Here is a 57,671-nt window from a genome sequence, read left to right as displayed (position 1 = left end):
GGGATATCTATCTTGGAGAATATAAAGGTTGGTATTCTATTAGTGATGAAGAGTATTTCACAGAAACTCAACTTCAGGAAGTTTTCAGAGATGAAGAAGGAAACATGATTGGTGGTATTGCACCAAGTGGAAATGAAGTTAAATTAGTTAGTGAAGAATGTTACTTCTTTAAAATGAGTAAATATGCTGATAGATTAGTTAAATACTATGACGAGCACCCAGAATTCATTTTACCTGAAAGCAGAAAAAATGAAATGCTTAATAACTTCATTAAACCAGGATTAGAAGATTTAGCGGTTACTCGTACAACTTTCGACTGGGGAGTAAAAGTAAAATCAAATCCAAAACACGTTGTATATGTTTGGATTGATGCTTTAGTTAACTATATTACAGCGCTAGGGTATGCAACTGGTGAAAGTGAAGAACTATTTAACAAATACTGGCCAGCTGATGTTCAAGTAGTAGGTAAAGAAATCGTACGTTTCCACGTTATTTATTGGCCAATACTTCTTATGGCATTAGATTTACCATTACCTAAGAAAATCTTCGCTCACGGTTGGTTATTAATGAAAGACGGTAAAATGAGTAAATCTAAAGGTAACGTAGTAGATCCTTATATGTTAATAGAGCGTTACGGATTAGATTCTGCGCGTTATTACCTACTACGTGAAGTACCATTTGGACAAGACGGTATTTTCACACCTGAGAGTTTCATTGATAGAATCAATTCAGATCTATCAAATGACTTAGGAAACCTATTAAATAGAACTATTTCTATGATTAATAAATACTGTGGTGGAGTAATTCCAAAATTCGTTGAACCAACTACAGAGTTTGATAAAGAGTTAATAGCTTTATCAAAAGAAGTTATTGCTGAATATGAAGAGTACATGGAAAACATGCAGTTCTCTAAAGCGTTAGAATCAGTTTGGAAATTCATTTCTAGAACTAATAAATATATTGACCAAACTACTCCATGGATTTTAGCAAAAGACGAAGCAAATCAACCTGAATTAGATAAAGTAATGAACTACTTAGCTGAAAGTCTTCGTATAGCTACAATTTTAATAGCACCAGCTTTAACAAAAGCACCAGCAGAAATTGCTAAACAATTAGGAATTAGAGAAGACTTATTAGTGTTTGAGTCTGCTAAAACATTTGGAGTGTTTGATGGAACTGTAAAAGTTGTAGAAAAACCAACTCCAATCTTCCCAAGATTTGATAAGGAAGTAGAAGTAGAGTATATTAAAGAACAAATGTCACCTAAGGCACTTGAGAACTTAGAAACAGAATCTAAAGAAGAAAAAGAAGATACATATGTTGAACTTGCAGAAGAAATCACAATTGATAAATTTTTTGAAACTTCTTTAAGAGTAGCAGAAGTATTAGAATGCGAAAAAGTTAAGAAAAGTTCAAAATTATTGAAATTCAAACTTGATTTAGGAAATCACCAAAGACAAATAGTTTCTGGTATTGCTAAATACTATGATCCAGCAGAATTAGTAGGTAAAAAAGTAGCTGTAGTAGCTAACTTAAAACCAGTTAAACTATGTGGCGAATTAAGTGAAGGAATGATTTTATCAGCAGAAAAAGATGGTATCTTACGAGTAGTTGAAATTAATGCTGAAATTCCTAATGGAGCAGAGATTAGATAATATGAAAAGAGAATGTAGTGAAAACTATATTCTCTTTTTTGGGTTCTATAATAAATGGTTGTATACTAAATCCGGGGCATGGAAAAGAGGGGTGACTTGAAAATCATAATTTCAAAGAAATAAGATTTTATTGAGTCCCCCCTGTAGTGTTTTATTAGATATCTAGAAAGCTTTATAAAGCGAATTTAGCTATTGATACACATTGTGTTTATGAGTTTTCATATAAACTTTGTTAAATTGGGCTAGCCTCTTAAATTTTTATCTAGTAGTTCCTTGGTTGTTCTGAGAATTAGAACTATTTTTATTTTCGTTATCGATATTTTTTGACTTTGGAGCTTCTCTATTTACTTCTGTTACGCGAATAGGATTAACCGGCACAAATGATCCATCGGTTACAAAATAAATCAATCTATTATTAGATATTCCAATTCCATTAATGTTCAACTGTGCTCCACTACCAAATGTTACACGAACTTTACTAGCTGATTCATCAGAATAAACATTTTGTGTAGCTAAGAATTTAATTGCTACTGGTCGAGAAATAAAGTCGTCAAGTTGATCGTTTTTAGAGTTCACTGATACGAATTTTCCATTTGCTGTGATATATTGTCCTTGTAAAGGTCCTGATGAAATATGATACATTAAGTATCCAGCAGGAGATACAATTTTGTTTACAGTTAGTTTAGTACCCGGTTCAATAACATCTCCTTGATCAGACCAACTAGCAGATTTGAAAGCGTGAATTTTTTTGTTTACTGTAACTTGACGATCTATATCAAATGAATATGATGAGAATGTTCCGGCAAGTTTTGCGGTTATTTCTTCATCTTGCGCATCAGAATCTATACGAGCAGCTTCCGCTTTTTCTTGTGCTTCTAATATTTTAGCTTTTTCTTCGGCTTCTTTTTGTTTTTTCATTTCTTCGGTAGTATCGACAGCTGTAGTATTTGTTTCACCAAAACTTACATAGTGTTCTTTAGAAGAAGAAATGAATTTCAATGTAATAAGAAAACAAATAGATAATGCTATTGCTAGAATGAATGAAGTAGAAATTTTAACTTTAATATTTTTAGAGATTCTATTAATTTTATCATAGTCTTCTACATTTTTTCTGAAAATTTTTTTAGAAATAAATGCTTTAAGATAAAGTAGAGATACTATGAAAATATTTCGTACTTTGTTATCGATATATTTAATTCTAAATGCAGTTTCTTCTTCATTGACTACTTCTTTTTTTATATTATGTAGTTCTTTTTTAAAATCATCAAGTTTGTATTCTATCTCAAGATTTTTTTGAATTTTTTCAATGATTTTTTTCTCAGATATAATATCTTTTTGAGTAATTTGTTTTTGAGATACTAGGCTATTGAGTCTTTTTTCTTCTAAAATAATTTTTTCTTTATCATCTTTTCTATTTTTTAGAGTTGAGATAATTAATTTTTTTTCTTCGATTTTATCCTCTAATGAAATTAGGGTAGTATTTAAAGAAAGAAGAGTGTTCTCATGCTCTCGCATTTCATTTTCTTTTTGTAAGAATTCTATTTTTTTCTTGTCTTCTAAGATTTGGAATTCTTTTTCTTTTCTTCTAAATGCTCTTTTTCTTTTTTCTGCCTGTTCTTTTTCGATACGCTGACGTTCTAGTTCTTTTTCGCGAGCAATACGTTCTTTTTCAAGACGTTCTTTTTCACGTTTTTCAGCTTTTTCTTTTTCAATACGTTGACGTTCTAGTTCTTTTTCGTGAGCAATACGTTCTTTTTCAAGGCGTTCTTTTTCGCGTTTTTCAGCCTTTTCTTTTTCGATACGCTGACGTTCTAGTTCTTTCTCACGAGCAATGCGCTCTTTTTCAAGACGCTCTCTTTCGCGTTGTTCAGCTTTTTCTTTTTCGATACGTTGACGTTCTAGTTCTTTCTCACGAGCAATGCGCTCTTTTTCAAGACGTTCTCTTTCACGTTTTTCAGCTTTTTCTCTTTCGATACGTTGGCGTTCTAGTTCTTTCTCACGAGCAATGCGCTCTTTTTCAAGACGTTCTCTTTCAGCGCGTGCAATCTCATTTTTTTTTCGTTCTTCTTCTATTTTTCGTTGTTGTTCTTCAAATTTCTTTTTTGCATTTTCTAGCTCGAGAGCGCGTTTTTTAAGTTCTTTTTCTTGTAATCTTACTTCTTTTTCTTTTTCACGAAGTTCTTTCTCCAGAGCTGATTCATCAAGATGACTTAGATTGTCAGCAAAAGAAGTTGTAGATTCATTATTTTTTAAATTAAAAGTTTTTACTTGTTTTTTTATACGACTAAAAAAAGATATAGAGCTATCTTTTTTTTCAATCGAATCTGCAGTCTCTTGTTCGACTACTTTTTCTTCTAGTTCTTTTGACATAAAAAAAATCCTTTCACACACTATTAATACTTATTATATCATAAATTTCATATATTATTGTATAAAAAATACTTAAAATGAAAGTAAATTATATAAAAAACTTTTATCTATAATTGAAATATGTTATCATTAGGTGTAGATAGTTTTATCAATAAATTATAAATTAGAGAGGTATAAATTATGAAGAAAACAATAAGCTTTAAGGGTACACCAGTAACAATTGAAGATAAATTAAATGTTGGAGATGTTTTTCCTAACTTCAGAGCTGTAACTAAGACTCTATCAGAATTTGAGTTATCAGATTATAAAGGGAAAAATGTAATTATCAATACATTCCCATCTATTGATACAGGAGTATGTGCTTTACAGACAATTAATTTTAATAAAGAAGTTCGTGATTTGGCAGATACTGTAGTAATAACAGTTTCAAAAGATTTACCGTTTGCTTTAGGTAGATTCTGTGCTGATAAAGAAATAAACAATGCAATTACTGTATCTGACTATAAATATCGTGATTTTGAAAACAACAATGGCCTTTTAGTTGAAGAATTAGGATTATTAACACGTTCTGTGTTTATTCTTGATAAAGACGGAGTTATTCGCTATAAAGAAGTACTAGAAGAAATTGGTGAAGAGCCAAATTATAAAGTTGCTTTAGATGAACTTAAGAAAATATAGTGGGGTAATCGATGACAGAATTAAAATATATAAATAAAGAAGATAATAAGAATTTACAAATCAAAGATCTAATTACATTAGGTCTCTATACAATATTATTAGTTCTTGTAATGGCGGTAGGTATTGGAATTTCTACACTATTGACATCAGTTATATTTGGAGGTAAAGTTTATTTTGCTACATATACATCTATTACTGCAGCGCTAGTTTGTGGTAGTGTATATAGTTTAATTTTCAATAAAATCAATAAAAACATGGCAATATTTATAATGATCGCAATTATCGGAATTTTTATGACGGTTTCTGGACACTCTGTAGTTGGAGGTGTTGTACTTATTATAGCGGCAGTTTTAGCGGAGATTGCTTTTAGATATGGGAATGAATATTTATCATACTTATTCTTTAATCTAGGAAATATTGGTATTATTCTACCGATGTTCTTTATGAAAGATTCATATGTAAAACATCTTCAAAATAGAAATTATTCAGATGAAAAGATAAATCTAGTAATGAGTAGTACAGATATGAAGACATTTATTTTTATAGTTATCTTTACTATAATATTCTCAATAATTGGAACATATCTAGGAAGAAAATTATACTTTAAGAATTTCAATAAAGCAGGACTATAGAATGTTAAGGTTAGATATTAGAACTAAGATTTTTATATTAGTAATTGCTAATATACTAATGTTTAAAATGATGACAGTACCTGTTCACCTTATAGTAGCACTATGCTTTTCAATATACTTAGGAATTAGTTCTAACTTTAAGAGAATGAGTAGATTTTTTGGTATATATCTTTTCTTTACTGCATATGAAGTATTTTTTGCTCATACAGTTACGTTACAGGTTATTGATAGTTTCTTGTTATTAACTGCATTAATGTTTAAGACACTGTATTTCCCATTATGTGCAGGTATGGCTTTAGTAAGTAGTTCAAAAGTTTCGGAACTAATCTGCTTTTTGAGAAGCATAAAGTTACCAAAGAAAATGATTATAGTACTAGCAGTACTATATAGATTTTTCCCGGTTTTACTTACAGATTATAAGTTAATAAAGAATTCATTACGAATGAAAGGAATTGGAGTAAGTAGAGGTTACTACTTACTTCATCCAATTAAATTCTTTGAATATGTATTTGTTCCTTATGTAATTATAAGTACCAATATAGCAAATGAGCTGTCGGTGTCTTGTTTATGCAGAGGGATAGATAACGAAGAGAAACCAAGTAGTTATATTGAATTAAAGTTTAATAAGAGTGATTATCTAACTATGGTTATTGTAGCAAGTGCTTTTTGTTATATTATGTATATGAGGTGATAAATTGATAACATTTAAAAATTTTAATTATAAATATATTGAATCGAAAAAATTAAATATTGAAGATTTATCACTAGATATAAAAAAAGGTGAATGTATTCTCTTTACTGGTGCTAGTGGTTGTGGAAAAACTTCTATTTTACGAGTTTTAAATGGATTAGCTCCAGAATTTTTTGATGGTGGATATAGTGGTGAATTTAAAGTAGCCCATCTAAATATTGGAGATAGATTAAAAGAATTTTCAAAGGTTGTGGGAAGTGTTTTTCAAAATCCTAAAAACCAGTTTTTTAATCTAGATTCTACGAGTGAACTTGCCTTTAGTATGGAAAATTATGGTTATTCTAAATCAGAGATACAAAGTAGAATTGATGAAGTGATATCAGAATTTTCTGCGGAATATCTGTTGGAAAGAAATGTCTTAGAACTAAGTGGTGGAGAAAAACAAAAACTAGCTTTTATGGCTAGTATGATGTTAGACGCGGATGTTTATGTTCTAGATGAGATAACTAGTAATCTAGATTTGAAGGCGATACAGCTTATTTCATCAATAATTGAAACATTGAAGAAAAAAGGTAAAACTATAGTTGTTGCTGAACATAGAATATATTATCTAAAAGATTTAATTGATAGAATGTATATTATTAAAGACGGTAAATTAATTCATGAAGTTACTAAAGAACAGCTATCAGATTTTGACAGCAAATCTTGTCACACAAGACAGATTGATTTATCTAAAGTAGAGCTAGGTAATAAAGAGAATAGAAATTTTAAAGAAGACTTTTTAAATATCGAAAGACTTGAATATAAAGTTCATGATAGGAAAGTTGAACTCCAAAGTGAAAGTTTTGCAGCTTCAAAAATCTATACTATTATTGGTGATAATGGTTGTGGGAAAACAACTTTTGCTAATGCTCTATGCGGTCTGCATAAATCAAAACATAAAATTAAATTAGATGAAAAATATCTAAATAATAAAGGTTTAGTAAAAAATGCATTTCAAGTAATGCAAGATGTTAACTATCAATTATTTACTAATCAGGTTGAAAAAGAAATTAAATTAGGTAGCGATAATTTATCGTTATTTGATGAAGTTGTAGATAGATTAAACATTAGAAAATTTTTAGATAGACATCCGAATACTTTATCTGGTGGAGAAAAGCAAAGAGTCGCTATTGCTTCTGCACTTTTATCAAATAAAAAAGTACTAATCTTTGACGAACCAACTAGCGGTTTAGATTATGTTAATATGATTGAACTAAGTCGGTTGATAGAAGAAATCGCTAAGAATGATGTTGTAATATTTATAATTACACATGATTATGAGTTCTTATGTCAGATTTCAGATGAAGTTCTTTATTTTGACAAAGAAGGCATAAAAGAGCGTATCGATGTTAATGAAGAAAATAAAAATAGAATATTAGAATTAATGGGAGTGACTCAAAAGTCCTAAATTTTCAAAAAGTGTATATTATAGCTCATAGACGCAGTGGTTTATTGATATCTAAATACACTTTATAAAAGCTTTTTAGATATCTAATAAACTGTACGGGGGCGACTCGACAAAATCTTGTTTCTTAAGAAATCACGATTTTTGAGTCGCTCCCATTTCTTAACTCAAATGAGTTGTTAAATTGAATGTATCGTGATAAAATATATAAGTTACAAAAAATAATTAGGATAAGGAGGGAACTTATGTCATACGCTTCAGATATGAAGAAAGAATTAACTTTAATAGAAATAACAAAAGATAGAGAATTTTTATCAGAGTTATCAGCCTTAATAAAGATGAATGGTGTATTAAATATATCAAATGGTAGATTAAGTTTAAGCTTTCAAACAGAAAATGCGTCTATAGCAAGAAGAATGTTTTCATTAATAAAGTTTTTCTATGATGTTCACGTGAATATATCTGTTAGAAAAAAATTGAAATTGAAGAAAAATAATGTATATATTTGTCGTTTAGATCAACATGTAAAAGAGATACTAACTGATTTGTATATATTAAATGATAACTATACAATGAGAATTGATATAGCAAAAGAATTAATAGATACTGATGAGAAGAAGAGAGCTTATCTACGTGGCGCATTTTTAGCAGGAGGATCTATTAATAACCCTCGTACTTCTAGTTATCATATGGAAATTTTCTCTTCTTACGAAGAACATAATAAGGAATTAAATGAGCTTTTAAATAGCTATAAATTGAATGCTAGAAGTCTTGAAAGAAAAAAAGGTTTTATAGTTTATATTAAAGAATCTGAAAAAATAGCAGAGTTTATTAATCTTGTTGGAGCTTTTCAAGCACTATTCCAATTTGAAGACGAAAGAATTGTTAGAGATATTAATAACTCAGTTAATAGAATGCAAAACTGCGATATGGCTAATATGAATAAAACTGTTAATGCTTCAGCAAAACAGGTTGAGGACATCAATATAATTGAGGAAAGAATTGGATTAGATAATATTGATGAGAAACTTAGAGTTGTTGCTGAGGCTAGACTTAAATATCCAGAATATCCTTTAAAAGAAATAGCAGAAATGATTGAGGATGGGAAATTATCTAAGTCAGGCTTAAATCATAGATTTAGAAAAATTGCTAAAATAGCTAAGGAATTAAAAGAAGGTACGTATCAAGTAAAATAATAAAGTGAGGAAAAACGATGAGTAAGTGGGATGAACAAATATTAGTAGTTAATAGAAAAGAATTATTTAATAATGAAGAAAATCATTTCTATGGATTTATAGAAAAAAATGATGAAAAAACCGAGAAAATCATTTCTACATTTGAATCATACGAAGTTAAACGTCGAGGTGATATGGAAGAAGATCCAAATTATAAGCAATTGATTGGTTATGTTTTACTAAAAGATATAACTACAGGTGAAGTACTAGTTTATAAACGTCTAGTAGGTGGAGGAGAAGCTAGACTTCATGGGAAAGCATCTGTTGGTATTGGTGGTCATATGAATGAAGTTGAAGGAAAAACAATTTTTAAAATGTTAAAAATTAATGCTGCACGTGAATTAAATGAGGAAGTTGGAGTTTCAGAAGAAGATGCTTTAAATAACCTACATTTTATTGGGTTAATAAATGATGATAAAACTGAAGTTGGTCAAGTGCATATAGGAGTTGTTTACGAATGTAAAGTTGATAAACAACTTGTAGAAGTTAAGGAAGATGATACTCTTGTTATTAAATGGATGACAGGAGAAGAAGCCAAAGCAGAAGAAAATTATGAGACTTGGTCAGAATTTTTAAAACCAATATTTTAATAAATAAAAGGGCTAACCCAAAAGTCCTAAATTTTAACAAGGTTTATATGAAAACTCATAGATGCAGTGGTTTATTGATATCTAAATTCGCTTTTTAAAAGCTTTTTAGATATCTAATAAACTTTACGGGGGTGACTCGATAAAATCGATTTCTTTGAAATCGCGATTTTTGAGGCACTCTTTTTTGTTTGTAATAAAATCTGACGTATAATTGAAGAATAGTGCTAAAAAGTGTAATATATGGATAAGGAATTAAAACGAAAAAAATTTATAGATTATAAATTTATAAATTTAAAAAAGTTGATGTAAGAAAATATAACATTTAAAAGGAAGGATGATAGTATGTTAAATATTAAAATGGATATGATACAAACAGTAGGACTTGCTGTTGTTATTTTGATAATAGGTAGATTTTTACGAAAGAAAGTTAAATTTTTTGAAACGTATTGTATACCTTCACCGGTTATAGGAGGATTTTTATTTGCGATTATTAATTTGTGCCTACGACAAACTAATTTGATAATATTTGAATTCGACAATACACTTCAAAGCTTCTTTATGACATTGTTCTTCACAAGTATCGGGTTTAATGCAAGCTGGAAATTGTTAAAAGTAGGTGGAAGAAAAGTTATTATGTTTTTAATTGTTTCAATAATATTAGTAGTGCTACAAAATATTTTAGCCGTAGGGATTGGATATGCAACAGGGATTGATCCACTAATTGCATTATTAACAGGTTCAACGGCAATGACAGGAGGGCACGGAACAGCGGCGGCAATGGCACCTATTGTAGAAGAGTTAGGTCACACTGGAGCTAAGAGCGTAGCGATTGCGGCGGCTACATTTGGACTAATTGCTGGTTCAAGTTTAGGAGGACCGCTTGCGAACAGATTGATAAAAGGGAAAAAATTAGAAGTAGTAGCTGAAGAAGTTGATAATGAACAAGTTAGAAATGATGAGTTTTTATTTAATAATGATGTAAAAAAACTAGATGGTGAAAGTTTTGCTAAGGCATTTTTCATGATATTATTAGCGATGTTTATAGGAAGTTATGTATCAACATTTTTAAATCAATTTTTGAAATTTCCTAGTTATATAGGGCCTATGATAGTAGCAGCAATACTAAGAAATATATCAGACCATACAACTAAATTTGATTTACACTATGAAGAAGTACATATTCTAGAAGATGTTTCGTTGAACTTATTCCTTGGAATGGCAATGATTAGTTTAAAATTATGGGAATTAAGTAGTGTGGCAGGTCAACTAGCAGTATTATTACTTGCACAAGCGGTTTTAGCATGGGTATTTATTTACTTTGTAACATTTAGATTTATGGGTAGAAATTATGATGCAGCAGTATTATCTGCAGGACATGCAGGTTTTGGACTTGGGGCAACACCTAATGGAATAGCCAACATGCAGAGCGTTTGTGATAAATATAAACATTCTCATATAGCATTCTTTGTAATGCCTATAGTAGGGGCACTATTTATAGACTTCTTTAATGTAGCAATAATAAGTGGATTCTTCTCGTTTTTGTCTAGATAGAAGAAAATTTGGCTTGATTAAGTGTCTTAATCAAGCCATTTTTTGAAATTGCTTGATGAATGTTTTGATGTGTAATATAATAGTAGATGTTGACTCAAAAGTCTTAGAACTTAACAAAGTTCATATGAGAACTCAAAGACGAAGTGGTTTATTGATAGCTAAGTTTGCTTTATAAAAGCTTTTTAGATATCTAATAAACTTTGCAGGGGTGACTTGAGAAAATCGATTTCTTCGAAATCACGATTTTAGAGTTACTCCCAGAAATCATTTGAGATAAGGAGAAAGCAGTGAAGAATAAAACATATTTTATAAGAAGAGTTTCTGTTGGTATTGCAAGTATTATTATCGGTTTAAGTGTTTGGGAAATTGGCACGGTAAACGCTGCAATAAATTCTAATATATCAACGAGTAGTAAAGTTATTATTGATGAAGATGGAGTTAGACCAATTGCTGAACCAAATCCGTCGGAGAATGTAAAAGAAGAATTGAAAAGAAAACCACCTATAAAATCAGAGGAGAAACCAGCGTTAAAGCCAATAGAAAAGCCATCGGAAAAACCAACAAAAAAAACTGAAGAAAAGCCGTTGGAAGAATCATCGGAAAAATCAACTGAAAAGCCGATAGAGCAACTACCTGTTAAATCACTAGAAAAGGCAACAGAAAAACCAACTACTAATTTTTTAGAAACAAAATCTAAAGTGGAAATTAAAAACGATGTATTAGTAGGGAATTTATCTGGACGTGAAATTAAGGTTTCTTTTAAAAAAGGTAGTATCTCTGCTGAAAAATTGTATGTAGAACCGTTAAATGATAATGATTTAAACCAGACTATTAAGAATAAACTAGGTAGTGATTATAATATTATAGAGACTTTTGAGATTCATTTTGAAAAAGATGATAAAAAAGTGGACAGTAGTGTAGAACGTACAGTTACCGTTGCTGTTGTGAAAAAAGATAATACCGAATTAGAAGTTTATCATATAGCTGATGAAGATACTCTTGAGAAAGTAAATAGTAGCTATAGTACTGGTGAGTTGAGATTTAATATAAAGCATTTCAGTAAGTTTACTATAGTAGAACGTATAAAAATAGGTAGCAAGGATTTAGAAGAAAGAACAAAAATTGTAATTCTAGAAAAAATAGAAAATAAAGAAAAAGAAAATAATGAGTTACCCGAAACAAAGAGTATTAAAGATGAAAAAAAATTGAAAATACTTCCTAATACGGGTATATCTGTAAATTCATTTATTTCTACAGGATTTATTTTATTAACTGTAGCTAGTATTATAAGAAAAAAGAAAAATTATATATAACCAATTAAATATAAAAAAACATATGGATATCATACTGAATTATGCAGTTGGTATCCATTTTTTGTATTTTAAGGTTCAAATTATATAAGTATAAGTATTATAAATAAGATTTTAGTGTGTTGGTGATAAACATAATTTTTTAAATGTCCTTAATTATTAAAGTTTATTAAATCAAAGTTTTATTTTATAAGTAAGAAAAAAATATAAAAATATTAAATTCAAAAACAGTAAATCGTAAAGATAACTATTTACAAAGAAAGATAATCGTGTTATAATAAATCGAAATTATTTCGAATTATATAATTGAGGAGAAAATACATGAACAAGAAAAAAATGATAATTACTGGTGCCTGTGGTTTATTAGTAATCGGATTATCTGCATTCGCAGGATACGAATACGGAAAACACCAAGCATATGAATCTGCACCACTAGTGCAAAATACAGCACAAGCAAAAAAAATTAATTACTCTGACAAAGTTAGCTCAGTAGTAGTAAGTGAAATTACGGAAGATGGTTATGTTACACTTCATGGTGATCATAGCCATTATGAAAAAGGATTAATACCTTATAACGCTAAAATTCTTGATTCATTAGTTTATAAAAATAAAGACTATAAACTAAAAAATGAAGATATTCAGTATGAACTTGCTGAAGGTTATGTTATAAAAGTAAATGGTAAATATTACTATTATCCAAAAGAAGGAACAACTCAAAATAACGTTGTAGATGAAAAAACTGCGAAAGAAATTTCTGCACATGCACATCATCACCATGGAGAATCTAGCGAATCTAAAGGAAATGGAGATAACTACACATTTAATCCAAAAGATATAGTAAGTGAAACTCAAGATGGTTACGTAGTTCGCCATGGAGATCACTTCCACTATATTAAGAAGAGTGAATTATCAAGCACACAATTATCACAAGCAAAAGAAGCTGGAGTTAATCCTTCTTTAGCATCATCAACAGCAGGAGTAACAACTCCAACGAGTGATGGCTATATCTTCAAAGGTGAAAGTGACATTATAGGAAGAAACAGTTTTGGCTTTATAGTTCAACACGGTAGTCATCAACATATAATTCCATATTCACAATTAAGAGGAACACAATGGGAATATTTATTAAATGATCAAGGAACTATAACTAATAACACTAATACAACAGTAGTAAACACTCCAAAAACTAATATAGCAAATGACAATCATCATGACCATCATGAAAATATATCAAACGATGAGCATAATGAACATTCATTAGAACATGGAGATGATTATAAATTTGATCCAAAAGATATAGTAAGCGAAGATGAAAATGGATATACAGTACGCCATGGAGATCATTTCCACTATATTCCAAAGAATAAAGTAGAAAAACCTGTCGAAACTGCTAAACCAACGCCAGCAATCTCTACGCCTACTGTTTCTAAAGCAAGTAAAGTAGAGAAACCAGCTGAAATTGCTAAACCAGCTCCAGTTATCCCTACTCCTGCACTTCCTGAAGTAAATAAAGCAGAAAAACCTGCCGAAACTGTTAAACCAGTTCCGGTTGTTACGGTTCCAGTTTTACCTGAAGTGAAAAATGAAGAGAAACAAAAAGTAGAAGAAACAGTTGTAAGACCTAGCATCTTATCATTTGCTGGAGTTCAATTTGAGACTAGTGATGGGTTTAAACTGTCTGATGATAGTATTACAACACCGACTTCAACAGGGCTTTTAGTAGCTCATAGTGGGCATCAACATTTTATATTCTATAAACAATTAGTAAATTCTAAATTTGAAAAATTAATTCCTCATCAATATCTAAATAAAGCCAAAGAAGAGTATGTTGAGTTAGAGAAAGAAGTTAATGATAAGATTAATTATATTTCTAAAAAGAATAATATAGATAAAGATAAATTTAGTTATGTTATTACTTCAAACGGGGATGCAATTTCATATAATGGAAAAATGGAGTTGTTAAAAGATATAAATATCAAAGAAGATGCGGAGACAAATAATTCGAATATATTAGGCACTGAAGAAAATAATTCTACAAGTAATAATTCTGCAACTACTAACACAGAGACACCTAATAATTTAGTAGAAGGGAAAAATGAAACTTCTTCAGAAGAAAAAGAAATTGAAGAAAAAACTGATTATGTTGCTAAACAATTAAATATAGATAAAAGTGCTATAAAATTAATTGAAACAGCAGAAGGTAAGGCGGTGGTATATCCACATGGAGATCATAGCCATACTATATTGCTTAAAGATATAGATACATCAAAACCTTTGGCAGATCCACATAGTAATTCGGGAGCTGAGACGTTGAAAAAATTAGGATTTGATGATGACATTATCCATGATATTCAACATGCATCAGCTGACACTGATTTTCCTGCACAAGAGACAAATGTAGAGAAAATGAAAGAGTGGTTGAAAACTGTTAAGTATCTAAACATAGGTCAAAACAAAGATCCACTCAAAAGGAATGGATTGGACCTTATGCCAAATATTGAAGTTCTAGGTATTGGATATACTTCTATCGATGATATTACACCTGTCTATAAATTCAAGAAATTGAAACAATTATATGTATCAAGAACTGGTATTAAGGATTACTCATTTATAAAAAATATACCAACATTAGAAGGGATTGATTTCTCTGAAAATGATATACAAGATATCTCATTCTTAAAAGATTATCCAAATTTAAAATTAGTATCTGCTGCAGGAAATAATATTGAAAATATTGATGTACTAAAAAATCTTACTAACTTAGAGTCGTTGAATTTAGACAATAACAAGATTAAAGATATCTCAGCTCTAAAAGATTTAAATCACTTAAGAGCAGTTAGTCTTGAAAATAATAATATTACAAAATTAGATGCATTGAGCAGTAAAAATGAATTAGAACGCTTATTCTTATCTAATAATAGTGGCTTAGAATTAGCAACTCTTAAAAATAATAGTTTAGAGCAACTGACGGCAAATAATAGTAATATTAGAGATTTAAGTGTTGTTTCTAACTTGCCTAAGTTGAAAAAAATAGTAGCAAATGATAATAAAATAACAACATTATCTCATTTGAAAAATGCTAAAGTTTTAGAAAGTGTAGAAGTTAATAATAATAAAATTGATAGTTTGGATTTTGAGAACAGTACAATTACAAGTCTAGAAATTAAAAACAATAAATTAGAAGAAATTAATAACATTAATAAACTATCTGCACTTGAGAATTTAGATGCTAGTGGCAATAAAATTAGTGAGTTCCCATCTAATAAACAAGATAAATTAATTAATCTAATAGTTAAAAACAATGTTATTAGATCAATGGAAAATGTAAATAATCTTACGTCGTTAAAATACTTAACAATGTCAAATAACTATGTATCTACATTAACATTGAAAGAAAAAAATAAAACTTTAGAATACCTAGATATAAGTCATAATACTGTTCCAAAAGAAGAGTTAGAAATTCCAAGTGATGGAAATATTCCAAAAGGAATAATGAGTAATTTTGAGAAGGTTGAAGGTGGAGATATAAAAGAAAATTATGTGCTATCTGCTGATTATATTATAGAACAGGCAGAAAAATTACAAGAAGAGATATTAAAACTTAAAGAAGAGAAAAAATTAGCTCCAGAAGTTGCTGATGAATTAAAACAAAAAGCTCGTATTATTTATCTTGATATGTCTTATAGTGTAGATCAAAGCAGAAATAAACAAATTGATTTAGAAAAACAATTGAGTGAAATAAGAAAACAGGTTAAAGATAATTTAGTAACACCAACTACTGAGGTAGCTAATAAAGAAAATTCAGTTACCGAGTCATCTAATACAGAAACTGAGCATACTTCAGAAGTACATAATCATAATAAAGCAGAGCACGATTCAGAAACGCATAATCATAATGAAGCTGAAGAACATGATTTTGTATTCGATGTGAATAATATAGTTAGTGAAGAAGGTGATGGATATATTGTAAAACATGGTGATCATAATCACTTTGTTAAAAAATCTGATTTATCAGCTAAACAACTAGAAGAAGCAAAAGAATTTTTAGCTAAGAAAGGTGCAGCAACAACAACCGAAGATAAAGCAACTATAGATAGTAAGAAAAATTATATTGCATTATTTTACGGAATAAATGTAAGCGATATTACAGTTGATAATAACACATTAGTATTTAACTATAACGGTGTTCTTAAACGTCTTTCACTTAGTGACATAACTGTTCCAGTGATGAGCGCAGATTTAGAAGGAGATTTTGAAAAAGAAATAACAGCATTGGCAAGTAGTATGAACACAACAGTCGAACATATACAGGTTCAAGATGGTCAAATGATAGTAAATCATGGTGATCATAACCATTATTATCCAATTAAGAGTCCTGGATGGAGACTATATAATCAAAACAAAATACCTTATATAGAGATTCCAAAAGTAAATGGGAATATTGATGAAGCTGTAGTTAATAGTAGATTAACAGAATTAGAAAATAAAGCCCAGACTGTACTCGCTAATAATCCGGCGAAATTAAGAAAAGTACTGAATTGGTTAAATAACTTTAGGGATGTTAGTTTAGCATGGCATGTCACAGCAACAGACGGATATTTACAAGCATTAGACAAGTTTGAAAAAACCCAAATTAATGCATAACTTTATATTATAAAAATAAAAGATAGTGGAGTGGAAAAAGGTAGTCCAAAGCCACTATCTTTTTATAAAGGATTTTTATCTGGAAAGGGTTGGGAAAAAGACTCAAGGAGTTTATGTAAACTCTTTGAGTCTTTCTTTATTTTATTGTTTTTGAGAATAATTAATTAGTCTCTTTCAATTTTAGTGATTCCACGCATGTATGGGCGAAGAACTTCTGGTACTGTGATAGAACCATCTTCATTTTGATAGTTTTCGATTATAGCAGCTAGACAGCGTCCTACCGCTAATCCAGAACCGTTTAATGTGTGAAGGAATTCAACTTTTCCAGTATCTTCACGTTTGAAACGCATGTTTGCACGACGCGCTTGGAAATCTGTACAGTTTGAACAAGAACTGATTTCTTTATAAGCGTTATAACTTGGTAACCAAACTTCGATATCGTAAGTTTTAGCACTAGAGAATCCTGTATCTCCAGAACATAGAGTAATTACACGATATGGTAAGTTTAATTTTTTAAGGATATTTTCAGCATGTCCAGTCATAATTTCTAATTGTTCATATGAATTTTCAGGTTTAGCAAAACGTACCATTTCTACTTTATTGAATTGGTGAAGACGGATTAATCCACGAGTATCACGACCAGCACTTCCTGCTTCAGATCTGAAACAGATACTGAATGCTGTAACACCTTTTGGTAACATATCTTCAGTTAAGATTTCTCCATTGTAGTAGTTTGTTAATGGAACTTCTGCTGTAGGAATAAGAGTTAATCCTTCAGATTCTACTGTATATACATCTTCAACGAATTTAGGGAATTGACCTGTACCAAATAGAGCAGTTCTATTAACTAATTGAGGTACCATGAATTCTTCGTATCCATGTTCAACAACATGAGTATCAATCATAAAGTTGATTAATGCACGTTCAAGAAGAGCTCCAGCTTTTTTGTAGTATACGAATCTACTTCCAGAGATTTTTGCTGCACGTTCGAAATCAGCAATATCTAATTCTTCAACTAAATCCCAGTGGGCTTTTGGTTCGAAGTCAAATTCTCTTACTTGTCCGATACGACGAACTTCGATGTTTTCGTCTTCATCTTCACCGATAGGAGTCTCATCAGAGATAAGGTTAGGTATTCTAATAATTTTTTCGTTAATTTCTTCAGCGATTTGTTTAACTTCAATATCACGAGTTGTAATTTCATCAGAAACGTGTTTCATATCTGCAATTACATCTGAAGCATCTTCACGTTTTCTTTTTAGGATAGCAATCTCTTCACTTTTTTTGTTACGAAGTGCTTTTAGATCTTCTACTTGAACAAGTAGTTCACGACGTTTTTTATCTAAGTCGATAAGTAGGTCAACTACATCTGTTTCTAAGTTTCTTGCTGCTAATTTTTCTTTTACCATTTCAGGATTTGCTCTGAATAATTTAATATCTAACATAATTGTATGCTCCTTCTAAATAATTTATTTTGATTGAATTTTACAAGTAAAATAAAAAATCCCTTACGTCAAAGACGCAAGGGACGATTAATTTCTATACCGTGGTTCCACCCAAATTCAATCTAAAAGATTCTTGAAATTTAATTTGATATTATTTATAGTAGAATTTTAAAATAAACAATAAGTACTTTCAGCATTTGTACTCTCTCTGGGAATGTTCTTAGATTAAAACATGTCTATAATCAAATTTTATATATTTATTTAATATAATTTTACTCTATTTTTATCTTTTTTGTCAAGTCTTTTTAGGTTATTTTTCTTCTGTTGAATTATTTGAAGTTTCCTCTGTTGGTGTAGTTGTGTTGTTAGAAGTTTTTTCTTTTTCTGTGTTGTTTTTGTTTTCGTTGCTTGTTGTGTTGTTTTCTGGATTTGAAACTTCGCTTTCTGAGTTAAGAGTCGTACTATTTTCATTTTCTGTTGAAGCTTCTTTTGGTTTAGCATTTGCCAATAATGCAGCAAGTAATCTATCGATATCATTAATTAATATCGTTTCGGCTTTTCCTCCAAGTGTGAAGTTCACCGCTTTTCCATATGGTGTTTCAATAACATTTAATGAATCTGGAGAAAGTTTAAAGATTCCCGCAAGTAAGTTTACTTTTGCAGTTTCTTCTGGAGTAAGTTCTACTTTTTTATTATCTGTCGTATTATTTTCTTCTTTAGGTGTACTTACTTCATTGTTAGGTTGATTTCCAGTGTTACTACCATTATTTGTGTTATTATCTTTTTCTTCTTCTGGTTTCACTTCAGTGGCTGGAGTAGTAGTTTCAGTTTTTTCTGTTGTTTTATTTGCATATTTTTCAAAATCTGCTCTGTCATATTTAGCATTAGAGAATTCGATTGGAAATGAAGGATTGTTGGCTTCTTTAGCGAATTGATCAGCTGAAGAGCGAAGTGTTGCACCATCACTGTCAGTCTTATTTAATTTATTATAGTTCTTACCGAATTCTACTTTTGAACTTTCATTATGTTCCAGTGCATAGTGAAGAGCATTTTTCGCATTAATCAGTCTTGTTACAAGTGTTCTCATTGGTGTTCTAGTGATAGATGCTTGAGATTCATAAGAATCTTTTACAAGAGAAGCAAGTTCTTCACGTAAGTTATTATCAATTTTGTCACTATCAATATTTTCTAAAAAGTATTTTATGTAACTAACTGTTGTTATACCTTCACGATCTTCGAATTTTTTAAGTTCATCTAACATATGGCTAACTTTGTTTAGTGTATTAGCATCTTTATTTGAGCTAGCTTCATTTAACTCGTTAGTTAAGTCAGTTTTTGAAAGACCATATTTTTCAATATCAGTGTCTTTGATTCTATTTAGTAGAGTATTATATTTTTTAACTAATTCATCATTTTTAGAAGTATCCGCATTAGCTTCTTCTTGGATGTATTTTTTATCAAAATTATTTAACATTTCAAGGTAACCGTTAGTAGAGTTAGTTGGTAATTCTTCTATTGTTGCACGTAATTGATCTAGTGCACGGTTTACACGGTTTGCTTGTTTTTTATCATCGCTGTGTTTAGCAAGGTTATTAGCTTTAAGTTCCTCGATACGTTTGAATACAGCTTCTTTATCGAAGTCTCCTGAAACATAGTTTCCTGTGATATTAGGAATTCTATTTTTGTAATAAATATCTGCACCTTTAGATAAAATTTTAACAAAGTGATCGTGGTCTCCGTGAGGTATTACAAATTTATCCCCATCACGTTTAATTTTATCTGCAGGAATACCTGTTCGTTTTGATAAAGCAAGTAATTCATTTTCAAAATCCACTTCATCGTCACCTGTAACCTCTGGAATATGGAATTTCTCACGAGGAATCAGATATGGGTGAATGTGTGTTGGATCGTAAGCGTGAGCTGGTTCATTGAATACGAAGAAATCTTTTGTTACTTTAACAGCTTCTTTTGGTACTCCGTAGACTTCAGCGATGTAGTTAATTTGTTTTTGAATTTCTTCAGTAATATTTACGTCAGTCTCATCAATATGAATTGCATTTAATAATACAGTGTGACTATGATCACCATGAGGATAAGTTAATGCTTGACCGCTTTCAGTTTCTACTAATTTAATAAGTTTAGGGTCAATTCCTAGTATTTTAGCAAGGTGATTAATTTTTTTAGTCACTTCTTCAGAATAATTTTCTTTATTTTCTGTATTATTTTCTTCTTTGTTGTTTTCTGTTGGCTTTTCAGTAGTTGACTCAGTTACATTGTTAACATTAATATTATCTAATAATGTTGTTTTACCGTCATATGAAAGAGCATCTCCTTGTGCTGTAGATACATATTTAATTGAGCTTTTATCAATGTTATTTTTATTTGATAAGTAATTTATTTTTTCAGTTACTTTATCTTCTAATTCTTTATACTCTTTTTTAGCTTGTTCTAAATATTTTTCAGGAATTAATTTTTCAAATTTAGAATTCACTAGTTGTTTATAGTATACAAAGTGTTGGTGTCCATTATGATCAATCACTAGTCCTAATGAAGTCGGAGTACCAACAGTATTTTCATTTAAAATAAACCCATCACTAGTCTCAAATTGAACTCCAGCAAATGATAAAATGCTAGGTCTTACAACTATTTCTTCTACTTTTGGTTTCTCTTCATTTTTCACTTCAGGTAAAACTGGAACCGGAACAACCGGAACTGGTTTAACAGTTTTGGCAGGTTTTTCTGCTTTATTTACTTCAGGAAGTGCAGGAGTAGGGATAACTGGAGCTGGTTTAGCAATTTCAGCTGGTTTCTCTACTTTACTTGCTTTAGAAACAGTAGGCGTAGAGATTGCTGGCGTTGGTTTAGCAGTTTCGACAGGTTTTTCTACTTTATTCTTTGGAATATAGTGGAAATGATCTCCATGGCGTACTGTATATCCATTTTCATCTTCGCTTACTATATCTTTTGGATCAAATTTATAATCATCTCCATGTTCTAATGAATGTTCATTATGCTCATCGTTTGATATATTTTCATGATGGTCATGATGATTGTCATTTGCTATATTAGTTTTTGGAGTGTTTACTACTGTTGTATTAGTGTTATTAGTTATAGTTCCTTGATCATTTAATAAATATTCCCATTGTGTTCCTCTTAATTGTGAATATGGAATTATATGTTGATGACTACCGTGTTGAACTATAAAGCCAAAACTGTTTCTTCCTATAATGTCACTTTCACCTTTGAAGATATAGCCATCACTCGTTGGAGTTGTTACTCCTGCTGTTGATGATGCTAAAGAAGGATTAACTCCAGCTTCTTTTGCTTGTGATAATTGTGTGCTTGATAATTCACTCTTCTTAATATAGTGGAAGTGATCTCCATGGCGAACTACGTAACCATCTTGAGTTTCACTTACTATATCTTTTGGATTAAATGTGTAGTTATCTCCATTTCCTTTAGATTCGCTAGATTCTCCATGGTGATGATGTGCATGTGCAGAAATTTCTTTCGCAGTTTTTTCATCTACAACGTTATTTTGAGTTGTTCCTTCTTTTGGATAATAGTAATATTTACCATTTACTTTTATAACATAACCTTCAGCAAGTTCATACTGAATATCTTCATTTTTTAGTTTATAGTCTTTATTTTTATAAACTAATGAATCAAGAATTTTAGCGTTATAAGGTATTAATCCTTTTTCATAATGGCTATGATCACCATGAAGTGTAACATAACCATCTTCCGTAATTTCACTTACTACTACTGAGCTAACTTTGTCAGAGTAATTAATTTTTTTTGCTTGTGCTGTATTTTGCACTAGTGGTGCAGATTCATATGCTTGGTGTTTTCCGTATTCATATCCTGCGAATGCAGATAATCCGATTACTAATGAACCGCAGGCACCAGTAATTATCATCTTTTTCTTGTTCATGTATTTTCTCCTTATATTCAATTCAAAACAATTCCGATTTATTATAACATGATTATTTACGGTTGTAAATAGTTGTGTTTACGATTTGTAAAAAATATTATTTATTAAATTTGTATATACTTAGTTGTTTTAAAAATGTAATAATTTTATGATATTTAGAAAGCGAAATTATATTTTTTAATTAAAAGCTGTGATATAATTAATCATATATATAGTCAGAAAGGAGAAATAGTTATGACACAATTTGATTTTAAAAAGTTGGTTGATGCTGAGTATTTATTAAATAATAGAACAAATAGCAATGTCGTTGTAATAGATGCACGTGGAGGAATGCTTGAAGAAGGTTCTTTAATGTATGACAAAGCAATCGTTGTTGATTGGACTGATATAAGTTTACTTGGAGAATTTGGGGGAGAAGATTTAGGAAAATTATTATCTAAAGAGAATTATCAACAAATTTTCTCTAAACTAGGAATTACAGATGAATCTGAAGTACTAGTATATGGTTTTACTATGCCTGAACAAGGATTTGGAGATGAAGCTAGAGTTCTGTATACATTTAGTTATGCAGGATTTGATAATGTTAAGTTCATTGATGGCGGTTTTAAACAAGTTGAAAAATTAGGATTTAATAAAAATTATGAACCATCATCTGACAGAATTGATGTTAGCGATGTAGTTCGTAGCGAAGCAACTCAAAATAAAAAAGCTATTTATACAGACGAATTATTATCAAAAATAGGTAATACAGATGTTCAAATTATAGATACTAGATTAGAAGTTGAATATAATGGTCGTGTAATTTATGGAGAGAATAAAGCAGGTCATATTCCTAGTGCAATTTCTCTACCATTTAATTCGCTGGTTGATAGTAATGGCTTCTTAAAATCTAGGGAAAACTTAGAAAAATATGTTACTGACAAAGGCTTAGATAAAAATAAACTTCAAATTACTTATTGCACTACTGGAGTTCGTGCTTCGTACGTTGCGGTAATATTAGAAGAGTTAGGTTTTAAAGTTCGAAACTATGAACCGTCTTTTGCAAGATACGCTAATGTGGGTGAAGTAGTATTAGATTAAAATAATAAGGAGAATTTATATAGAAAATGAATGATATGACAGGATATCTATTTTGGGGATTTTTAATTGTTTATGGAGTGGTAATGTTTTTATTATCACCTAAGAAAGTAACAGAAGCTGGATTCTTTAGAGGTGATGGTAACAGAGGTGAAAAACCTACTGAGATGATGCTTATGTTAAGTATTTTTATAAGTTGGATTTTCGCTAAATCTGTAACTAACGCTGCAAATTTAGGAGCACAATACGGATTTATAGGTGGATTAGCTTATGCAACATATTGGCTTTGTATTCCTATTTGTGGTTTAGCAATTTATAGATTAAGAACAAAGTACCAAGCAAAAGGATTAGTAAGTTTCTTAACTTCTAATTATGGAAAAGCAGCTTCTGTTGCATTTTCAGCTGCGATACTTATTCGTTTATTTAATGAAGTATGGAGTAATACTTCTGTTGTAGGTGGATATTATGGAAAAGCGGGTAGTAAAGAGTTTATTATCTCTGCAATTCTATTTACTGCTATTACTTTAGGGTATACAGTGCTTGGTGGATTAAGAAGTTCAATCGTAACTGATGTTATTCAAGCCGTTATTTTTATATTCTTTGTTGGTTGGGTAGTAACGTTAATTTTACCACAGCACAACATTAGTGATTTTGTAACATCAGGAAATTGGGCGATGAACGCAGGTGTAGATATGTTACTTGTAACAATTCTACAATTATTTAGTTATCCATTCCACGATCCAGTATTAACAGATAGAGGATTTATAGCTAGTGAGAAGACTATGCTTCGTGCATTTTTCGTATCGGGTATTTTAGGGTTCTTCTCTATTCTAATCTTTAGTTTTATTGGAATTCATGCGAGATTAATTGGAATGGAAGTAAGTAGCAACGTGCCAGCAGCTTTAGGTAAAACATTAGGTGTCGTAGGGTATTTTGCTATGATAGTAGTAATGGTATCGGCAGCAGGTTCTACACTTGACTCTACATTTGCAAGTTTAGGGAAGTTAACTGCTAAGGATTTACCAGAAATGTCTAATAGAGGACTAAAAAATCCTAAGAAAGTAGCTATTTTATTTATGATTGCATTTGCTATTATAGGTAATCTTCCAATGATTATGGGAACAGATATTCTTAAAGCTACAACGATTAGTGGAACAATGGTAATTGGACTAGCACCGATTTTCTTACTACACGGTTTTGTTAAACCAACAAAATTAGGATTCCACTTGAGTTTTTGGATTGGAATTATTTTAGGAATACTTTTAACTATTAACTTAATTCCTACAAGTTGGGCTATTGGTACAGGTAAGAATGCATTACTATTAGGAGTTAATTTATACGGATTAATTTTATGTACTATTGGTTATGTAGTACCAGGAATGTTCGCAAAAAATAAATAAATATAATATAATAAAAGTAAAGATGATAAGTCTTTACTTTTATTATATTTGGAGAGAATTATATGGGAAAAGGTAGAAATTGTTCATTAGAGTATATTCTTCAAAAGGATTGGACAAAAAAAATTAAAAAATTAGAAGCAGAAGTAATCTATATAGTTGGAGGATTATATGGAAATAGATACGCTTTAGAAATTATCAATAAGATGGCACAGGATGAAAATGCGAAGGTAGTTTTTAATGGCGATATGCATTGGTTTGATGTCGAAAAGGAAGATTTTTTAATGATTGAGGAGTTATCTAAAGACAGTATAAAACTTCTAGGAAATGTTGAATTTGAATTATTAAATAATACATCATCTTTAGGATGTGGTTGTAATTATCCCGAGGATGTTAGTGATGGAGTAGTAGAACGATCAAATATTATTCATAATATGATGAAAGAAAATATTAAAGGTAATCAAATTCTTAATGATGTAAAAGAACGCTCAAAAACCTTAGTTTTAGATTTTTTTGGTAAAAAGATTGCAATTACTCATGGTGATGAAAAAAGTATGTCGGGTTGGAAATGTTCAAATGAGAATTTAAAATTAGAATCTAGAAAGAAAGAATTAGACAATTGGTTTAAAGAGAATAGTATAGATATACTAGCAACCACACACACATGTTTACCAGTTGTATATAATAATGGAAGAAATATTGTTATTAATAATGGTGCAGCTGGAATGGCGAATATACAGGGGCAAACATTTGGTCTATTTACTAGAATAGCTAGAAGTAAGCATGAAAAAGCAATTATTTCACAAGAAATAGGTGAATTATTTGTTGAGTTAGTTAAAGTTGATTTTGATATAGAAAAATTCAAGTTATGGTTTGGAAAAATATGGTCAGATGATTCACCAGCGAGTATTTCATATAAAAATAGAATTATAAATGGAACATCATTAGCAATAGAAGATATTATTGTTTAGGAGGTCGTATGATTAGAAAAGCAATAAAAGAGGACTTTAGAGTAGTAGAAGGACTATTTAAGTTTATTAAATCATTAGAGATAGATATATTTAAAGATTATTCAGAGGGAAAAATTTATGAGATTTTAGAATATGTATTCGCGTCTAAATATGATAGATTTAGTTATAAAAATTGTATGGTATATGAAAAAGAGGGCGAAATAAAAGGTTTTTCTTTTACATATCATTATGATGAAGTCGAAAAAATGAAAAAATTTTGGTATGATGAAATCATTAGTTACTTTGATTTGAAAGAAGATACAATAATTTTCGATTATAATGAAGTGTTACAAGGAGAATTCTATTTAGATACATTATTTGTTTTTTCTGATGCCAGAGGAGAAGGTATTGGTAATAAACTATTAACAGAATTCGTTAATAGTGAAGAAGCTAAGTTAAGTTTAAATGTTGCACAATCAAATAATAGAGCGAGAAAGTTATACGAAAGTTATGGATTTAAAAAAGAATGTGAAATATTTATAGGTCATGAGGAATATGATCATTTAATAAAAAGAAAATAAGTTGCTCAAATCGTATTTTCAGAAAATTTATGTTAATTTTAAAAATATATATTACCAAATTACTAAAATATGTGCTATAATTAAAATTATGTATTATACATAAGGAGAAAAAATATGGTTGAATTATTAAGAAAAGATCAAAAAGTTGAAAATACTTGGGACTTAGAATCAATGTTTAAAACAAATGAAGATTTTTGGAACCAATTTAAAGAAGTAGAAAAACTTATTCCAGAAATAAAAAACTATAGAGGAAAAGTTAAAGAAGGAGCAAAACAATTATTAGAAGTTTTTAAAGCCGAAGAAGATATGTCTTTAAAAATGGAGCAATTAACTATTTATGCTTTTCTAAGAAAAGATCAGGATAGTACTGATGCTGAATACGGTGAATTATATGCTAAAACAATGAATTTAAGTTCTAAGTTTTATTCGGAATGGTCATTTTTAAAACCGGAACTACTTTCTATTGAAGAAGATGTATTATTGGGATATGTAGAAGAACTAGATGAACTGAAAGTTTATAAGTTTGAGTTAGAAAAACTAAATAAAAAACGTCCTCACACATTAGATGCAGAACAAGAAAGAATCATAGCGATGGCTGGTGAGGCACTAAATGCAAGTGATGAAACTTTTTCAGCGTTAAACAATGCTGATGTTGAATTTGAACAAGTAGAAGATAAAGATGGAAATAAACATACTCTGACTCATGGAACTTATGGAACTTATATGGAAAGTACAGATAGAGTGCTTAGAAAAAATACATTCCATGCCTTGTATGATTATTTCAAAAAACATAATAATACGTTAGCATCTACATTAGGTGGAAATTTAAAACGAAAAAAATATTATGCAGATGTGTATAAGTATTCATCAACAAGAAATAATGCATTATCTAATAACTTAATTCCAGAAGAAGTCTATGATAATTTAGTATCAGTAGTAAATGAAAAAATTCCTGCACTACAAAAATATTATAGTCTACATAAAAGAGCAAAAGGATTTGAAGACTTCAGATTATACGATAGATCAGTATCAATGGTAAAAGGCGAACCGTTAAAATTCACATTTGATGAGGCTCGTGATATTGTGCTTGAAGCTGTTAAACCAATGGGTGAAGAATACGTTAACGATATGAGAAGAGCGTTCACAGAACGATGGATTGATGTTTACCCAAATAAAGGTAAACGTTCTGGTGCTTATTCATGGGGTGGATATACTACAAAACCATTTGTACTATTAAATTTTGATGGAACATTAAATGATGTATATACTTTAATTCATGAACTTGGGCACTCTATGCATTCTTACTATACTAGAAAACATCAGCCATATGTTTATGGAGATTATTCAATCTTTGTTGCAGAAGTCGCATCAACTTGTAATGAAGCATTATTAACTGAGTACCTTTATAATAAATTTGAAAAAGAAGGTAATAAAAATGGTATGCTACGTGTACTTAACCAGGCATTAAGCGGCTTTACAGCTACAGTATATAGACAAACTCAATTTGCTGAATTTGAGCATAAAATTAACCAACACCTTCAAAATGGTGGAGCAATTACGGCTGATTATTTAAATACTGAGTACTTTAACTTGGTTAAGAAATACTACGGGGATGTCTTCACTTATGATGAAGATATAAAATATGAATGGTCTAGAGTACCGCACTTCTATTACAATTACTATGTATACCAATATGCTACTGGATATTCGGCAGCACAAGCATTATCAAAACTAATCTTAGAAGATAGTAAAAATGCTAAAGTTTATATTGATGAATTTCTTTCAAAAGGATGCTCTAATTATCCAATAGAAGTTTTAAAGAATGCTGGAGTAGATATGTCTAAACCGGCTGCTATAGAATTAGCACTTCAAGGTTTCGAAGAAAAAATAGAAAAATTTGAAAAGTTATATTTTTAATAATTAGATAGAAACTCAAAAATCGGATTTAAATAAATCACGATTTTTGAGTTTCTTTTTTCAATGTTGCTAAAACTAACTCTATTCTATTATTAATCCTAATAGGGAATGAGCTGTTACCAAGACCTTGAGAAACAATTAAAGTTGAATCTTTTAGAACATAGTTTCCATTAGTATATTTTGGAAAGAAGCCTTGGCTAGGAGAGAAAATACCACCTACAAATGGAATTCTCCATTGACCGCCATGCGCATGACCTGAAAAGATAAGTTCATATTTTATATCTGCGTAAATCGGAAACTTCTCAGGTCTATGTGATAAAAGTATATTAAAGTGATTAGGAGAGTAAAGTTCTTCTAGAGTTTTTATGAAGTTTGCTCTATGATTTAGCTTATCTTCATTTTTAAAGAAATTATAATCCTCAACCCCAACCAAATTAATACTTTCATTATTTCTTGTGATTAATAGATTACTATTGTGTATATACGTAATATTAAGTTTTTTCATTCTATTTTTAAGTTGCTCGTATTCTTCAGGAAGTCTTAGTTCATGATTTCCAGAGACGAAATAACATGGAGCTACTATTGCTAATTGACTTAGAATGTTATAAGCAATATCCATATCATTATTATAGCTATCTAGAATATCTCCAGTAATAACAATTATATCCGGTTTAAAATCCTTAATTTTTTTTATAAATGACAGATCACTATATCCAATCCTATCACAGTGAATGTCGCTAACTTGAGCTATTTTAAAATTGTCAAAAGCTTGTGGTAGTTTATCAAACTTAAGAGTAGTTTTCCTTACTTTTAATTTTTTATTTTGTCTTATTATTGAACTAGCCGCAATAATCGGAGCTAGCGCTAAAATTTTTCGATTCATTACATTTCACCTTTAAAATATTTTAGTAATAAACATAATAGTATTTTAAAATATTATACCATAAAGCTTAAAGTATGTTAAAATATATAATGATAATTAATGTAAAATTAGAGGATAATTATATGATAAAAATTGAGAAGATTGATAAAATAGCCGCTTCTAGAAAACACTCTTATTCAGCCCCGCAATGGCAAGCAATAGCTATTACCGGTGCTGATGTTCTTGTTGCGGCAGCTGCTGGAAGTGGTAAAACTGAAGTGCTCTCTGAAAGAATCGCGAGGAAGGTAGCTTCTAATAGATGGGATGTGGATCGTCTACTAGTACTGACATTCACGACTGCTGCGGCGAAGAATATGATTGTAAGAATTGAGAATAAAATCAGTGAACGATTACTATCTACTAATAAGGAAGAAGATTTAATATATCTAAGAAAACAAAGAATGTTAATGAATGATGCTTATATAAGTACTATTGATAGTTTTTGTTTAAATGTACTGAAGAAATTTTATTATCTAGTTGAAGAAAAGATTGATGATGAAATTAAATATTTATCACCTAATTTTAGTATACTTGCGAATAGTAGAGGATTATTGAATGAAACGATAGGAAATGTTCTTGAACAATTAGTACAGGAAGATTCTAATACGACTGACCTATTATTTACAGTATTTGGCTCTAAACAAAATATTAGTTCTTATATTATTGATTTATACTATAAACTATTAAATATTCCAAATTTCCAAAATTATCTAGATGAAGATTTTGCAAAACTAAACAATTTAGTAACTACCAATTTTGAAGTTGAAGAAAATAGTGTAATAGATAAGTTTAATAAAGTTAGTGAGCTAACTCAAAAGGAAAGTATAGCTACTGCGATAGATTTCAGTAAGTATGTACAACAGTATTTAATAAATAGTAAGAAGGAAAGTTCATTAGATATATTGTCTCTTGTAAATTTGGATGAAACAAAAAAAGAGAAGATTGCAAAGTATGTAGAAGATGAAGTTTCTTTCAAGAGCAATCAAGAACAACTTGAAGAGATAGAAGAGCTTATTGGTAAACTTAATACACAGTTAGAGATTGAAGATAGTATTTATGATGCTGGGTTATTAAGTGAAGTTCACGAAATTCTTATTGATTATCTAAATTATTTTAAAGTTTTAGAAAAAATGAATTTATTGTCTAAGTCCATTACAAGTGTATTGAAGAAACTGCACAATGATTTTATAAAAGGAAAACGAGAGAATAACTTTTTAGACTTTTCTGATTTAAATCATCTTGCTATAAAGGCTTTAACTAGAGAAGAAAATGGAGAAATTGTTCCTAGTGAAGCGGCTCAGTTCTATAAAAATTATTTCTTAGAAATATATGTTGATGAATATCAAGATAATAATAACCTTCAAGAGTATATCTTAAATTTAATCAGAGGAGAAGGAGTTTACTTCTTTAGGGTGGGCGATGTAAAACAAGCAATCTATGGCTTTAGAGGTTCAAATCCTGATTTATTCGAACAGAAATATAATAGTTATAAAAAACTAGAAATTGATAATTATTCAGAAAAACAAGAATATTCTTTTGAAGATGAATCTGAAGGAATTTGTATAGTTTTAAAAGAAAATTTTAGAAGTGATGTTAATATATTAAAATCTAGTAATTATATTTTTAATAGACTTATGGGGAATAAAAATGCTGGGGTAAGTTATGGAGAAGATAGTGCATTGTACTATCCAAAAGCAAAAGAAAAGAATAGTTCTGAAATTATTCCAACTAGGTTAATTAATGGTAAGATTAATTATTTTACAGGTGAACTTTTAGAAGATAAGAAATCTTATAGAGAACAATCTATAGAAAATATTGCCTATGAAATATTAACAGGTATTAAAAATAGCAAGAAGTACAGTGACTATGCTATCTTAGTCAGAAATAGTACAAAAATGTCTAGCTTTAAAGAAGTTTTTGCTAAATACAATATACCGTTGTTCTTTAAGGAAAAGGTAGGATTTACTGAATCTAATGCATTTAATATTTTGTATAATATACTTAGATTTTTAGATAATACGAACAGAGATGCTAGTTTACTTGCAATTTTACATACTGAGATATTTGATTACAGTAATGATGAATTATTAAAATTATCCATAACAAAAGGGAAAAATCTTTTTGAAAAATTACAAAATAGTGAAAAGAAAAAAGATTATAACACAGTAAATTTATTAAAAAAATGGTTGAATTTTAGTTTAAATAACTCATTGCCAAGTCTATTGGAATGCATAGCTACTGATATAGATTTTAAAAATTATTTAGTAACAATTGATGTAAATGATGAAGAATTAGATTATTATGAAAACTTTATAGATATTGTTAATGATTATCAAAATATAGATAATAAATTGAGTGGCTTGGTAAATCAATTAAAAACTATAAAAAATGATGAGGTATTCGAAACGAAAAAACGCACACCAAATGATAGTGTGACTTTATCTACGATTCATATTTCAAAAGGATTAGAGTATAAAACAGTCTTTGTAGCTGATTTAGATACATCATTTAGTAAAAAAGGATATACAGGTGAAGTATTATTCACTGAAATCTTTGGTTTAAGTATCAATGCTGAAGAGGTAGGTCAAAAGTTTGGATTAATTTCTAGTAATATAGAAAAATTAAATCAGCTGTATAAATATAATAGTATTTTAATAAAATTACGTGAAAGAGAAGAAGAAGTACGTAATTTATACGTTGCACTGACTCGTGCTGAAAATTCGCTACATCTTGTGAGTCCAAATGGAGTAGAACTAAATAATGAGAAGGCTAAAGATAAATCGTTGTACCAAGCTCTAATAGAGGATGATAATTTTGAGAAAATCTTAAATAATCTACTTAGTGATTATGGAGAAGAGTTTATTTTTGAAAATGAAAAAGACGCTTTATTTAAAGATTATGAAAGTGAGCCTCTTGTAAAAGACGAAGAAGATAGTTCGGGATTTGATTTACAAGATTTTTATAAACAATTTGAGAGTAAGCAACACGATGAATCTAGCAAGCAAAGTGATAATCTTACGATTGAAGTAAAAAATAAAGTATTTCCTGCCAAAACTTCATATAGTGCCTTGAAAAAAATTAATACTAAAGATCATGAGTGGAATCATAAAAAAGAAAAACGAGGATATTTAGAATTAACTACATTAAAAAAATCAACATCTACTAGCAAGGCGATTTTAAGAGGGAATATCATTCATAAGCTTTTTGAGAAGATAGTTAATGATACTAGAGCAGGAGTAGAGATTTCGGATGTAGTGAGTTACATCGATAGCTTAAAGAAAACAGATAATTTACTACAGAATATAAAAGAACATAGAATACTTTCTCAAGAGGAATTTGATAATATAAATAATAAAGATGATTTAGAAAAGATTACTAACTTCATTAATAGTGAGTTAATAAAATTAGTATCTAAAAGTAAGTTCTGTCAAACCGAGATAGCTTTCACAACTGCCAAGAAAGCAAAAGAATTATATGATGATAGTGAAAGTGATATAGATGTAATACTGCAAGGGGTTGTCGATTTATTTATTAAAATTTCTGATGATGAAGCAATTATCGTAGATTACAAAACGGATCACGTAACTAGTAGAAACGGAGAAGAAGTTTTACGAGATAGACACAGAGAGCAACTTAGAATTTATAAAGAAGCAGTAGCGGAATATTATAAATTAAATAATATTAAAACTTATGTGTATTCTTATGTTCTGTCAAGTTTAATTGAAATAGAGTAACTAAAAATAATAGATAAATTTCCAATTTAAGTTTCAGTTAGAAAATTAGTTTTAGGTTAAGGGGCTGATCCAAAAGACCTAAAACTTAACAAAGTTCTTATGATAACTCATAGACGCAGTGGTTTATTGATATCTAAATTCGCTTTATGAAAGCTTTTTAGATATCTAATAAACTTTGCGGAGGCACTCGACAAAATTGTTTCTCCGAAATCACGATTTTTGAGTCACTCCCTTACTTTGGGAATTAACATAAAAACAATAGCACAATTATGAAATGTTAGCACGTTGTTAGTAGGAAGCAATTGTGGTATAATATTAAATGATTTATTATAATTTGGAGGTGAAATCGTGAAATATATAGTTTGTAATAGTGAAACAGCAGTTTTAAATAGAATGTATGATGAATTTGAAAAAAATTTAGAAGATGGGGCAGTTATCTGTTTGCCAGAAAATATAATAAATACTCAATTCACAAACAGAATGATAGATGATAATAAAATGGGGAAATATCGTTATAAACATATAATTATGTTAGGACAACGAGAATTTGCTGATATCGATATTGAGGAAAGATTTGGATTATATCGATATGCTAGACATGAGTTATTTAAAAAACTAGACGTAGAGACGAAAAATATTTATTATCCTCAAACATTAAATAGTAATGAATGCGAAGAAGACTTGAGTAGTTATAGTGAAGTGTTGTCTGAAAATCCTATTGATGTTGCAGTAGTATTCCTAGGATCTGATGGTGGAATACTCGATTATCGTTATGCAGATGAAGTAAACAAAGATCTTCACATTGTAGAGTTTTCAGATGAAGAAAAATCACAGCTTCAAGAGGCTGGAATGGAAATTAAAGGTAATAAATTAATTAGTATTGGATATGAAAATCTAATGGCAGCTAGAAATTTATTCGTTGTTGTATTAGGTAGTGATAAGAGACAATATATAGCAGAATTATTTGAGAATGAAGACTCAGAAAATAAAACTATTCTGTCAATCCTAAATAATCATAAAAATCTTTTTATCTTTACTGATAAGGATGCTAGTTACAAATCAGAAGAAGAAGTAAATAGACTTATTAAGCAAAGGCAAAAAAGATTAGAAATTAAAGAACGAGAAGAAAAATTACAAAATGAGGAGAAAAAAAAGGATAGGTAATAAGTATGAATGATTATCAGAAAATTATAGATTATGATTTTAGTGATACAGTTCTTGATGATAAACTTGTTGTGAAATTTAAACTGAAGAAAACTTTTACGGAAGATCAGTTTATCAGCCTTTTTACACCGAAAAAAGGTGAGAGATTTATTATAAGAACACCTGACACTAAGTCTTCTATAATTGGAATAGGTTATGAAGCAACATGGTTATTAGATTCTAATGATTTTTTAACAAGTTTTGATAATAGTAGTGTACTATCTGGTTTTGAAGAATTAAAAGCACAGGTAACGGTTTTAGAAATTGATGAGCATGATTGTGAATACTTCGGTATTTACGGTGGAATCTCAGATGGAAATAATAAAAACAGTCAAGAATGGGTAGATTTTAGTGATACATCATTTGTTGTACCGGGTATACTTGCGGTTTTTAAAGGGGATGATGTTTATATTACATTGTTCTTTAATATGAAAGAAGAAAAAGAATTTTCTGAATTATGGGCAGAGAGAATTTCATTTTTAAATAAACTTGATGATAAAAATGAAATATCTAGTGAACCACAGATTAATGTCGTTAGAGAAATTTATCCAGAACTTTGGCAAGAAAATATTAGGAAAGCCCTTCTTCAAATAGAAAAAGAAGAATTAAAGCGAATAGTTTTATCAAGAAAAAATTTAATATTGTTAGAAAACAATACTTCTTTAGGTGCGGTAACAAAATATCTTCTGAGTAAGAATAGGTACTTTATAGCATTTGAATCCAAGAAAAGTTTATTTATTACTACAAATCCTCTAATCTCTTTAGATTACACAGATAATGATTTAAAAGCGCATCTTTACTTGAAAAAAGAAAATTTATTTAATAATGATTATTCAGTAATGTTTGATGAAGAAGAAATAATTAATGAGTATAAGGAAAATTTTGAATCTCATTATCATACTGATTTTAAGGTGTATGATGATAAGACTCTAATGGGGAAAAAACTTGATGTATTTTCTGTTTTAAATTCTAAAGTTGAAGATTCGCAACAAGCGATAAAAGCTCTTAGTCTTTTATATCCTATGCCAATAATAAAAGGATATCCAGAAAGTGCTGCGAAAAAATTCTTTTCTGAAAATTATAATGTAGGTTATGGTTTTTGGTATTCACCTTTTGGCTATATCACTAATAAATTAGATGCTAAATTCTATACATGTGGGAATATGATGGTGGCACAAAATAATATGATTACTTTATTTACTAGTATCTTATTATCAAAAGATGAGAAATATGATGAAGTAATAGAAAAATCTAATAAAATTGTTAGTTCTAGTCTGAAATTATTTGATCATTAGGAGAGTAATTATGGGACAAAGTACGATGAAAAAAGGTATAGTATTTACCTTACTAGGAGCTACATGTTGGGGATTATCAGGAGTATTAGGGGAATATTTATTAAATGTATCAAAAATAGACCCCGTTTGGATTATAGCTAATAGATTGTTCTTCTCTGGAATTGCAATGGTAGCTATTTTACTCATTAAAGATAAACATGATTTAGTGAGAGTATTTTCAAATAAGATAGATATTTTAAAACTATTAAATTTTTCTTTTTTTGGGCTTTTAATCTGTCAAGGGACATTCTTTTTAACAATTAAGTATACAAATGCAGGTATGGCAACGGTTATACAGTATATAGGTCCAGTAATAATAATGTTATATTATTGTGTTATAGGTAGAAGATGGCCTCTACCAAGGGAGGTTATTGCAATAGTGGTTTCGTTATTTGGAACGGTATTAATAGCAACCCATTTCGATTTTAGCAAACTGAATATTTCTACATTAGGATTATTCTGGGGATTACTTTCTGCATTTGGTCTTGCTAGTTATAATATTTTTTCAATAAGTTTAACTACAAAATATGGTGTAATGCCTATAATGGCTTGGGGACTATTAATCGCAGGCGTAGTTGTTTATTTTGCTACAGGTAGTAATTATATTCCAGATAATTTTAAATTAATTGATTTTATATGTATGTCTGGAGTGGTAATAATTGGAACAATATTGTCATTTTCTTTATATTTAGAAGGTGTTAGGTTAATTGGTGCAGTCACGGGAAGTATTATCGGTTGCTTTGAACCGATTGCTGCTATAATCTTTTCTTTCCTCTTGTTAGGAACAACATTCGGAACAATAGATTTAATTGGTGCAGCTTTTATTCTATCAGCGGTAATTGTTCTAAGTAAGAGATAAAAAGGAAATAAGAGTTTAAGATGTTTTATAAACCGAACGGGGGTAACTTTTAAAATCGATTTTGAAAATAAGAATTTTAAGTTATTCTCGTTTAAAGTTGTATGTTTAGATAAAAAATCCTGAGAATAATATACCTAAGGGTAGTTTCAATTAGGGTATTTTTTGTTTAAATATTTTTAAGATGATTTCTGAAGTATCTACAGAGAAAGGATAAAAATGAGTAACGTAAAATTTGATGAAATGTATAAAAGTATGAATACTAAAGAACTTACAGCCTTGGCTAAAGAACTGGGTGTTCCAAGATATTATACATTAAATAAAAAAGAATTAGTTTTAGCAATTTTAGAAAAACAATCAGTAAGTGAAGAACATTATTATGCATCGGGGATTTTAGATGACATACATCCAGAAAATGGTTTTGGATTCTTGAGAACTGTTGATTATAAAAAAGGAGAGACGGATATTTATATTTCTGCTTCTCAAATTCGCCGTTTTGAACTTAAAAAAGGTGATGAAGTTTATGGTAAAGTTCGTAAACCTCGTGAAGGTGAAAGATATGCGGGGATTTTACAAGTTGACACGGTTAATGATGTAGATGCTGAAGTTGCAAAAGGTAGAGCACATTTCCAAGCTTTAACACCGATTTATCCGAATCAAAAAATTGTTTTAGAAACAACTAAGGAGAAATTATCTACCAGATTTGTTGATTTAGTAGCACCGATTGGGTTCGGACAACGTGGATTAATAGTAGCACCACCGAAGGTTGGAAAAACAACATTACTAAAAGATATTGCAAATTCAATTAGAAAAAATTATCCTGATAAAAAGTTGATTATTCTTTTAATTGATGAAAGACCAGAAGAAGTAACAGATATGGAAAGATCTGTAAGAGGTGCAGATGTAGTAAGTTCTACATTTGATGAAACTTCAGAAAATCATATTAAAGTTGCTGAGCTAGTAATAGAGCATGCAAAACGTCGTGTAGAACTTGGTCAAGATGTAATTATACTTATGGACAGTATAACGAGACTTGCACGTGCATATAATATTGTAGAGCCAAGTAGTGGTAAAGTCTTAAGTGGAGGGGTAGATCCGTCAAGTCTTCATAAGCCAAAAGCATTCTTTGGAGCTGCAAGGAATGTCGAAGGTGGAGGAAGTTTAACTATTATTGCAACTGCCTTAATTAATACAGGTTCTAGAATGGATGATTTAATATTCGAGGAGTTCAAAGGAACAGGGAATATGGAAATTGTCTTATCACCAGAACTAGCTTCAAGAAGAGTTTATCCAGCTATTGATTTCTTGAAGAGTTCTACAAGAAAAGAGGATTTACTTCTATCAGAAGACGAAGTGAAAATTTTATGGCAAACACGTAGAAAACTTGAAGATGTTAGTGAACCAACAATCGGAGTTTTAAATCATCTTAGAAAACATGAAAGTAATGAGGACTACATTGCTGAAATGAAAAAATTCATAAGAGATTAATATACTGATTGCATGATTATTAGACAGGGTATGTTCTCTATGGTATAATCATTAGAACATATTTATTTTAGGAGGATTACATTGGAAACAATTAAATTTTTAATTGATTTTGTATTGCATATTGACAAGCATCTTGGTGAATTAATGGTGCAACACGGTCCATGGTGGATGTATGGAATAATTTTCTTAATTATCTTTATCGAAACTGGTGTTGTGTTCATGCCGTTTTTACCAGGTGATTCATTATTATTTGCTAGTGGAGCATTATGGGCAGCAACAGGGAATAACATCTTTTTATTATTATTCTTATGTGTAAGTGCTGCAGTAATTGGTGATAATTGTAACTATTTTATTGGAAGAAACTTCTCTGATTATTTAAAGAGTAAAGCATGGTTTAAAAAGTTCGTGTCTGATGACAATATAAAAGACGCTGAAAACTTTGTAGCAAAACATGGAGGAAAATCTATTTTCTTAGCTAGATTTTTCCCGATTATTCGTACAATAGTTCCATTTATCGTAGGAGCTGGTAAGATGAAATATTCTAAGTTTAGAGTGATAGACTTCTTTGGAGGCCTTTGTTGGTGTACATTATTTATATCAGTAGGGTACTTCTTTGGAAACATTTCATATGTTAAGAAAAACTTTTCAGTAGTAGTAATTGCTATTGTTTTAATTAGCTTAATTCCGATAATAGTAGGGACAATTAAGGCTAGAAAAAAAGCATAATTTATGAGGAAGGAGACTCGTTTGAGTCTCTTTTCTAAATAAATAATTCAAAACAAACGAAATCTCACTATTAAGATTAAGATATAAGAATAAAATAATTTAAAAATCATCTATTCTTTGTATAGTAAAGATTAGATGATTTTTTATTATGGAAATAAGAAGAGTGGTTAATTCAATAAGTGTTATTATATAAAAAGAGGGAGTGACTCAAAAACCATGATTTTGGAAAAATTGATTTTGTTGAGTCATTCCCGTTGCGCCTATAAGCTCTTATATTAACTTTTTATTTCTAGGACTTTTAGGTCAGTCTCTTAGACTTTTATTTTCTTGTTTAAGTATATTAATCAGCAAACCCATTTGGATGTTTACTTTGCCATCTCCAAGAATCTTCACACATACGTTTTATATCGTATTGAGCTTCCCATCCAAGTTCTTCTTTTGCTTTTGTAGCATCAGCATAACATGCAGCGATATCTCCTGCACGACGTGGAGTTATAACATAAGGTAAATCACGCCCAACAGCAGCTGATGCACTCTTAATAATATCTAATACAGAATAACCAATTCCTGTTCCTAAGTTATAAATAGTTAATCCACTACCTTTTTCTAATTTTTTAAGAGCAGATACGTGACCGCGAGCTAAATCTACTACGTGGATGTAGTCACGTACTCCAGTACCGTCATGCGTATCAAAATCATTACCAAAAACTTGAACTTTTTCTAGTTTTCCTACAGCTACTTGCATAATGTAAGGAATTAGGTTGTTTGGTACTCCTTTCGGATCTTCACCGATATCTCCACACTCATGTGCTCCGATTGGATTAAAGTAACGAAGGAGAACAATATTCCATTCGTTATCTGCTTTATAAACATCTTTTAAAATATCTTCAGTTATTAATTTAGTACGTCCGTATGGGTTAGTTACAGATAATGGGAAATCTTCTCTAATTGGTAATGTATGAGGATCCCCATAAACTGTAGCTGATGAACTGAATATTATATTTTTACAATTGTGTTTTTCCATAACACGGAACAAAGTAATAGTTCCAGCTATATTGTTATCATAATATGCTAATGGGATTTCACAAGATTCACCAACTGCTTTTAATCCAGCGTAGTGAATAACTCCATAAATATTTCCTTCTTTTTCAAAAACTTCATTTAATTTATCTTCATCACGAACATCAACTTCATAAAATGTTACCTTTTTACCAGTAACTCGTTCAACTACTTCTAAACTCTTTTTATTTGCGTTATATAAGTTATCAACGACAACTACTTCATTTCCATTATTTAATAATTCTATACAAGTATGAGACCCGATAAATCCAGCTCCACCTGTAACAAGTATTTTTTTAGTCATAGTGTAATCCTTTCCATTGTGAAATATATATATATATATCATATAAAGTACATATAAGTCAACAAAAAAATGAAAAAATATGAAAGATAATGAAAATATTTTTTACTATTTTTAGGAAGATATTGAGTAGTTATTATGAGAGAGGTAATGAGTCGGAGAGAAAGTAATACATATTTAAAGAGGAAAATTAAGAATCGGTAGAAAATTAAATACATGGTATACTATTATAATAATCCGGAACATGAATACAAAGCTAAAGGATAAGAATCTTCTTGTTGCGTGAAAGTTTTAAGGAAGAGTTTTTATGCAGAAAAGTTGCTAGTGTAAGTTTATAAAGATATAATTAAAGGATACATAGTAATTTGGAGGGAAACATGAAATTAGGAATTATTGGTTCTGGAATGATAGTGAAAGATTTCTTATCTTTTGCTCATGAACTTCCAGAAATTAAATTAGAAGCTATAACAGCTCGAAATATTGAAAATTTAAAAGATTTACAGTCTAAATATAATATTAAGAATATATATACTGATACTGATCTTTGTCTGGAAAATAAAGAGATTGATACGATTTATGTTGCAGTTCCAAATAATTTACATTATACAGTCGCTAAGAAGGCTCTAGAAGCTGGTAAAAATGTTATTTGCGAGAAACCTTTTACGTTAAAGTATGACGAAGCTGTAGAATTGTTTGAAATCGCTGAAGACAAAGGATTAATTTTAATAGAAGCAATAACAAATCAATATCAAAAAAATTATCTTGATATAAAAGATAATATTGATAACATAGGAGAAATACGACTTGTTGAGTGTAATTTTTCTCAACTTTCTTCAAGATACGAAGCATTTAAAAATGGAGTAATAGCTCCAGTTTTTGATAAGAGCAAAGGTGGAGGAGTACTTGGTGATTTAAATATCTATAATATTCATTTTGTCGTTGGATTGTTTGGTAAACCTGGTAAAGTACATTATGCACCTAATATAGTGAATGGTGTTGATACTTCAGGTATTCTTCTATTAGAATATGATAATTTTAAAGTAGTATGCATAGCAGCTAAAGATACATTTAATAATAGTTATGTCAATATTCAAGGTGATCAAGGTATAATTAAAGTTATTGGTCCTACAAATGAAGTTTCTAATTACAGTATTCAAACAAAAGATAACTTTATAAATGAAAATAATAATATTCATGAACACAGAATGTTTGCTGAGTTTAAAAAATTCGTTAAAGTTATAAATGATAAAGATTTCGAATTCATGAATAATCAAAAAGAACAAACTTTGAATGTTATGTATATTTATGAAGAAGCGAAAAAATTTATAGAAAATTAAAAAGGAGAAAATCACATGAAAAAATTTTTTAGTAAACCATTTGGAACAGAGGAACAACCTATAGAGGAAGGAAGATATAGACTATTTTGGACTGCGGTCTGTCCGTATGCACATAGAGCGGTTATAGCAAGAGAGATACTAGGGTTAGAGGATGCAATTAGTTTAGGAACATTGGATTATCGTCGTGGAGAAGAAGGATGGCAATTTAGCTTAGATAAAGATGGACTTGATCCAGTTTTAAAACAATCAAAAATTAAAGATGTGTACTTAAATAGTGATTCAGATTATGAAGGACCATATTCAGTACCGGTGCTTGTTGATGTAACTACAGGAAAAGTAGTTAGAAAAGAATCTGCTGAGTTACTTCATGAATTTGCGACAGTATTTAGTAAACTACATAAGAAAGACGGAATAGATTTATATCCTGAACATCTTGCGGGGCAAATCGATGAGTGGAATGAAAAATTAGCTGTAGCTTTAAATGATGGTGTATATGGAATGGGATTTGCTGAAAGTCAAGAAAAATATGATGAGGCATTCAAAAGATTCTTTGATATGATGGATGTAGTAGAGAATCGTTTATCAAATCAAAGATACTTCCATGGTAATACAATAACAGAAACAGATATTCGTTTCTATACTACTATGATTCGCTTTGATGTCGTTTATTATGGATTATATTCTGCGAATAAAAAGAGAATTGAGGAATATTCTAATATTTTCAACTACTTAAAAGACTTATATCAAACTCCAGGATTCGGATCTACAACAGATTTTGAAGCAATAAAGGTCGGGTATTACGTATCAGCAGGTAAAACTATTGTACCAAAAGGACCAGAAGTAGATAAGTGGAATCAAAGTCACGATAGAGCTAGATTCGAATAATAATTATGAAGATTATAGATGTAGAAAAATATAACTTTTCTAAGGAACAACTAAACGAGTTTGGATTTAAGGAAGAAGCGGAAAAATTAATATATCGAGAAGAAATTTTAGATAGTAGCTTCTTAATAGAAATCGTATTTGTAGATAGTCAACTTTTTATAGAAGTTTATGATATAGAATTTGATGAGATTTATTCGTTGTTTAGTGTAGATAGTGCTATAGGTGAAACGGTACAAAATATCAGAGAACATGTAGAGAAACTACTAAGTTTAATCTTAGGGTTAGCTGATGAATCAGGAAAAATAAGTTTAGAAATCATCGACTATTGTAATAAGAAATACGGTGAAAATCATGTTAATCCTTTTAAAAAACATTCGGATATATTGGCATTTGTAAATGAAAAGAATAAATGGTATGCCTTGTTTCTGGATGTAGACTATAGCAAATTGAATAAAAATACCGATATTACAACTAAAGTGAAAATTTTAAATGTAAAATATCCAACGGACAAAATTTTAGAAATTATTGATAATAAAAATATTTTCCCAGCATATCATATGAATAAAAAGCATTGGATTAGTATAGTGTTAGATAAAAATATCAAATTGGAGACAATAAAAGAATTAATCGACATTAGCTATTCTTTGGTTAAATAAAATAACAGGAACAACTAAAAATCAACTTGTAAAAATTATGATTTAGTTGTTCCTGTTTTTATTTATTATATGCAATTATCAAGAATATTATTTGGAAAATGATAGAAATAATTAAAACAAATCCTAAAATAAACCCTAATGCGCCAGTGATGATATACAATATAATATTTATAATTATTAAATAATTTTTCGTGAATTCTTTAAACATAATCATTAGATTGAAAATAGTAGCTATTACATACATAAAGTAGTGGGGAATAAGAATTGCTAGTAGAAATTCTTATTCCAGCCCCGGCGCTAGGTGAAGATGAGTCTAATGAACTTATAATACTATATGAAAAGTATGAAATACTTAAGATTATATATATAATCGACGAAAGTAACGATAATTTTATAGCGAGTTTTCTTGTTATCTAAAGCCATCCTTCCTCAGTAGATTTTTTTACAGCTTCTGTTCTGTTTTTACAGTTTAATTTTGTAAGGATATTGGAAATATAATTTCTAACAGTTCCTTCGGATAAAAACAGCTCATTAGCAATCTCTTTGTTTGGTAATCCTTCTTTAATTTTTAAAAGAATAATTTTTTCTTGATTTGTTAATGGATTGTGACTATTGAAGATATTTTCCATTAGTTCAGGTGAGTATTCTTTGTTACCTGCTAAGACGTTGTTAATTGTTTTCATAAGTTCATCTATTGAGCGATCTTTTAGTACATAGGCATCTACGTTATTTTTTATGGCGCGTTCAAAATATCCCATACGTTTAAAAGTTGTCACAATAACAACTTTACAATGTATATTATTACTACGAATGTATTCTAGTACGTCTAGTCCTGTTGCTTCAGGCATTTCTACATCAAGTATAGCTACATCTATATCATTACTAGAAATTAAATTTATTGCTTCTTTTCCATCTTTAGCTTGAAGTACACTCTCAACACTATCTTCCATTGATAATAATGTTGACATTGCATCTCGTAACATACTTTGATCTTCAGCGATAAGTAATTTCATATTGTCCTCCTGTTGTTATTTATTGATTGTTACTTTGATAGTTGTGGGAGATTTTTTTGATATTATATTTATTACTCCATTAACTAGTTTAATTCTTTCTCTTATAGATGAAAGTTCCGTTCCGTTAATATTTTCAAAGCCATTACCATTATCAGAGATAATAACAGTGTAGTTGTTACTAGATTCATTTATTTCAATATTGCATTTATTAGCATTACTATGTTTAATGACATTATTCGTTAATTCTTTTAGTACCATTGTAATAGTCCATTCAACAAGCTGAGATGGTAGCGTAGTTATATTATTCTCGATACCTAATGAAATATCAGCCATTGTCATTATATCTGAAATAACTTTTAATTCTTCATTAATACTTCTATATTTAAGCTTATTAATTATAGATCGTGTTTCTGTCATTGAAGCACTACTAATTTCACTGATTTCTTTAAGTTCTTTTTTTGCAGCTTCAATATTGTTTTTTTCTAGATATTTTTCAGCTAATTCTGCTTTTAATTTCAGCATTACAAAAGTATGACCAATACTATCATGTAAATCACGTCCGATTCTATTTCTTTCATTTTCAGCAAGAAGCAGATTAATATGTTCATTGTGTTTTAAACGCTCATTTTTTAGTTTATTTCTTTCATAGCCATATTTTTGGGTAAAATAAGTTATGATACATATGAAAGAAAAAATAAATAGGATTATTCTATCTGCAATATTCATTTTGGGATTAGCAATCATATATAATGTTAGGGCATTTATTGTTATGAAAAAACTAATTGTTCTGTATGTAAAATACTTATCATGAAAATGCCAAACAAGTAGATTACTTAAATAAAAACTAAATAGAATGTTCGTTGGATATAAAACAATGGTCATGTAACTGATATAAGCAATTAAATAAAACCATTCTATAAAAACAAGAACTCTATTTTTTGTATATAACATTCCTATATATGAAGTGATGGCGAGAATAGTTAAGGGTAATGTATATTTTGGATAACTTCCACTAATAACATATACAAGTGGGAATATAAAAAATACCAAAGATAGATAAAACCCATAATTTCCCTTTAATAAATTTAGTAATTTTTTATACATTTTAGCCTCCTTATTCTTTAATGATACCATAATAATATAAGAGTGTGAATAATTTATCCGCACTCTTATGTTATTATTTTGATTCTCTTTTGTTTTTTATTACCAATGTAGCAATTATACATACAACTGAATATGCTAGAAGTATAGCCAAAGCTTTATAAGAGAAAATATCTTCTTTAATATATTTATTAACGAAATCCAATAGATAGTAGGTTGGTGTCAGTTTAGATATATTTTGTAACCATTCTGGGAAAAGATAAACAGGCCACCAAAGTCCACCTAACATAGCAAGTCCTAGGTATAATATATTGGCAAGAAGCGATAATTTTTCTTCTGATTTAATAAGACTTAGTAGTAATCCCATACCTAAAAATGTAATACTTCCAATAAGCATTAGAACAGCTGACATAATCCATTCGCGAGCTGTCATATTAACGTCTCTAAAGATATGACCAACAGCGAACACAACAACTATTGATATAATAAATGTAATTATTAGACGAATAAAACGAGCAAGGTAATATTCAGATATTATTACTGGAGAATTATTTAATATGTGTAGATAGTTATTTTTCTCATCTTCTTTTATAGAAATAGGAAGAGAAAAAAGGGCGAAACTTATACTACTAAATGCGGTCATAGAGATAAGCATATCTTTTACTACACGTACCTTTGTTTCGGGATCATCGAATTGCTGCATTCCAGAAAATAGTATAAAGAAGATAACTGGAAAACCTAATCCCATAATAAAATTAGTTAAGTTTCTTTTTATGAATATAAATTCTATGTTTAATAAGTTGGCAAGATTTTTCATTATTTCTCTCCTCCGTTATCTTTAGTTGTTACAAAAATACTATCTAATAAAGTTCTATTTTGAATTTCAATTTCTTTAAACGTGCAACCAGCTTGATGTAATATATTCCATATTTCATCTGGTTTTTTTGTTAAGAAATTAATATTATCTGTTTTTATTTCTAAATTATTTATAATATCACTATCTTTCAATAAATCTAGATATTTTATAGGTAGTGTGAAGTATTTTTCAATTTCTTCAGCACGCATAGCATGTGGAGTAGTATCACGAACTAGTTTTCCTTTATTTAGAACTAAGATTCTATCTGCAGTATGTTCTACTTCTTCAATGTAGTGTGATGAATAAATAATAGTTAAACCTTTATTTTTTAAGTTATTCACAATTTCCCAAAATCTGATACGTGTTGATGTATCCATTCCAGCTGTTGGTTCATCTAAGAAAATTAATTTTGGTCGTCCTATTAATGTAATAATAAAAGATAATAATCTTTTTTGACCACCTGATAATTTAGAAGCAAAATTATCTTTTTGAGAATCATCAAATCGTAGCAGTGCATCGATTTCTTCATTTGTTAAGGGATTCTTATATAATTTCTGTATAAAATCTAGTAGTTCTTTTACTTTTAGTTTTTCAGGAACGACATTTTCCTGAGGAAGTATGTTAAGAAATTCTTTTAGTTTTTGGTTGCCTGGATTTAGAGAATTAATTTTTATTGAACCTGAGTTGATAAATTTATTTCCTAATAGACAGTTCATTAGAGTAGTCTTACCAGCTCCATTTGGTCCGATTAAAGCAATACATTCACCAGAATTCACTTCAAAAGAAATATCATTTAAGATGTTTTTCCCTTTAATTGTTTTTGTTATATTTTTTACTTTTATAATATTATTTAATGACATTTAGATCACCTCTTCTTTGATAATTAAATTATATCAAAGTAGGAGAGTGTCTTTTAGTAGGTAATGTCATAAAGTAATATGACAAATGTCATAAAAAATAGACTTAAGGGGCTGATCCAAAAGTCCTAAATTTTAACAAAGTGTATATGAAAACTCATAGACGCAGTGGTTTATTGATATCTAAATACGTTTTATAAAAGCTTTTTAGATATCTAATAAACTTTGCGAGGGTGACTCGACAAAATCGATTTCTTCGAAATCACGATTTTTGAGTCACTCCCTTTAAGTCGGAGTATATAGTTATTTCATATCTTTTATGTCGATAATAGTTGAATTAGTATTGTCAAGAATAGCTTTAACTACTGACTTAGCTACTTTTTCAACTGGAAGAGGATAAACATTTTTAAAAAATGTTATACCAAATTTTGAAAAGAATTTAATCGGCAATATATTGAAATAAGAGGAAAGTCTGTCTTTACCATACATAAGACCTGGGCGTACTACTAGATAATCTAGTTTTGAATCTTTTACTAATATTTCTCCGGCCACCTTACTTTCTAAATAACGTCTGAAGCCACCGTTTGCAGAAAAGTAGACGAGTTTATTGATATTGTGTTTTTGACATAATTTAATTGTCTGTGCTGCACTTTCTGTGTTTAGCTTTGAATATAGATTTTTATTTTTAATTGTTCCGATTAAATGAATGGTAATATCGTAGCTTTCTTTAATCATTATATTGTCAAGATTAAAAATATCTCCTTGTATCCACGTTGCATCATCTTTAGAAATTGAGTGATTTTGAGTTCTAGATAAGTAGCTAACATCTACTTTGTATTTCTTAAATTCTTTAATTAATGCCTGCCCTACAAAGCCATTGCCACCGATTAGTAGTATGTTCATATGTACCTCGAATTAAATTATTTTTCTCATTTTAAATAGTAACATAACTTAGTACCCGAGTAAATTTATTTAAACTAATTAATAAAAGATGATATAATAGTATCAATTTAAAAGGAGTGTGATTGAATGAAAGTAGGTTTAGTATTAGAAGGTGGAGCAATGAGAGGACTATTTACAGCTGGTGTCCTTGACGTGTTCTTGGAAAATAATATAGAGGTTACAGATATCGTAGGGGTTTCGGCAGGAACACTATTTGGAGTGAATTATGTTTCTAAGCAACCTAAAAGAGCACTTCGTTACAATGTTAATTATATAAATGATAAGAGATATATGAGTTTAAAAAGTTGGATAAAAACTGGAAACTTGATTAATAAGGATTTTACATATTATAGACTTCCTTTCCAACTAGATGTCTTTGACAATAAAACATTTAAAGAATCTAAGACTAGTTTTTATGCGACAGTAACTAATATTGAAAATGGAGAAGCGGAGTTTATAAAAATCCATGATCCATATCTGCAAATGGAGACTTTAAGAGCAACTTCTGCATTACCATTTATTTCAGAAATAATAGAAGTAGATGGTAAAAAGTATCTTGATGGAGGAATAGCAAACAGTATACCGATAGACTTTTTTGAAAAACAAAATTACGATAAAATAATTGTTATACTAACAAGACCTATCACATATAGAAAGAAGAGATCAACAAGTATACAATTTAAAATGTTTTATAAAAAATATCCTCATCTAGTTGAGAAGTTAGAAAATAGATATAAAGATTACAATGAAACAGTAGAGAAAATACTTGAGTTAGAAAAACAAGGGAAAGTATTTGTCATAAGACCTAGTGAAGATATTACAGTTAAGAGACTTGAGAAAGATATTGAAAAACTAAACCACGTGTATAATTTAGGGGTAAAAGACGGAAAACATATTATAGAAAATTTAAAAGAATATATTAGTTATAAAGGAGAGAAATAAAATGAGTGAAGAAATTAAAATTAATCCAGAGGAATTTGAAAGAAAATCAAAAGATGAATTAAAAAAAGAATTATCTGATTTAGAATATGCAGTTACTATGGAAAGTGCAACTGAGAGTCCATATACTGGACAATATTGGGATAGTTTTGAAGAAGGAATATATGTAGATATAACAACAGGTGAGCCACTATTTTCTTCGAAAGATAAGTTTAAATCTAGTTGTGGATGGCCTAGTTTTTCTAAACCAATAGAAAAAGAGGTAACTAAGTATTATAAAGATAATTCTCATTATGTTGAGCGTATAGAAGTAAGGAGTAGAGTTGGTGATGCACACTTAGGGCATGTTTTCCCTGATGGTCCTACTGAGTTGGGTGGACTTAGATATTGTATTAATAGTGCGTCAATAAAATTTATTAAGAAAGAAGATTTAGAAAAAGAGGGATATGCAGACTTGTTAAGTATATTCAAATAGTATTTTTTAAAAAGGTAATTGATAGAAGATATCGATTACCTTTTTTTTATCGTAAAATAATACTATATTTTGATATATTCATAATGATAACAGATACATATTTTTTACTCAGTTAAATAACAGTTATATAATGGATAATAAATATTCTTAAAATAGAACTTCTTAAAATATCACGTTTTCATAACTATTGCTGTAAATTTTTCATTTTAAATATTTAAGTTTTCATGAAAAATTAAAATAAATTATCAAAAATGAAAACTACTGTACTATTACTGTTGTTCACAAAATATACACAAATCAAGTGTAAAAATTATTGTTTTAATTATGAGTTCTTTGTAAACTATGAGTGTAACAAATAATTAATAAATTTATATAACATATAAAATAAAAAATTAAGGAGTGACTTATAATATGACAACAGTTGCAGAAAAAAAAGCATTCGTTGGTGGTAAATGGCAAACAGAAGTGGATTTAGTAGATTTCATTAAATCTAACTACACAGAGTATAGAGGAGATTCTTCTTTCCTAGCTGGGCCAACAGAAGCTACTACAAAATTAGTAGAAAAATTCAATGATTTAATGCGTCAAGAACGTTTAGCTGGTGGAACATTAGACATGGATACTAGTATTCCTTCAACTATTCTTTCACATGGACCAGGATACATCGAAAAAGATTTAGAACAAATTGTTGGATTACAAACAGAAAAACCACTTAAACGTGCTTTAATGACTTTCGGTGGTATTAACATGGCTGTTAACAGCTGTAAAGCATATGGTTATGAAGTAGATGAAGAAGTTATTAAAATCTTCACTGACTACCGTAAAACTCACAACCAAGGTGTATTCGATGCTTATACTCCAGAAATGCGTTTAGTAAGAAAATCTGGTGTTATTACAGGACTTCCAGATGCATACGGACGTGGGCGTATCATTGGTGACTACCGTCGTGTGGCATTATACGGGGTAGATCAACTTATCGCTTGGAAAAAAGATGATTTAGCTAAAATCGGTGCTGATGGTGTTATGACTGAACACGTTATCCGTGACCGTGAAGAAGTTAACGAGCAAATTCGTGCTTTAGGTGAATTAAAAGAAATGGCTAAAATCTACGGATTTGATATTTCTGAACCAGCTACAAATGCTAAAGAAGCTGTTCAATGGCTATACTTCGGATACTTAGCAGCTATCAAACAACAAAATGGTGCTGCGATGTCTATCGGTAACATTGCTACTTTCTTAGATATTTATATTGAAAGAGATTTACAAGATGGAACAATTAATGAGTCTCAAGCTCAAGAATTAATTGACCACTTAGTATTAAAATTACGTTGCGTTAAATTCGCTCGTACTCCAGACTACAACCAATTATTCTCAGGAGACCCAATCTGGGCTACATTAATCGTTGGGGAAATGTTAGATGCTGAAAGATCATTAGTAACTAAAACAGACTTCCGTTTCATCCACACATTAGATAACATGGGTAACTCTCCAGAGCCAAACTTAACTATCCTTTGGTCAACTAAATTACCTACAGGATTTAAAGAGTACTGTTCTGAATCTTCAATCAACCACAGTGCTATTCAATATGAAAGTGATGAATTACTTGCAGACTTCTTAGGAACTTGTGATAAATCTATCGCATGTTGTGTAAGTGGTATGACTACTGGTAAAGATATGCAATTCTTCGGAGCTCGTGCTAACTTAGCTAAAGCATTACTATACACAATCAATGGTGGACGTGATGAAAAATTAGGTATCCAAGTTGGACCTGAAACTGAACCTCTACGTGGTGTATTAAACTACGATGAAGTTTGGGCTAAATTTGATGTATTTATGGAATGGTTATGTAAACTGTACATCAATACATTAAACGTAATCCACTATATGCATGATAAATACTCTTACGAAAGCTTAGAAATGGCATTACACGACACTAAAGTTAGAAGATTCATGGCAACAGGTATCGCTGGATTCTCAGTAGCAGTAGACAGTTTATCAGCTATTAAATATGCTAAAGTTACTCCAATCGAAGATGAAACTGGATTAGCAGTTGATTACAAAGTTGAAGGTGAATTCCCAACATTTGGTAACAACGACGATCGCGCTGATGAAATAGCTGTTGAATTACTTAAAGTATTCATGAACAAACTTAAAAAACACCCAACTTACCGTGCAGATGAAACTACAACTTCTATCTTAACTATTACTTCAAACGTAGTATACGGTAAGAAAACTGGTAACACTCCAGATGGACGTCGTGCAGGAGAACCATTCTCTCCAGGTGCGAACCCAATGAACGGACGTGACCAAAGCGGAGCTCTAGCTTGCTTAAGCTCTGTTGCTAAATTACCATATGAATACAGCCGTGATGGAATCAGTTTAACTGCTGCATTCACACCAAGCTCATTAGGTAAAACTAAACAAGATCAAATTAAAAACTTAACAGCAATGATGGACGGATACTTCAAAAAAGGTGGTTACCACTTAAATACTAACGTATTTAATAAAGAAACATTACTTAAAGTTATTGAATCTCCAGAAGATTATCCAAACTTCACAATTCGTGTATCAGGATACGCTGTACGTCTAATCAGTTTAACTCCAGAACAACAACGTGACGTATTAAGTCGTACAATGCACCAATTCATGTAATTAAGTAAATAATTAATAGAAGGTGGAGGCGAAAGGCCTCCACTTTTTAGATTAAAATAATTATATTTTCAGAATACGATATAAAAAAACTATAGAATGGCAAAAGGAGGAAATTGCATATGAAAATGGAAAAAGTAGAAGGAATAGCTATAGAAGAGAAAAAAGAATTGACAGCTAATGTACATTCAGTTGAATCATTTGGTAATGTCGATGGACCAGGGATTAGATATGTGGTATTCTTTCAAGGTTGCATGCTAAGATGTAAATATTGCCATAATCCAGATACATGGAAAATGCATAATCCGGATGCTAAAGTTATGACAGTAGATCAATTAACGAAAGAAATAGTGAAATATCGTGATTTCTTTGAGGCTAGTGATGGTGGAGGAGTTACAGTAAGTGGAGGAGAATCGCTTCTACAAATTGATTTCATCTTGGAGCTTTTTAGAAAACTAAAGGAATTAGGAATCAATACTTGCGTTGATACTTGTGGAGGTTTTTATGTAAATGCTCCAAGTATGAATGAAAAAGTTTTAGAATTAATTTCATTAACAGATCTATTCTTAGTGGATATTAAACATATTGATGATGAACATCATATGCGTTTGACAAAACGAACTAATAAAAATATTATTCAATTTACTAATTTCCTAAGTGAACATGGGGCGAAAATGTGGATAAGACACGTGCTTGTTCCAAAATGGACAGATGATGATTATTATTTACAAAAACTTCGTGAATATATAGATACTTTAAATGGTGTAGAACGTGTAGAAGTATTACCATATCATGATATGGCAAAATTCAAGTATAAAGAATTAGGAATTGATTATGAATTAAATGATATTAATCCACCTACAAAAGACAGAATAAAAAATGCTATCGATATCTTAGGTGCAAGAGATGATATAAGTTAAATAAATTAAAATGAGTAATTTAAAGTCATATTATTTAGAAATGACTTTTGAATTACTCATTGTTTTTATAAAAAAGACGGGGATGACCAAAAAGTCCTAAACTTAAAAATTTGAGTCACTCCCATCTTTATATTAAATATTATTATTGGGCAGCAGCTGTACCTTCTAGCATAGATTTAATATATGCTTCAACATCACTGTTGCTTGATTTTACATTGTACTCTTCAAATAATTTTTTAAGAGCTTTACTTACGATTGTACTATCTTTCTTAACTGCTTCTTCAGCAGCTTTTTCAGCTAATGCTGGTTTTAATTCATCGAATGATGAATCTTTTTCATCTAATACTTTGATGATGTGGTATCCAAATGAAGTTTTTACAACGTCAGATGTTTTATCTTTGCTTAATGCATAAGCTGCATCTTTAAATTCTTTAACGAATGAGTTGTCCTCTTTAGAAGACCAACCTAAATCTCCACCATTTGATGCATTTGCTGTATCATTTGAGTTTTCTTTAGCTAGAGTTGCGAAATCTCCACCGTCTTTAAGTTTTTTAAGAACGTCCTCTGCTTTTTTCTTAGCATCTTCATCACTTAATCCATTAGGATTTGATTCACTTTTAACACTTACAAGAATGTGTGCTAGGTGATATTGGTGTTTGTTTTTTTCATAGCTTTCTTTAAGTTTATCGTCGTTTGTTCCAGCGTAATCATTAATTAATAATGTTTGCGCAGCTTTAACTTTTAATCCATCTTTATATTTATCAAGAGTAAATCCTTGTTGTTTTAAAAGTTGTTCGAATTTATCTTTACCACCGTATTGTTCTTGAGCTTTTTGAAGTTGCTCATCGATTGATTTTTGATCAATTTTATTTTTATATTTATCTAAAAGTACTTTTTGGATCATCATACTTGTAGCTGTTTTAGAAAGTTGGCTAGCTCCAATGCTTTCTACGATATCTTTTTCTGTAACGTCTCCTGCTTTACTAGAGATATATTTAGTCCCTCCAGCAGAGCATCCTGCTAATCCTATAACAGAGATACTAAGTGCTATAGGTAAAATAGCTTTTTTAAACTTTTTCATTAAATTTTGTCCTCCTATGTGTACATATGTATTAATATATCATATTTTTTAATATAAAACAACTAAAGAATCGGTGATATCAATCTTGCGAACGCTTCTTTGATTTTTATAAGTAAACTTCTCTTTTGATATTTAGAAAAAGAAACTAGGGTAGATTTTTCAATATCTTTTAGGAAAATATCTCTGAATTCTTTTGTAGTTTTGTTATCATACATAAATGCGTTTAGCTCGAAGTTTAGTTTGAAACTTCTGTAATCAAAGTTAGCGCTACCTAAACTTGAAACTTCATCGTCTATAATAATCATCTTAGTATGAATAAACCCATTTTCGTAGATATATGTTTGTGCCCCTAATTCTGCAAGCTCACCAATAAATGAGTATGTAGCCCAATACACGAATATATGATCTGGTTTGTTAGGTACCATAATTCTCACATCAATTCCAGATAATATTGCCATTTTTAATGCATCCATAACACTTTCATCGGGGATGAAGTAGGGTGATTGAATGTATATATATTTCTTAGCCCTAGATATCATGTATAAATAGCTATATTTTATTTTTTGAAGTTTATTATCTGGTCCACTTGAAACTAGTTGAATCGGTAAGTAATTATTAACTGGTGTAGAAACATGTTCTGAGGTTAGTTTTAGTTGTTCTGTTTTTTTAGTTGTTTGAGAATTCCAATCATCTATGAAACGATATTCTAAAGCACCTACTGCTTCACCTTCAATGCGGAGGTGAGTATCACGCCAATATCCGAATTTTTTATCTAATCCTAAGTATTCGTCTCCAACATTAAAGCCACCTGTATACCCGATATTACCGTCTATAATAACAATTTTTCTATGGTTTCTATAGTTCATACGAAAGTTAATAAGTGGCAATTTTGATTTGAAGAATTTTTTTATTTTAGCATTGTTTTTTGTGAGTTGTCTCAAAGAAGAAATACTTAATTTTCTTGATCCAATATCATCGTAAAGAATGTATACATCAACACCTTCCAGAAGTTTTTGTTCAAGAAGGCAGAAGAGTTGTTTTCCGATACCATCTTTTTTTAATATATAATATTGGATATGAATGTAGCTCTTAGCGTTTTTTATATCTTCAAATAGTAATCTAAATTTTTCTTTTCCATCTATAATAATTTGAATTTTATTGTTTTTGGATAAAAATGATTTATCAGTTTCAAAATTTAGTTCTATTAGATTTTTGTGCTTATGAATCACTTGTTCATTTATTGTAATTTCATAAGGCACAGTTCTCTTTAATAAGTTTTGTTGATATCTAATTTTTTCATCGTCTGAAAAAGGAAATATTTTTTCTCTATATATTGGTCTTCCGAATATTAAATATAGAATAAATCCTAGATATGGTATTAAAAATAACACCAAAATCCATGCCCAAGATGATGTAGTAGTTTGATACTCTAAAAAGACGATTGAAAATGCCAATAAAGTATTAATTACTAAAAATATTGTCAAAACTATATCAAAATTTATATCATTAAAAATAGAAGTTATATAGTAAAAAATACTAGAAATATTAATATTTAATAATTGTAAATTTATATAATTCATAATATATCACTCCTAACTTAATAGTACCTTAAAATACCTGAAATGTCTATTAATAATATTTACATAAACAATATGTTCTTTTAACAGATAATAATTTATTTGACACTAAAATGAAAAAAATAGAGTAATTTTGAATAAATAATAATTGAGAGGTAAATCTCTAAAGTAAGTTCCAAGTAATAAAATAATTTTTTCAAAGTAAATTCTAGTAAGAAGTCAAAGTGGAAGTTACTTTGAAAAAAAGGAAAATATCAACAAAAATATTTTATTTATTTTAGTGTTATGAGTTGAATTTTTATAAATTTATATTATAATGGAATAGAGAACAAAAAAGGAGAATGTTATGCCTAATAATATTTTAGAAGAGTTAAAAATGAAATTTGAAGATTTTGCAAGCGAGTTAGAAAATATTGAACCTGAAAAAGTTGATTTAACTCAAATTGATAGATTAATTGCATTAGTAGAAGAATTAGATAACGAAATTAAAACTATAAAATAATAGTAGAATTGGATAAGCTGAAGTGGGAGTGTTTTGCTTTTACTCAGCTTATCTTCATGAATGAGGATACGATGAAAAATAAAAACGGAAAAAGATTAAACGTCTTACTTACAATAAAAAAAATTGGTATTAATGGTGAGGGTATAGGATATTATAAAAAGAAAATTACTTTTGTAAAAGGTGCTTTACCTGATGAGGTTATTGTTTGTGAAATAGTTGAGGAGACACCAAAATACATTATTGGTAAACTTGTTAAAGTAAAAGAACCAAGCCCGCATAGAGTAGAAATTAAACACGAATATGCAGAAAGTGGAGCATATGGTTTAGCTCATGTTAGTTATGAAAAACAATTAGAATATAAACGTACAATTTTATTAGATGCATTTGATAAGTATTATAGACTACCAAAACCCGATAAATTAGTACTAAAAACATTAGCTAGTCCTGTAACAGAAGGGTATCGTAATAAAAACCAATTTCCACTAGCTGTTAGAAATGGACGAGTTATTGCAGGGTTATATAAAGAAGGTTCTAACGATTTAGTAGAAATTAATGAAGATTTAGCATTACATGAAAATGGTAATAAAATAACAAACTTAGCTAAGAAGTTACTAGGAAAATATAAAGTAGAGATTTCTACAAATAAAAAGAATTACGGTGTGAAATATATTGCGACAAGAACTTCATTCTATAATGGAGATGTTCAAGTAACATTCGTAGCAAATACTGATAAGATTAAAAACATGGATAAAGTCGTTAATGAACTTAAACGTGAAAGAATCGTTAAAAGTATAATACTAAATATTACTAATGACAAAGATCACCTGGTAATGGGAACAGAAAGTATTACATTATATGGTTCAGACTATATTGTTGAAAAAATAGGTGATATTAAATATGAACTTTCAGCTAAATCATTCTTCCAATTAAATCCGCCAGCAACTAAAAAACTTTATGATAAAGTAGTAGAATTCGCCGCACTAAAAGAAACAGATGTTGTATTAGATGCGTTTTGTGGAGTTGGAACAATTGGGCAATATGTTAGCCGTAATTGTAAAGAAGTATATGGTGTTGATATTATTCCAGCTGCGATAGAAGATGCTAATGACAATGTTAAATTAAACAACTTAACAAACTGTACTTATGTAGCAGGAGATGCTAATAAAATAGTTCCACGTTGGAAGAAAAAAGGAATCAACTTTGATGTTGCAATAGTAGATCCGCCGCGTGTAGGTCTTGGACCATTAGCTAAAAACTTATTGGCAGTTGAAGCTAAGAAAATTGTCTATGTGAGCTGTAATCCATCTACATTAGCACGTGACTTAAAAGTGTTAACAAGAAAATATAAAATTAGACGTATTCAACCAGTAGACATGTTCCCAGGAACAGCAGCTGTTGAAGCGGTAGTTGAATTGATTAGAAAATAAATTTTAGAGGAAAAATATGGATAGTTTTGAACAATTGAAACAAGAAATAATGGCAGATAGTGATAATAAAAAATACACGGATGTAGGAATTGAACCGTTATTTTCTACGCCAAGTACAGCTAGAATATTAATCGTAGGTCAAGCTCCTGGTATTAAAGCTCAAGAGAGTAAGATTTTCTTCAATGATAAAAGTGGGATTAAACTTCGCGAGTGGATGGGAATAGATGATGAAATATTTTATAAATCTGGTTTAATAGGTGTAGTTCCAATGGATTTCTATTATCCAGGTAAGGGTAAGAGTGGAGATTTACCACCTCGAAAAAACTTTGCCCAAAAATGGCATTCAAAAGTTTTAGAACTTATGCCTAATCTCGAACTTATTATTCTTGTGGGAAAATATGCGCAAGATTATTATTTGGGAAATGATAAAAAACAGAATCTAACAGAAACTGTATATAATTATAAACAGTACTTGCCACGTTATTTCCCAATTGTTCATCCTTCACCATTGAATTTTCGTTGGCACAACAAAAATCCATGGTTTATTGAAGAAGTAGTGCCAGAACTGCAAAAAAGGGTGAAGGAAATATTACAGAAATAAATTATTAAAAAATAAAGGCTGAGGTAACTCGAAGATTTTTGGTTCTTTGTCAAATTCGGTTGATTTAGAAAATAAGAAGTAGTCTTTAATAATTTTATTAGTTCTACCTTGAAGTATATTTTGTAT

Annotated in this window: 44 protein-coding genes (1 of these 44 running past the window's edge); 32 read left to right on the top strand and 12 right to left on the bottom strand. The window is 29.7% G+C overall.

The window, feature by feature from the left end; genetic code table 11:
• Positions 1-1,655: the 3' portion of a methionine--tRNA ligase gene (metG, locus tag ACO6OL_RS05275; RefSeq protein WP_314160263.1), read on the top strand. Its footprint begins 346 nt before the window's first position; the window shows 1,655 of its 2,001 coding nt (coding positions 347-2,001); its start codon lies off the left edge, out of view; it ends in the stop codon at positions 1,653-1,655.
• A gap of 258 nt (positions 1,656-1,913) precedes the next feature.
• On the opposite strand, the gene ACO6OL_RS05270 is transcribed toward metG, so the two are convergent.
• The gene (locus tag ACO6OL_RS05270; RefSeq protein WP_485502378.1) at positions 1,914-4,025 is read right to left on the bottom strand and encodes a DUF5776 domain-containing protein; all 2,112 of its coding nucleotides are present in this window, start codon (positions 4,023-4,025) and stop codon (positions 1,914-1,916) included.
• A gap of 180 nt (positions 4,026-4,205) precedes the next feature.
• Between ACO6OL_RS05270 and tpx the strand changes: the two genes are divergently transcribed.
• From tpx to ACO6OL_RS05225, 9 genes are all read left to right on the top strand, one after another.
• Complete coding sequence (gene tpx, locus ACO6OL_RS05265) at positions 4,206-4,703, top strand: thiol peroxidase (RefSeq protein ID WP_485502377.1); 498 nt, start codon at positions 4,206-4,208, stop codon at positions 4,701-4,703.
• An 11-nt stretch (positions 4,704-4,714) separates the two neighbouring features.
• The gene (locus tag ACO6OL_RS05260; RefSeq protein ID WP_485502376.1) at positions 4,715-5,335 is read left to right on the top strand and encodes an MptD family putative ECF transporter S component; all 621 of its coding nucleotides are present in this window, start codon (positions 4,715-4,717) and stop codon (positions 5,333-5,335) included.
• Position 5,336: 1 nt separating this feature from the next.
• Complete coding sequence (locus ACO6OL_RS05255) at positions 5,337-6,026, top strand: energy-coupling factor transporter transmembrane component T (RefSeq protein WP_314160259.1); 690 nt, start codon at positions 5,337-5,339, stop codon at positions 6,024-6,026.
• 4 nt (positions 6,027-6,030) lie between these two features.
• Entirely contained in the window at positions 6,031-7,476 is a 1,446-nt protein-coding gene (locus tag ACO6OL_RS05250) for an ATP-binding cassette domain-containing protein (RefSeq protein WP_485502375.1), read from the top strand.
• Between the two features lie 242 nt (positions 7,477-7,718).
• Positions 7,719-8,669 (top strand): DNA-binding protein WhiA, encoded by a 951-nt coding sequence (gene whiA, locus ACO6OL_RS05245; protein WP_485502374.1) that lies wholly within the window; start codon positions 7,719-7,721, stop codon positions 8,667-8,669.
• Between the two features lie 17 nt (positions 8,670-8,686).
• The gene (locus ACO6OL_RS05240) at positions 8,687-9,298 is read left to right on the top strand and encodes an NUDIX domain-containing protein (protein ID WP_485502373.1); all 612 of its coding nucleotides are present in this window, start codon (positions 8,687-8,689) and stop codon (positions 9,296-9,298) included.
• 342 nt (positions 9,299-9,640) lie between these two features.
• Positions 9,641-10,849: a sodium/glutamate symporter gene (gene gltS / locus ACO6OL_RS05235; RefSeq protein WP_485502372.1), complete on the top strand. Its 1,209-nt coding sequence runs from the start codon at positions 9,641-9,643 to the stop codon at positions 10,847-10,849.
• 287 nt (positions 10,850-11,136) lie between these two features.
• A complete protein-coding gene (locus ACO6OL_RS05230) occupies positions 11,137-12,162 on the top strand; it encodes a YSIRK-type signal peptide-containing protein (RefSeq protein ID WP_485502371.1) in 1,026 nt (341 codons plus the stop codon).
• Positions 12,163-12,480: 318 nt separating this feature from the next.
• The gene (locus ACO6OL_RS05225) at positions 12,481-16,803 is read left to right on the top strand and encodes a pneumococcal-type histidine triad protein (protein WP_485502370.1); all 4,323 of its coding nucleotides are present in this window, start codon (positions 12,481-12,483) and stop codon (positions 16,801-16,803) included.
• Between the two features lie 164 nt (positions 16,804-16,967).
• Here ACO6OL_RS05225 and serS read toward each other — a convergent pair whose 3' ends face one another.
• Entirely contained in the window at positions 16,968-18,248 is a 1,281-nt protein-coding gene (gene serS / locus ACO6OL_RS05220) for a serine--tRNA ligase (RefSeq protein ID WP_004264136.1), read from the bottom strand.
• A 310-nt stretch (positions 18,249-18,558) separates the two neighbouring features.
• Entirely contained in the window at positions 18,559-22,182 is a 3,624-nt protein-coding gene (locus tag ACO6OL_RS05215) for a pneumococcal-type histidine triad protein (protein WP_485502369.1), read from the bottom strand.
• Positions 22,183-22,416: 234 nt separating this feature from the next.
• Here ACO6OL_RS05215 and ACO6OL_RS05210 point away from each other — a divergent pair, with 234 nt between their 5' ends.
• The 5 genes from ACO6OL_RS05210 to pepF all read left to right on the top strand — a co-directional run bounded on the left by ACO6OL_RS05210 (position 22,417) and on the right by pepF (position 28,104).
• Complete coding sequence (locus ACO6OL_RS05210) at positions 22,417-23,262, top strand: sulfurtransferase (protein WP_485502368.1); 846 nt, start codon at positions 22,417-22,419, stop codon at positions 23,260-23,262.
• 26 nt (positions 23,263-23,288) lie between these two features.
• A complete protein-coding gene (locus ACO6OL_RS05205; RefSeq protein ID WP_485502367.1) occupies positions 23,289-24,659 on the top strand; it encodes a sodium:solute symporter in 1,371 nt (456 codons plus the stop codon).
• A gap of 62 nt (positions 24,660-24,721) precedes the next feature.
• Positions 24,722-25,627: a metallophosphoesterase family protein gene (locus ACO6OL_RS05200; RefSeq protein WP_314160248.1), complete on the top strand. Its 906-nt coding sequence runs from the start codon at positions 24,722-24,724 to the stop codon at positions 25,625-25,627.
• An 8-nt stretch (positions 25,628-25,635) separates the two neighbouring features.
• Positions 25,636-26,187, top strand: coding sequence for a GNAT family N-acetyltransferase (locus ACO6OL_RS05195; protein ID WP_314160247.1), 552 nt, complete (start codon positions 25,636-25,638; stop codon positions 26,185-26,187).
• Between the two features lie 114 nt (positions 26,188-26,301).
• Positions 26,302-28,104, top strand: a complete 1,803-nt coding sequence (pepF, locus tag ACO6OL_RS05190; RefSeq protein WP_485502366.1) for an oligoendopeptidase F — start codon at positions 26,302-26,304, stop codon at positions 28,102-28,104.
• A gap of 37 nt (positions 28,105-28,141) precedes the next feature.
• Here pepF and ACO6OL_RS05185 read toward each other — a convergent pair whose 3' ends face one another.
• Entirely contained in the window at positions 28,142-28,987 is an 846-nt protein-coding gene (locus tag ACO6OL_RS05185) for a metallophosphoesterase (protein ID WP_485502365.1), read from the bottom strand.
• 122 nt (positions 28,988-29,109) lie between these two features.
• On the opposite strand from ACO6OL_RS05185, the gene ACO6OL_RS05180 reads away from it, so the two are divergent.
• From ACO6OL_RS05180 to ACO6OL_RS05155, 6 genes are all read left to right on the top strand, one after another.
• Positions 29,110-32,760 carry a UvrD-helicase domain-containing protein gene (locus ACO6OL_RS05180; RefSeq protein ID WP_485502364.1) on the top strand — a complete coding sequence of 1,217 codons (3,651 nt, stop codon included), beginning with the start codon at positions 29,110-29,112 and terminating at the stop codon, positions 32,758-32,760.
• A 348-nt stretch (positions 32,761-33,108) separates the two neighbouring features.
• Positions 33,109-33,924: a 6-phosphogluconolactonase gene (locus ACO6OL_RS05175; RefSeq protein WP_314160242.1), complete on the top strand. Its 816-nt coding sequence runs from the start codon at positions 33,109-33,111 to the stop codon at positions 33,922-33,924.
• Between the two features lie 5 nt (positions 33,925-33,929).
• Positions 33,930-35,258: a hypothetical protein gene (locus tag ACO6OL_RS05170; protein WP_485502363.1), complete on the top strand. Its 1,329-nt coding sequence runs from the start codon at positions 33,930-33,932 to the stop codon at positions 35,256-35,258.
• A gap of 10 nt (positions 35,259-35,268) precedes the next feature.
• On the top strand, positions 35,269-36,156 hold the full coding sequence (locus ACO6OL_RS05165) for a DMT family transporter (RefSeq protein WP_485502362.1): 888 nt from the start codon (positions 35,269-35,271) through the stop codon (positions 36,154-36,156).
• 216 nt (positions 36,157-36,372) lie between these two features.
• Positions 36,373-37,641, top strand: coding sequence for a transcription termination factor Rho (gene rho / locus ACO6OL_RS05160; protein WP_485502361.1), 1,269 nt, complete (start codon positions 36,373-36,375; stop codon positions 37,639-37,641).
• An 81-nt stretch (positions 37,642-37,722) separates the two neighbouring features.
• Positions 37,723-38,367, top strand: a complete 645-nt coding sequence (locus ACO6OL_RS05155; protein WP_314161168.1) for a VTT domain-containing protein — start codon at positions 37,723-37,725, stop codon at positions 38,365-38,367.
• Positions 38,368-38,707: 340 nt separating this feature from the next.
• Here ACO6OL_RS05155 and galE read toward each other — a convergent pair whose 3' ends face one another.
• Positions 38,708-39,730, bottom strand: coding sequence for a UDP-glucose 4-epimerase GalE (galE, locus tag ACO6OL_RS05150; RefSeq protein WP_485502360.1), 1,023 nt, complete (start codon positions 39,728-39,730; stop codon positions 38,708-38,710).
• A 374-nt stretch (positions 39,731-40,104) separates the two neighbouring features.
• Between galE and ACO6OL_RS05145 the strand changes: the two genes are divergently transcribed.
• The 4 genes from ACO6OL_RS05145 to ACO6OL_RS05130 all read left to right on the top strand — a co-directional run bounded on the left by ACO6OL_RS05145 (position 40,105) and on the right by ACO6OL_RS05130 (position 43,022).
• Positions 40,105-41,064 carry a Gfo/Idh/MocA family protein gene (locus tag ACO6OL_RS05145; RefSeq protein ID WP_485502359.1) on the top strand — a complete coding sequence of 320 codons (960 nt, stop codon included), beginning with the start codon at positions 40,105-40,107 and terminating at the stop codon, positions 41,062-41,064.
• 15 nt (positions 41,065-41,079) lie between these two features.
• Positions 41,080-41,949: a glutathione S-transferase C-terminal domain-containing protein gene (locus ACO6OL_RS05140; protein WP_485502358.1), complete on the top strand. Its 870-nt coding sequence runs from the start codon at positions 41,080-41,082 to the stop codon at positions 41,947-41,949.
• Between the two features lie 5 nt (positions 41,950-41,954).
• The gene (locus tag ACO6OL_RS05135; RefSeq protein WP_485502357.1) at positions 41,955-42,605 is read left to right on the top strand and encodes an MmcQ/YjbR family DNA-binding protein; all 651 of its coding nucleotides are present in this window, start codon (positions 41,955-41,957) and stop codon (positions 42,603-42,605) included.
• A gap of 264 nt (positions 42,606-42,869) precedes the next feature.
• On the top strand, positions 42,870-43,022 hold the full coding sequence (locus tag ACO6OL_RS05130) for a hypothetical protein (protein WP_485502356.1): 153 nt from the start codon (positions 42,870-42,872) through the stop codon (positions 43,020-43,022).
• On the opposite strand, the gene ACO6OL_RS05125 is transcribed toward ACO6OL_RS05130, so the two are convergent.
• The 5 genes from ACO6OL_RS05125 to ACO6OL_RS05105 all read right to left on the bottom strand — a co-directional run bounded on the left by ACO6OL_RS05125 (position 43,019) and on the right by ACO6OL_RS05105 (position 47,335).
• Positions 43,019-43,618: a response regulator gene (locus tag ACO6OL_RS05125; protein ID WP_485502355.1), complete on the bottom strand. Its 600-nt coding sequence runs from the start codon at positions 43,616-43,618 to the stop codon at positions 43,019-43,021. The two genes, ACO6OL_RS05130 and ACO6OL_RS05125, sit on opposite strands and share 4 nt — an antisense overlap.
• 15 nt (positions 43,619-43,633) lie before the next feature.
• Positions 43,634-44,722: a sensor histidine kinase gene (locus tag ACO6OL_RS05120; protein ID WP_485502354.1), complete on the bottom strand. Its 1,089-nt coding sequence runs from the start codon at positions 44,720-44,722 to the stop codon at positions 43,634-43,636.
• A 73-nt stretch (positions 44,723-44,795) separates the two neighbouring features.
• Positions 44,796-45,536 carry an ABC transporter permease gene (locus tag ACO6OL_RS05115; protein ID WP_485502353.1) on the bottom strand — a complete coding sequence of 247 codons (741 nt, stop codon included), beginning with the start codon at positions 45,534-45,536 and terminating at the stop codon, positions 44,796-44,798.
• Positions 45,536-46,435, bottom strand: coding sequence for an ABC transporter ATP-binding protein (locus ACO6OL_RS05110; RefSeq protein WP_485502352.1), 900 nt, complete (start codon positions 46,433-46,435; stop codon positions 45,536-45,538). The genes ACO6OL_RS05115 and ACO6OL_RS05110 overlap by 1 nt, the downstream gene beginning before the upstream one ends.
• 300 nt (positions 46,436-46,735) lie before the next feature.
• A complete protein-coding gene (locus ACO6OL_RS05105) occupies positions 46,736-47,335 on the bottom strand; it encodes an NAD-dependent epimerase/dehydratase family protein (RefSeq protein WP_485502351.1) in 600 nt (199 codons plus the stop codon).
• A gap of 126 nt (positions 47,336-47,461) precedes the next feature.
• Here ACO6OL_RS05105 and ACO6OL_RS05100 point away from each other — a divergent pair, with 126 nt between their 5' ends.
• The 4 genes from ACO6OL_RS05100 (at position 47,462) to pflA (ending at position 52,357) form a co-directional block, all read left to right on the top strand.
• On the top strand, positions 47,462-48,316 hold the full coding sequence (locus tag ACO6OL_RS05100) for a patatin-like phospholipase family protein (RefSeq protein WP_485502350.1): 855 nt from the start codon (positions 47,462-47,464) through the stop codon (positions 48,314-48,316).
• Position 48,317: 1 nt separating this feature from the next.
• On the top strand, positions 48,318-48,788 hold the full coding sequence (gene msrB / locus ACO6OL_RS05095) for a peptide-methionine (R)-S-oxide reductase MsrB (protein ID WP_485502349.1): 471 nt from the start codon (positions 48,318-48,320) through the stop codon (positions 48,786-48,788).
• 411 nt (positions 48,789-49,199) lie between these two features.
• A complete protein-coding gene (gene pflB / locus ACO6OL_RS05090; protein WP_485502348.1) occupies positions 49,200-51,440 on the top strand; it encodes a formate C-acetyltransferase in 2,241 nt (746 codons plus the stop codon).
• Between the two features lie 119 nt (positions 51,441-51,559).
• On the top strand, positions 51,560-52,357 hold the full coding sequence (pflA, locus tag ACO6OL_RS05085) for a pyruvate formate-lyase-activating protein (RefSeq protein ID WP_485502347.1): 798 nt from the start codon (positions 51,560-51,562) through the stop codon (positions 52,355-52,357).
• A 142-nt stretch (positions 52,358-52,499) separates the two neighbouring features.
• On the opposite strand, the gene ACO6OL_RS05080 is transcribed toward pflA, so the two are convergent.
• Together ACO6OL_RS05080 and cls are read right to left on the bottom strand one after the other, a co-directional pair.
• A complete protein-coding gene (locus ACO6OL_RS05080) occupies positions 52,500-53,438 on the bottom strand; it encodes a foldase protein PrsA (RefSeq protein WP_485502346.1) in 939 nt (312 codons plus the stop codon).
• A gap of 62 nt (positions 53,439-53,500) precedes the next feature.
• Positions 53,501-55,018, bottom strand: a complete 1,518-nt coding sequence (gene cls, locus ACO6OL_RS05075; RefSeq protein WP_485502345.1) for a cardiolipin synthase — start codon at positions 55,016-55,018, stop codon at positions 53,501-53,503.
• 343 nt (positions 55,019-55,361) lie between these two features.
• Here cls and ACO6OL_RS05070 point away from each other — a divergent pair, with 343 nt between their 5' ends.
• The 3 genes from ACO6OL_RS05070 to ACO6OL_RS05060 all read left to right on the top strand — a co-directional run bounded on the left by ACO6OL_RS05070 (position 55,362) and on the right by ACO6OL_RS05060 (position 57,545).
• Positions 55,362-55,517, top strand: a complete 156-nt coding sequence (locus ACO6OL_RS05070) for an SE1561 family protein (RefSeq protein WP_314086359.1) — start codon at positions 55,362-55,364, stop codon at positions 55,515-55,517.
• Between the two features lie 71 nt (positions 55,518-55,588).
• Entirely contained in the window at positions 55,589-56,944 is a 1,356-nt protein-coding gene (gene rlmD, locus ACO6OL_RS05065; RefSeq protein WP_485502344.1) for a 23S rRNA (uracil(1939)-C(5))-methyltransferase RlmD, read from the top strand.
• Between the two features lie 16 nt (positions 56,945-56,960).
• On the top strand, positions 56,961-57,545 hold the full coding sequence (locus tag ACO6OL_RS05060; RefSeq protein WP_485502343.1) for a uracil-DNA glycosylase family protein: 585 nt from the start codon (positions 56,961-56,963) through the stop codon (positions 57,543-57,545).
• Positions 57,546-57,671 lie beyond the last annotated feature (126 nt).

The sequence above is a fragment of the Gemella sp. genome, assembly GCF_057272915.1.
Note: the sequence above shows the minus strand (reverse complement) of the source record. Positions and strands in the feature narration are given on the sequence as shown.

Bases quoted from the DNA above. Each gene is read 5' to 3' on its own strand.
- ACO6OL_RS05115 (WP_485502353.1), bottom strand. From the start codon at position 45,536: ATGAAAAATCTTGCCAACTTATTAAACATAGAATTTATATTCATAAAA.
- ACO6OL_RS05140 (WP_485502358.1), top strand. From the start codon at position 41,080: ATGAAAAAATTTTTTAGTAAACCATTTGGAACAGAGGAACAACCTATA.
- ACO6OL_RS05170 (WP_485502363.1), top strand. From the start codon at position 33,930: ATGAATGATTATCAGAAAATTATAGATTATGATTTTAGTGATACAGTT.
- pflA (WP_485502347.1), top strand. From the start codon at position 51,560: ATGAAAATGGAAAAAGTAGAAGGAATAGCTATAGAAGAGAAAAAAGAA.
- ACO6OL_RS05120 (WP_485502354.1), bottom strand. From the start codon at position 44,722: ATGTATAAAAAATTACTAAATTTATTAAAGGGAAATTATGGGTTTTAT.
- ACO6OL_RS05255 (WP_314160259.1), top strand. From the start codon at position 5,337: ATGTTAAGGTTAGATATTAGAACTAAGATTTTTATATTAGTAATTGCT.
- ACO6OL_RS05215 (WP_485502369.1), bottom strand. From the start codon at position 22,182: ATGAACAAGAAAAAGATGATAATTACTGGTGCCTGCGGTTCATTAGTA.
- ACO6OL_RS05185 (WP_485502365.1), bottom strand. From the start codon at position 28,987: ATGAATCGAAAAATTTTAGCGCTAGCTCCGATTATTGCGGCTAGTTCA.
- ACO6OL_RS05080 (WP_485502346.1), bottom strand. From the start codon at position 53,438: ATGAAAAAGTTTAAAAAAGCTATTTTACCTATAGCACTTAGTATCTCT.
- ACO6OL_RS05135 (WP_485502357.1), top strand. From the start codon at position 41,955: ATGAAGATTATAGATGTAGAAAAATATAACTTTTCTAAGGAACAACTA.
- ACO6OL_RS05100 (WP_485502350.1), top strand. From the start codon at position 47,462: ATGAAAGTAGGTTTAGTATTAGAAGGTGGAGCAATGAGAGGACTATTT.
- ACO6OL_RS05225 (WP_485502370.1), top strand. From the start codon at position 12,481: ATGAACAAGAAAAAAATGATAATTACTGGTGCCTGTGGTTTATTAGTA.
- cls (WP_485502345.1), bottom strand. From the start codon at position 55,018: ATGAATTATATAAATTTACAATTATTAAATATTAATATTTCTAGTATT.
- tpx (WP_485502377.1), top strand. From the start codon at position 4,206: ATGAAGAAAACAATAAGCTTTAAGGGTACACCAGTAACAATTGAAGAT.
- ACO6OL_RS05125 (WP_485502355.1), bottom strand. From the start codon at position 43,618: ATGAAATTACTTATCGCTGAAGATCAAAGTATGTTACGAGATGCAATG.
- msrB (WP_485502349.1), top strand. From the start codon at position 48,318: ATGAGTGAAGAAATTAAAATTAATCCAGAGGAATTTGAAAGAAAATCA.
- galE (WP_485502360.1), bottom strand. From the start codon at position 39,730: ATGACTAAAAAAATACTTGTTACAGGTGGAGCTGGATTTATCGGGTCT.
- ACO6OL_RS05110 (WP_485502352.1), bottom strand. From the start codon at position 46,435: ATGTCATTAAATAATATTATAAAAGTAAAAAATATAACAAAAACAATT.
- ACO6OL_RS05240 (WP_485502373.1), top strand. From the start codon at position 8,687: ATGAGTAAGTGGGATGAACAAATATTAGTAGTTAATAGAAAAGAATTA.
- ACO6OL_RS05165 (WP_485502362.1), top strand. From the start codon at position 35,269: ATGGGACAAAGTACGATGAAAAAAGGTATAGTATTTACCTTACTAGGA.
- ACO6OL_RS05205 (WP_485502367.1), top strand. From the start codon at position 23,289: ATGAATGATATGACAGGATATCTATTTTGGGGATTTTTAATTGTTTAT.
- ACO6OL_RS05145 (WP_485502359.1), top strand. From the start codon at position 40,105: ATGAAATTAGGAATTATTGGTTCTGGAATGATAGTGAAAGATTTCTTA.
- pflB (WP_485502348.1), top strand. From the start codon at position 49,200: ATGACAACAGTTGCAGAAAAAAAAGCATTCGTTGGTGGTAAATGGCAA.
- whiA (WP_485502374.1), top strand. From the start codon at position 7,719: ATGTCATACGCTTCAGATATGAAGAAAGAATTAACTTTAATAGAAATA.
- ACO6OL_RS05180 (WP_485502364.1), top strand. From the start codon at position 29,110: ATGATAAAAATTGAGAAGATTGATAAAATAGCCGCTTCTAGAAAACAC.
- ACO6OL_RS05270 (WP_485502378.1), bottom strand. From the start codon at position 4,025: ATGTCAAAAGAACTAGAAGAAAAAGTAGTCGAACAAGAGACTGCAGAT.
- pepF (WP_485502366.1), top strand. From the start codon at position 26,302: ATGGTTGAATTATTAAGAAAAGATCAAAAAGTTGAAAATACTTGGGAC.
- ACO6OL_RS05195 (WP_314160247.1), top strand. From the start codon at position 25,636: ATGATTAGAAAAGCAATAAAAGAGGACTTTAGAGTAGTAGAAGGACTA.
- rlmD (WP_485502344.1), top strand. From the start codon at position 55,589: ATGAAAAATAAAAACGGAAAAAGATTAAACGTCTTACTTACAATAAAA.
- ACO6OL_RS05060 (WP_485502343.1), top strand. From the start codon at position 56,961: ATGGATAGTTTTGAACAATTGAAACAAGAAATAATGGCAGATAGTGAT.
- gltS (WP_485502372.1), top strand. From the start codon at position 9,641: ATGTTAAATATTAAAATGGATATGATACAAACAGTAGGACTTGCTGTT.
- ACO6OL_RS05210 (WP_485502368.1), top strand. From the start codon at position 22,417: ATGACACAATTTGATTTTAAAAAGTTGGTTGATGCTGAGTATTTATTA.
- ACO6OL_RS05200 (WP_314160248.1), top strand. From the start codon at position 24,722: ATGGGAAAAGGTAGAAATTGTTCATTAGAGTATATTCTTCAAAAGGAT.
- rho (WP_485502361.1), top strand. From the start codon at position 36,373: ATGAGTAACGTAAAATTTGATGAAATGTATAAAAGTATGAATACTAAA.
- ACO6OL_RS05260 (WP_485502376.1), top strand. From the start codon at position 4,715: ATGACAGAATTAAAATATATAAATAAAGAAGATAATAAGAATTTACAA.
- ACO6OL_RS05105 (WP_485502351.1), bottom strand. From the start codon at position 47,335: ATGAACATACTACTAATCGGTGGCAATGGCTTTGTAGGGCAGGCATTA.
- ACO6OL_RS05070 (WP_314086359.1), top strand. From the start codon at position 55,362: ATGCCTAATAATATTTTAGAAGAGTTAAAAATGAAATTTGAAGATTTT.
- serS (WP_004264136.1), bottom strand. From the start codon at position 18,248: ATGTTAGATATTAAATTATTCAGAGCAAATCCTGAAATGGTAAAAGAA.